Genomic DNA, 55345 nt, shown 5'->3' with positions numbered 1-55345 from the left:
GGCGTGATCTGCTCGGTGTACTTCTTCAAGGACCGCAGCTGCGACGAGATGACGTCGATCCGCCTCCAGGCGAAGCTGACGTACGACCTCCAGGCCTACATCGACAAGATGTACGGCGGCACCGGCAAGGGCTGGTTCCGGATCGTCACCGACAGCGCGCAGGCCCGCCAGGTGATCGCGCAGGGCAGACTCGCGGTGATCCTCGGCGTCGAGACCTCGGAGCCGTTCGGCTGCAAGCAGGTGCTCGACATCGCGCAGTGCAGCAAGGAGGACATCGACAAGGGCCTCGACGAGCTGTACTCGCTCGGCGTGCGCAGCATGTTCCTGTGCCACAAGTTCGACAACGCGCTGTGCGGCGTCCGCTTCGACGAGGGCGGCCTCGGAACGGCCATCAACGTCGGGCAGTTCCTGTCCACGGGCACCTTCTGGAAGACGGAGAAGTGCACCGGCCCGCAGCACGACAACCCCATCGGCACCGCGGCCTCCGCGGCGGAGAAGGACCTGCCGGCGGGCGTCGAGGTACCCGGCTACGACGAGGACGCCCAGTGCAACGTCCGCGGGCTCAGCGACCTCGGCGAGTACGCCGTGCGCGGCATGATGAAACGCAAGATGATGCTCGAGATCGACCACATGAGCGTCAAGGCCACCGGCCGCGTCCTCGACATCTTCGAGTCCGCGTCCTACCCCGGCGTGCTCTCCTCGCACAGCTGGATGGACCTCAACTGGACCGAGCGGGTCTACGGCCTCGGTGGCTTCGTCGCCCAGTACATGAACGGCTCCGAAGGATTCAGCGCGGAGGCGAAGCGCACGGACGCCCTGCGAGACAAGTACGACGTGGGCTACGGCTTCGGCACCGACATGAACGGCGTCGGCGGCTGGCCGGCCCCGCGCGGCACAGGCACCTCCAACCCGGTGACGTACCCCTTCCGCAGCGTCGACGGCGGGTCCCTCATCGACAGACAGACCACCGGCGACCGCACCTGGGACCTGAACACCGACGGAGCCGCCCACTACGGCCTCGTCCCGGACTGGATCGAGGACATCCGGCTCGTCGGCGGCCAGGACGTGGTCGACGACCTGTTCCGGGGCGCCGAGTCCTACCTCGACACCTGGGGCGGCACCGAGACGCACCAGGCGGGCGTCAACCTCGCCAAGGGCGCGGCGGCCACGGCCAGTTCGGAGGAGTGGAACCCCGTCACGAACTACGCCGCGGGCCGCGCCGTGGACGGCGACCCCGCCACCCGCTGGGCCGGCGACTGGAGCGACGACCAGTGGCTGCGGATCGACCTCGGCGCCACGAACCTGGTCGGACGCGTCACCCTCGACTGGGAACGCGCGTACGGGAAGTCGTACCGGATCCAGCTCTCCGCCGACGGGCAGAACTGGCAGACCGCCTGGTCCACGACGACCGGCGACGGCGGCCTGGACACGGCCCGCTTCACCGGCACCCCCGCCCGCTACGTCCGCGTCCAGGGCGTGGAGCGCGGCACGGAGTGGGGGTACTCGCTGCACGAGGTCGGCGTGCACAGCGGCTGACCCCGGCCCACCGGCCCGCCCGCCTCACCGCGGGCGGGCCGCCACGAGCACGAAGGACACGCACATGGCACGGATGCCGTCGGCCGCACGGCGCCGGCAGCTGACGGAGGCGGCGATCCGGGCGATGACCCGCGACGGCGTCGCCAGGACGACGACCCGGTCCATCGCCGCCGAGGCGGGCGTGTCCCTCAGCGTCTTCCACTACTGCTTCGACTCCAAGCAGGCCCTCGTCGAGTCCGTCATCACGACGATCACGGATCACTACGTCACGGTCGTCCGGGAGGCCCTGCGCCCGCGGGCGACGCTGGAGGACACCGTCCGGGCCGGCTTCCAGGCGTACTGGGACCACGTCCGAGCCCGGCCCGACGAGCACATGCTCACCTACGAACTGACCCAGTACGCCCTGCGCCAGCCCGGATTCGAGCACCTCGCGCGACGCCAGTACGAGCTGTACGCCGACACCTACGCCGAACTCATCGAGCAGCTGCGCACGGGCATGGACTTCCGGCTGAGCGTGCCCGTCCCCGTCCTGGCCCGCTATCTCGCCGCCATGACCGACGGCCTGACCCTCAACTATCTGGTGCTCGGTGACGAGACCGTCTGGACCGACATCCTCGACGCCGTCACCGCCCACATCGCGGGCCTCGTGCAGTCCCCGTGACAGGGCGTCACCCGGCTCAGGAGCGGGCGCTTCGGTGGAGATGGTCGAGGGCGTCGGCCACGACGCTGCGCCGGTACCACTCGTGCCAGGTCGCCACATCGCGGGCCAGCGCGTCCAGGGCCCGCTCCTGAGGGCCGGACAGCCACCGGCCCGCCGCCGGCCAGTGCGCGGAGACCACTCCGACACTGGTGCCCGCGCCGCCGACCAGCGGCGCGCAGTACAGGGAGCGGGTCCCCTCCGCCAGCAGGACCTCGCGCATCCGCGCACCGGCGAACACCGGGTCGGTGGCCACGCTCTCCACCACCACCCGGCTCAGCGTCGTGTGGGCGACGGTGCACGGTGCCCGGACGCGCGACACCTCGGCGAACTCGTCGGCGAAGGCCTCACCCAGGTTGCACCGCGCCTCCAGCACCAGGGTGTCCTGAGCCTCCTCCGCGCACAGCAGGTCCACGGAACGCGCCCCGGTCACCGCCAGCGCCTCGCGGGCCGCGGCGTCCAGCACCCGGCGCCGCTCCACGGGTGAGACGTCGGCGTGTCTGAGGAACGGCGCCGTGGGCACGGGCGGGTGGTCCGACCAGGCGGGCGCCCGGCCCGCCGGGGGAGTGGTCACCACCGCCGAGGCGAGCACCCGGACGGGCACGTTGCAGTGCTGGGAGGCACCGCTGAGGAGGTCGAAGGCGACGGCCGCCGTCGGCAGCCCGTACCGCTCCACGAGGACCCCCTGAGCCACGCCGATCAGCGCGGAACTGCGCAACTTGGCGCGCAGGCCGCGTACTTCGGCGTGCAGGTCCCCGACCGGCAGGGGCGGCGCAGGGTCGGCCGGGGCCGTCACCTGGCTCGGGTCGGGAGTGGCCCTGAGGCCCTCGAGGGCCGCCTCCACGGTGGCGTGCGGCCGGATGCCCGGCAGCCCCGCGAGCCGCAGCGCCTCCCGCACATGCGGTCGCGGCTGCACGATCGGCAGCGGCCGGCCCGCCGCGGCCAGCCCCCGGGTGACCTGGTCGAGGGCGCGCACGGCGGCCGCGCTCGACAGATGGACGTCCGTCATGTCGAGGACGGCGTGGGTCTCCGTGACCTCCGCGTGCGCCAGATGCGAGGCGAGCGCATGGGAGAAGTCGTCGGCGTTGGAGGCGTCCAGGGTGCCGCGCACCTGCAGGAACGTCACCTGCCCCAGGCTCTCGCCGTCCAGCGGCGAGGCCTTCATCATCAGCGGGGCGGGTGACTCGCCGGCCCGGCAGGGCTGATCGGACATCATGAGGAGAGGCGCCTCCCGTTACGGATGGATCATCAGCCGGCCGCGTCCTGACCGAAGACGTCCACCATGCCCAGCGGCGGCGACCGGATGCAACGACCCCCGGTCCCGTGTCCGCGCGGGCAGGCCCGCACGCTCATCCGACGTACTGGCGTGCGGGCGACGAGCGCCGGGCGCGTTCCAGCAGGGCGATCCGGTGTTCGATCTCCGGCGGTACGGGCGACCGCTGCCTCAGCACCCAGGGCAGTCCGGCAGCCGCGTGCGCGAACGCGCGGACCGATGCCGCGTCCCGGGGGACGGTGAGCGCCAGATGGGCCGTACGCCGCAGCGCCGACGGCAGCGGGCGGCGCAGCCAGGTGAACCACAGCGTGTTGCGCAGTCCCAGGACCCGGCGGGCCGTGCTGTCCCGCAGCAGCGAAGCCTGGTGATGGACGGTCAGCTCCTCGACGTAGCTCAGCCACCAGCCCCGCCGCAGCAGATCGGTGGCCAGGAGTTCCTCCTCGCCGCCGAGCCACAGGCCGGGATGGAAGCCGCCCGCGGCGCGGAATGCGTCGACGCGCAGGACGGTGGCCGCCGCGAGGAAGGAACCGAGGGCCGGTCCCGGCAGGTCGCCCGGACCCGACAGGGGGGATTCCCGGAGTTCCTTGACGACGGGGTCCTCGGTGCCGTCCGGCTCCACGACGATCCGGGCGGTGACGGCGGCCAGCCGCCGTCCCGCGTCGAGCAGGTCCGCCGCCCGCCGCAGGCTCCCCGGCTCCCACCAGGTGTCGTCGTCGCAGAACGCCACGTACGGCGTACGGACGTGACGCACCGCCAGGTTGCGGCCGACGGCGCCGAGATTCGTCCCCGGCTCCAGCAGGAGGACCTCGGGAAAACCCCGGCGCACGGCTTCGGCCGTACCGTCGCCCGAGGCGTTGTCGGTGACGATCACCGGCGGCCGTTCGGGCAGTTCGCGCAGGCGGGCGAGAGTGCGCAGCAGCTCGTCCCGGCGGTTGTGGGTGATGACCACGACCGTCGTGCGGCCGTCCTTCGTGCGTTCGCTCATACCGGCCTCCGTTCGGCCTCCACGGGATCGGTCCCGTCCAGCAGCCGGGCCGCCCTCTCCACGCGCGCGGGCAGCGGGCGGCGCCGGGCGAGCGCGGCGGGCAGCCGGACCGCGACCTCGCGCAGGGCACGGCGGGCACCGGGCTCCCCGCTCACCGCGGAGGCCGCGAGCCGGGCGCCCGCCCGCAGGACGACCGGGAGCGGGCGGCGCAGCACCAGCGTCAGCACCTCGTTGCGCCGGACCTGATGGCTGCGCCCGTCCCGGCCGCCGGGCTCGGGAGCGTGCCGGGCCGTCAGCGAGGGCTCGTACGTGACGCCCCAGCCGCCGGCCGCGAGGTCATAGGCGAGCAGAGTCTCCTCGCCGCCGAAGAAGAGCAGCGGGTGGTAGCCGCCCGCGTCGAGGAAGGCGTCGCGGCGCGCCACGCAGGCGCAGGCCAGGAAGCCCAGCACCGGACGCCCCGACAGGTCGGGTTCGAACGGCAGGGGCGAGGCCGCGAGCACGGCGTTGAGCGGGTCCTCGGCCCGGTCGGGGCCGACCAGGGTGCGCGCGGCCACCAGGCCCAGCCGGGGATACGCGTCCAGGAGATCCGCGGCGCGGCGCAGGCTGCCCGGCTCCCACCAGGAGTCGTCGTCGCTGAACGCCACGTACGGCGTGGCGGCCTCCCGGACCGCGAGATTGCGGCCCACGGCACCGGTGTTGGCCCCGGGCCTGATGAGGCGGACGGCCGCCGGGTGCGCGCGCACCACCTCGCGGGTCGCGTCGTCGGAGCCGTTGTCGACGACGACGACGGGCGGGCGTTCCGGCAGCGCGGCCAGCGCGTCGAGGGTGCGCAGCAGGCTGTCGGGCCGGTCGCGGGTGATCACCGCGACCGTGATCCGGCCGTCATGGGCGGGCTGAGGCGACACGCGTCTGTGCTCCCCTCTCCGAAGGTGTGCGGCCGTGCCGCAACAGCGATTGCGCCGCGGCGGCGGCCTCGTCGGTGTCGATGCCCAGCAGCCGGGGGTCGGGCACGTCGCCGTGCGGGTCGCCGGGCGGGCCCGGTTTCCACAGGGCGAGATGGCGCGGCGAACGCGGCGGGCCCCACAGCTGTGGCGCCACCGGCCCGAACAGCGTCACGGACGGCGTCGCGTGCGCCACGGCGAGATGCGCCAGCCCGGTGTCGCCACTGATGAGCAGCGCGGCTCCGGCGACGAGCGCCGACAGCTCGCCGAACGGCAGTCCGCCGCGCAGCACGTCCCGCTCGGGCAGGCCCGCGCGCTCGGCGACGTCCAGGACCAGCGCGTCCTCCCCGGGACCGCCGGTGACGACGACCCGGTGGCCGTCCCCGCGCAGCGCGCGCGCCACGGCCGCGTACCGCTCGGCGGGCCAGCGGCGGGCCGCCGACTCCGCTCCCGGATGTACGACGACGGCGCCCGGCGCGGGTGAGACGCCGGCCGGCGGCGGCAGCCGTACGTCGGAGGGGTCGGCCGGGATGCCGTGGTGGGCGAGGAACCGGCACCACCGGTCGCGTTCGTGCTCGTCCGGCCGCCACTTGGGCGGTGGCGGGTCGGGCTGGGCGAAGGCGAGCAGCCGGCCGGGGGAGAGGGCGGCGAGCGCGTCCCGGCTCTCCGGACCCTTGCCGTGCAGGTCGATCGCGACCTGCGGCGGCGGTCCCGTCCAGTGCGTCAGCGCGGGCACGCCCCGCCCCGGCGCCTGCGCCGGGAGGACCGTGTCCACCGCCCCGGTGGACAGCGCGGCCTCGCGCAGCGCCTGGGGGAGCGCCAGCACGACCTCGTGCCCGGGGAAGGCCCGGCGGACACCGCGCAGCGCGGGCACCCCGGCGAGCAGATCGCCCAGGCCCAGCGCGCGCAGCACCAGTACCCGAGGTGTCACCGGTGCCCCCGTCCGTGTGCCAGGCCCGCAGGCCGCGGGGACAGCGCCGCCTTCTCGGCGATGCCGGTCGTGGAGCGGCCGTCCAGATAGGGGAAGAGGACGACCTGCCCGCCCCAGCTCTCCACCAGCGGGGCCTCCGGCAGCCGCTCCAGGGCGTAGTCGCCGCCCTTGGCCCAGATGTGCGGGCGCAGTTCGGCGAGCAGCCGCTCCGGGGTGTCCTCGTCGAACACGGCGACCGCGTCCACGCACTCCAGCGCGCGCAGCACCCTGATCCGGTCCGCGACCGGCACCAGCGGCCGCCCGCCTCCCTTGCGGCGGCGCACGGAGGCGTCCGAGTTCACGCACACCACCAGGCAGTCCCCGGTACGGCGGGCCGCCTGGAGCAGGGCGACATGGCCGGCGTGCAGCAGGTCGAAGCAGCCGCCGGCGGCCACGACGGTCCCGCCCGCGGCCCGTACCCGGGCGGCCGTGCGCAGGGCGTCGTCCGTCGGCTCGGCGTCGACCGCCGGCGGCGCCGGCACCGGCGGCGCGGACACGGCACGGGCGCCGCCCTCGGCGACGTACCGGGTCGCGGCGTGCACGGCCCCGCGGACCGCGGACTCGGTGAGCTCGCCGTCCGCCAGCAGTCCGGCCGCGGTCGCCGCGAACCGGTCCCCGGCGCCGCAGGCGTCCCCGTCCGCCGTCACCGGCGACGGCACCAGCAGAGGCGTGTCGCCGTGCGACAGCAGTGCGCCCCGGCCGCCCAGCGTCACGGCCACCGAGGCCGCCCGCCAGGCCCGGACGAGCGTGTCCGCGTCACGGGCCGCCGTCTGGAGGGCGCCCGCGCCCTCGGGCCGCTCGTCGCCCGCGAAGCCACGCGCCTCGCTCGCCGACGGCGTGACCAGCCGCACCCCGGGCACCGGCCGCTCCCCGCGCGGATGCGGGTCCCAGACGACGGGCACCCGGGCCGCCGCTGCCGCCAGTTCCTCCCGCAGCACCTCGGCGGTGCCGCGGCCGTAGTCGGCGACGAGGACGGCACCGGCCTCGGCGACCGCCCGGCGCGCCTCGTCGGTCGCCTCGCGGGCCCGGCCGTCCCCGTCGTCCAGCCGCAGCAGCGGTGTGCCCTCGGCGAGGACCCGGGTCTTGCTGGACAGATCACCGGTCAGCGGCAGCCGCACCAGCCGCACCCGGCCGCCCAGCGCCCGCACCAGACAGGCACTGGACTCGTCGTCGCCGAGCGCGGTCACCAGGGTGACGGGCCTGCCGTCGGCCGCGGCGAGCCAGGCCGCGAGGGCCGCCCCGCCCGGCCGGGTGATGCGCCGGGCGGCGCTGACCACCGGCACGGGCGCGTCCGGCGCCAGCCGCTCGGCCCGTCCGCACAGGTCGTGGTCGAGCAGCGCGTCCCCGACGACGAGCAGCGGGGCGGGGGAACTCATACGCCGTCCCTCCCCGCCGGGTCCGCCCACCGGTCCACGCGCGGGCGCCGCCGCTCCATGGCCAGGCGCCGTTCCACGGTCCGGTCGAAGGACTCGCAGAGCATGTGTACGGCCACCAGGTGCAGCTCCTGCACCGTGGCGGACGTCGCCGCCTCCACGCACAGGGCCGCGTCGGCCGCGCCCTCCAGGGGGTTGGGCGACGGCCCGGTCAGCGCCCAGACGGTCATGCCGAGGCGGGCCGCCTCCTTCGCCGCGACGAGCAGGTTCTCGCTCGCGCCGCTGGTCGACAGCAGCATCAGCACGTCCGCGTCCCGGCCGTGGGCGGCGACCTGCCGGGCGAAGATCTCCTGCACGCCGTAGTCGTTGGCGATCGCCGTGGTGGAGGACGTGTCGGCGTGCAGGGCGAGCGCGGAGAACGGCGGGCGGTCGTCGCGGTAGCGGCCGACCAGTTCGGCGGTCAGGTGCTGGGCCTGGGCGGCGCTGCCGCCGTTGCCCGCGACCAGCAGCCGGGAACCCGAGCCGAGCCGGTCGGCGAGGGTGGCGCCCCACCGGTTGACCACGGGTACGGCGTACTCGCGGAAGCCTTCGAGGGCCTTCATCAGGTCGTCGCAGTGAGTGACGTCGGTGGCGAGTTTCATCGGACGACTCCCGACAGCGAGGGGACGGAGGAGACGGCGCTGTAGACCTGGGTCACCCCGTCGGCGACGCGGTCCCAGGTGTACCGGGCGAGGACGCGGCGCCGGCCCGCGGCGCCGTACCGGGCGAGCCGGGCCGGGTCGTCGAGGAGGCCGCGGATCGTCGCGCCGAGGTCGTGGTTCTCGTCGGGCGGCACGAGTACGCCGGTGACGTCGTCGACGACCGTGTCGAGCTGGCCGCCGACGGAGGTCGCGACGACGGGCGCGCAGCAGGCCATGGCCTCGACGGGGACGATGCCGAACGGCTCGTAGCGGGGCAGCGAGAGCACCAGATCGGCGCTGGACATGAGCTGGGGCATCCGGTCGGGGCTCACCCCGCCCAGGAGGGTCACCCGGTCGTCCACTCCGCAGTCCTCGGCGATCGCCCGCAGCCGTTCCGCCTCGGGTTCGGCGCCCAGCAGGGCGGGCTCGGGCCCGCCGGCGATGAGGAGTTCGGCGTCGGGGATGCCGGCCAGGGCGCGGATCGCCCGGTCGAACCCCTTGCGGGGGACGAGCCGGCCGACCGAGAGCAGCCGCCGGGGCGCCGTGGGGGACCGCCGGGCCCCGGTGACGGGCGCGAACCGCACCGGGTCGACCCCGCAGGGGACGACGGAGATGCGGTCGCGCGGCAGCCCCATGGCGATCAGTTCCGCCACCTCGTCCTCGCAGGTGGCGATGATGCCGCCGCACTCCCGCCCCACCGCCGACTCGATCGCGAGGCGCTGCGGCGGGCTGGTGTCGGCGGCGCCCTGGTGACGCTTCTTCACGGTGCCGAGCGCGTGGTACGTCTGCACCACGGGCACTCCCAGGGCGCGCGCCCCGGCCACCGCCGCCATCCCGGACATCCAGAAGTGCGCGTGCACCACGTCGGGCGGCTCGGTGGCCCACTCCTGCGCCAGCCACGCGCCGAACTCCGGCATGTACGGCAGGAGTTCGTCCTTGGGTATCGGGGCCGGAGGTCCGGCGGGCACATGAACCACCTTCACCCCGTCCGGTGTGGTGACCCGCTCCGGCAGTTCGGGGTCGTCGCGGCGCGTGTACACGACGACCTCGTGGCCCCGGCGGGCCAGCTGTCCGGCGAGCTGGGCCACGTAGACGTTCTGTCCGCCCGCGTCCGGTCCGCCGAGCTCGGCCAGGGGGCTGGCGTGCTCGGAGACCATGGCGACGCGGCCGGCGGTCGGGTGACTGGGGCTCATCGGGTGACCTCCTTGATCAGGCGTTCCCAGTCGTCGCGGAAACGCCGTTCTCCGTAGCGGGCCTGAACCGCGGCCCGGCCGGCCTCCCCTGTCGCGCGGGCGTACGCGGGATCCGCGGCGAGGCGGCGGACGGCGTCCTCCAGTACGTCGAACCGGTTGGAGACCACCCCCGCCTCCTCGGGCACGGCCTCGCGGATCTCGGTGGTGTCCAGTGCCACCACGGGCATCCCCAGGAACATGGCTTCCAGCAGGGACAGCCCGAGCGACGTCCAGCGGATCGGGTGCAGGTAGAGGCGGCAGCGGGCCATCGCCGCATGCAGTTCGCCCTGCGGCAGGTCGCGGCTGCGGCAGCGGTCGGGCGGCAGTCCGAGATGCTCGGCGAGTCCCTCGGTGCGCATGCCGAAGACCTCCAGCGGCGCCCAGCGGGCGAACCGGGGCAGCAGATCCGTTCCGGTGGTACGGCCGCGCCGCACGGGCTCGTTGACGACGACCGCGGCGCGGGCCTCCTCGCCGGTCCACAGCGGGCCCGGGTCGATGATGCCGTGCTCGATCACCGTCGTCGGTGCCCGGCCGTTGTCCCACATCAACCGGTTGAAGTGGGTGACGTGCACGACCGGTATGTCGGTCCGGCCGGCGAGCGGGTGGCGGGTGTCGACGGCCGTCCCGTGCGGGCTGTTGTGCTCGACGTACACCGCCGGGACGTCGTCACCGGGGCGGCGGCCGGTCCACGCGTGGGCCAGCTCCAGCTCGTGCGGGCGTTGCAGCACCATCAGGTCGATGTCCGCCTCGCGCAGCTCGTCGGGCCCCACCTCGCGGACCGTGGGCGGCCATTCCCAGGTTCTGGCCCGGCCGAGCCCGTCCGGCCCGCGGTCCGGGGTCACCGGGACGAGGAAGGTGTACGGGCCCTGGACGAACGACGTCAGCCACGAGCCGTGCACATGCCAGACAAGAATGTTCATGCGTGCTCCTTGAGCAGTTTCCGCACCGCCTGCACCACGTCCTGGCCGGTGACCTCGTCCAGACACGGATGGCCGGCCACCGGACAGTGCCGGGCCCGGCTGTCCGCGCACGGCGCCTTCTGGTCGCCGAGCAGCACACTCGGCACGCCGTACGGCCCCCAGCGCTCCGCCGGGACGACGGGCGCGAACAGGGACACCACCGGCGTGCCGACCGCCGCCGCCAGATGCGCCGGGCCGGTGTTGCCGCACACCACGACATCGGCGGTGCGCAGCACGCCCGCCAGGGTGCGCGGCTCGGTCCTGCCGCCGAGGTCCACCGCCGTCCCGCCGCTGACCCGCCGGGTCAGGTCCGTCTCGTCGGGCCCGCCGGTGACGATCACCCGGTGACCGGCGTCGGCGAGCAGCGCGACGGCCTCGGCGCAGCGGTCGGGACTCCAGGCGCGGGCGGGCGCGCTGGCACCGGGGTGGACGACGACGTACGGGCCGTTGCCGGTCAGGGCGACGGTGTCCGGCGACGGCAGGACGCGCAGCCGCCCGTCGTCGCCGGGCGGCAGGGGGAAGCCCAGCGCGGCGGCGGTGTCGAGTGCCGCCTCGGCCTCGTGCCGGCCGGGCAGCCGCCGGTGCCGCACGTCGAGGAGGCTGCCGGGAAAGTCGACGCTGTCGGCACCGATCCGGCCGATCCCGGCCAGCCGCAGCACCAGCGCGGTGGGCAGCGGGCTCTGGTGGAACGAGGTCAGGACGAGGGCGACGTCGAACGCCGCCTCGCGCAGCCGCCGCACCAGGCCGTCGACGTCCGCCTTCCGCACCGGGGGCGGGTCCACGCCCTCCCACGGCGCCGGCCAGACCAGGACCTCGTCGACGCCGGGCAGCAGCCGGGCGGCCGGTTCGCCGCGCGGGCCGCACAGCATCGTCAGGTGCGTGCTGTGGGCGGCGACCGCGCGGACGGCGGGCCCGGCGAGCAGGACGTCGCCGAAGCTGTCGAGCCGTACGACCAGTGCCTTCACAGCCGTCCTCCCCGGGTCTGCGCCAGCAGCCGGTTGACCGCCGTGAGCAGGTCGGGGGCGGTCGTGGGCGCCGACTCGACCTCGTCGGGCAGCGTCACCGCCGTCGGGATCAGTACGCCCCGGGCGCCCGCGGCACGGGCCGCCAGCACGTCGGCCCCGATGTCGCCGATCACCACGCAGTCCTCGGGAGCCACGCCCAGCCGGCGGGCCGCCTCGACGACCAGCCCGGGACGCGGCTTGCGGCAGCCGCAGCCGTCGTCGGGCGCGTGCGGGCAGTACACCCAGGTGCCGAGACCGCCGAGCAGGGCGTCCACCCGGTCGTTGACCCGGCGGACGTCGGCGTCCGTGAGCAGTCCGCGGCCGATGCCCGACTGGTTGCTGATCACGCCCGTCGGGATGCCCTCGGCCCGCAGCAGGTCCAGGGCCCGCTTCGCGCCGGGCAGCAGGCGCACCCGCTCGGGGTCGCCGTTGTAGGGCACGTCCTCGACGAGGGTGCCGTCGCGGTCGAAGAGGACGGCGGCGACCCGGACGCGGTCGGCGGTCCGGCGGCTCACGGCCGGCCTCCCATCGGCAGCGCCCGCCGATGGCGTACCAGGCCGTCCAGCCAGTGGCGCACCGCGAGCGGCGGAATGAGGACGCTGGTGGCCGCCATGGTGGCGACCTCGTCCCGGGTCCGCGGGCCGGGCGTGATCCGGGCCGCGGCGAACTCGGCCGTGCCCAGCAGCCACAGGGCCCCCGCCGCGGCGGCTGCCCGGCGCCGGCCGGCCAGCGCGCACAGGGACGCGGTGAGCGCGGCGGACGTCACCAGGACGTGCCGGGGGAGCCGTCCGCGGGGCGCCTCGGCGCGGGTCCACCAGTCGCGGCCGTGCAGCCGGGTCATCAGGACGTCGTCGGCGTTGCCCCGCTGGGCCCGGACCGACACCCAGCGGTCGGCCGGCCGCACCGGGTGCCGGGTCGTGCGCAGGCCGCGCCGCAGCGTCCAGCCGGCCCCCAGGACGCGCAGCGCCAGGTCGGCGTCCTCCCGGAACGCCCGGCGGAACCGCTCGTCGAAGCCGCCCACCCCGGCCAGCGCGGCCGTCCGGTAGGCCATGTCGGCGGTCGCCCAGGCGGCCTGCTCCAGCCCCGCCGTACCGCGCTCCCAGTCGGTGGGCCTGCGGTCCTCGGGGAGCGGGACGGTCAGTCGTCCCTGGATGCCGCCCGTGTCCGGGCCGGCCGCGTCGAGGTCGTCGGCGAGGAGCCGCGACCACTTCGGCAGCACCCGCACGTCGTCGTCGAGGAACACCGTCCAGGGCGTGCCGACCGTGCGCCAGCCGGCGTTGCGGGCGGCGGCGGGCCCCCGCCCGCCGCTGCGCAGGGTGCGCACCCGCCCGCGCAGCGCACCGGCCGCCTCCAACGGCAGCTCCCCGGCGGGCTCGGGACGGTCGTCGACCACGACGACCTCCTCGGGCGGATGGTCCGCGGCCGCGGCGAGGGCGCGCAGACAGTCCGCGAGGCAGGGCCGCCCGATCGTCGGGATCACCACCGAGTAGGCGGGCGCGCCCGTCATGCGAACACCTTCTTCCGCCGGACCGCGAACGGACCGAGGGCGAGCAGGTCCACGGGCGCGGACCCGAAGCACTCCAGGGCGTCCCGCGGGTCGTCGACCATCGGCCGGCCCGCCGTGTTGAGGCTGGTGTTGACCACCACCGGCAGCCCGGTCCGCCGTTCGAAGCCGTCGATCATCCGCGCCACCAGCGGTTCCGCCGTCCGGTCCACGGTCTGGATACGGGCCGTGCCGTCCACGTGGACCACGGCCGGGATCCGCTCCCGCCACTCGGCGGCGACCTCGTGCACGAACAGCATGTACGGGCTCGGCAGCGGCCCGTCGAACAGTTCCGGCGCCCGCTCCGCCAGCACCATCGGGGCCACCGGACGGAACTCCTCCCGCCCCTTCACCGCGTTGAGCCGCTCCAGGTTCTCCGCCCGCCCCGGATGCGCCAGCAGCGAACGATGGCCGAGCGCCCGCGGCCCGTACTCGCTGCGCCCCTGGAACCAGGCCACGACACCGTCCCGCGCCAGCTCCTCGGCGACGGCCTCCGCGATGTCGGCAGGCTCCTCGTACGGTACGGCCGCCCGCTCCAGCCAGTCGCGCAGCTCGTCGTCGCTCCAGCCGCGGCCCAGCGCGGCCGTCGGCATCGCCTCCACCGTCTCCTTCTGGTGGGCGATGTGCAGCGCGGCGCCCAGCGCCGTTCCGGCGTCACCGGCCGCGGGCTGCACCCAGACCCGCTCGAACGGTCCCTCCCGGTGCAGCCGGGTGTTGGCCACGCAGTTCAGCGCCACCCCGCCCGCGAGGGTCAGCACGTCCTCACCGGTGCGCGCGTGCAGCCACCGCACCAGGTCGAGCAGCACCTCCTCCAGACAGGCCTGCGCGCTGGCCGCGATGTCCGCGTGGTCCTGCGTCCAGGGAGCGCCCGCGGCACGCGGCGGGACCAGCGACGCCCATGGCACGGGACGGGCCAGGAAACCGCCCTCGCCGTCCGTGCGGACGTACTCGCGCAGCCGGTCGAGGAAGCGCGGAGTGCCGTACGAGGCGAGTGCCATGACCTTGAACTCGTCGCTGCTGCGCAGGAATCCGAGGTGCTGGGTGAGGTCCTCGTAGAACAGGCCCATCGAGTCGGGCAGGGACTGTGAGCCCAGGACGGTGAGTTCACGGTTCGCGTAGCGGCCCGCGAGGTGGGAACCGCACTCGCCGCGGCCGTCGAGCACGAGGACGGCGCAGTCGGGGTACGGGGACGCCTGCCCCGCCGAGGCGGCGTGGGCCACGTGGTGGGGGACGAAGCGGACCTTGGCCGGGTCGAGGCCGGGCAGCGCCTCGGCCAGGAACTCGGGGGCCCGGCGCGCGTACTCCTGCCGCAGGTGGTCCCAGGGGTCGTTCAGGCCGAGCCGGTCCGCCGGGCGCGCGAGGTCGGGGTCGTAGGAATAGGCGACCGCGTCCAGCTCGGACGGGTCGAGCCCGGCCTGCTCCAGGCACCAGCGGGCGGACAGTTCGGGCAGTTCCCAGGCGGAGAAGGGAACGGGGCGCTTGCCGTGCTTACGCCGGCTGAAACGCTCCTCCTCCGTGGCCGCCACGATCCTGCCGTCCATGACGAGCGCGGCGGCAGGATCGTGGAAGAGGGCGTTGATTCCCAGTACGCGCATGCGATGCCTCCGTGGCGGGGGTGGGGGACGAGTCTCAGAGCTGCGGCTCCCGCGTCGGCTGGGTCGCGGCGAAGTAGGCGATCGTGTGCTTGATGCCTTCCTCCCAGGGCACCCTCGGCGCCCAGCCCAGCAGCTCCCGGGCGAGCGTCGTGTCCGGGCGGCGCCGCTGCGGATCGTCCACGGGACGGTCGACGAACTCGATCCGCGAGCCGGACCCCGTCAGCTCCACCACCCGGCGCGCGATGTCCCGGACCGTGACCTCGTCGGTCCCGCCGATGTTCACCGGCCGCACCGAGTGGCTCGCGGCCACCAGCAGGACCCCGTCCACCGTGTCGTCGACGTAGCAGAGCGACCGCGTCTGACCGCCGTCGCCCGCCACCGTCAGCGGCTCACCGGCCAGCGCCTGACACACGAAGGTGGGCACCGCGCGCCCGTCGTGGGCCCGCATCCGCGGCCCGTACGTGTTGAACAGCCGGACGATGCCCGCGTCGGCGTCCCGGGCCCGCACATGGGCCGTGACCAGTGCCTCCGAGAACCGCTTGGCCTCGTCGTACACACTGCGCGGGCCGACCGGATTGACGTTGCCCCAGTAGTCCTCGCGCTGCGGGTGCACCAGCGGATCGCCGTACACCTCGGACGTCGAGGCCAGCAGGAACCTGGCCCCGTCACGCTCCGCGACGGCCAGCATGTTGCGGGTGCCCAGACTGCCGACGTCGAGCGTCTCCAGCGGCAGCCGCAGATAGTCGGCGGGCGAGGCCGGACACGCGAAATGCAGGACCAGGTCGTACGGCCCCTCCAGCCGCTCCGGGCAGTCCGCCGAGGACACGTCGCACTCGACGAACCGGAAGCCGGGGTGGCCTTCGAGGTGGGCGATGTTCGCCCGTGAACCGGACAGCAGGTTGTCCGCGCAGTCGACTTCGGCACCTGAAGCCAACAGGCGCTCGCACAGGTGGCTGCCGAGGAAGCCGGCTCCGCCGGTCACCACGGCACGACGCCAGGGCAGGCTGGGGGTCGCATCATTCATGGGACGTCCTTCGCTCGCGCCCGGGAACGCCTTCACGAGGTCGGCGCACTGCTCCGGTGCGGCACGGAAGTGTGTGGAGTGGTGAAGGAGCAGGACGCGCGGAGTGCTGCGCAGCAGTGCCGTCCTGGTCGGCCGCCGTTTTCCCGACGGCACTGGCTCGGAGTTCCCGTGCCAGTAGCTTTCACACGTTGATCCCTATTGTGCTCAGGCACCGACTGTCCCGCGACCGCGGCGCAGCGGCACCGGGCACCGGCGGCACCACCGGTCCCAGGGGCACCTCGGACACCACGGCGCCCCGAGTCACCCGGCGGATGCGGTGTCGGCCGGGCGGCGCGGGGCACCCGGGGCCGTGGCGGGTCCGTCCCGGGCCCGCCGTGCCGAGGCTGGAGGTGAAGGACATGGGTCATGGTGGGAACGTCATCGACGAACTGGTGACCGATCATCGTGAGGTCGAGGAGCTGTTCGGCAAGATCGAGGCGCTGCCGTCCGGCAACAAGGACCGCAAGATGTACGCCGACCAGGTCACGATGGAGCTGGTCAGGCACTCGGTGGCCGAGGAGGCCTACCTCTACCCGGCCGTCCGCGAGCACGTGGCGGGCGGGGACGCGCTGGCCGACAAGGAGCTCGAGGACCACGCCAAGGCCGAACAGATCATGAAGGACCTGGAGAGCTGCGAGGCGGACGACCCGCAGTTCGACCGGCTCGTCGGCATGCTGATGAGCGAGATCCGGGAGCACATCGCCGACGAGGAGGGCAACCTGTTCCCGCGGCTGCGCTCGGCCTGCCCCCCGGACGCCCTCGACGACCTGGGCGACAAGGTCCGCATGGCGAAGAAGACCGCACCGACGCGTCCCCACCCGTCCGCCCCGGACAAGCCGCCCGCCAACAAGATGCTGGCGCCGGGTGTGGGCATGGTCGACCGGATGCGCGACGCGCTGAGCGGACGCGGCACCCTGCCGTGAGGGCCCGTGCGCCCTGTGAGCAACCGCACTCGGCACAGCAAGTACCCGACAGCCATGCCCCTTTGGGCACGTGGAGGCAGCACGGCGGGGGCGGTCCGGCGACCAGTGGCCCGTCCCGTCTGCCACGATGGTCCGCGCCGTAACCGATCAGGTGGAGTGGCCGCGCAGCGCAGCCGGCGTTCCCCGGTTCCGCCGCCCCGTGACCTCCCCTCGCACCCTCGGGTACCGCACTGTGTCTTCACCTTCCGTCTCCGCGCCCACCCCTGCCCCGGGCAGCCCCTCCCGTGACGCCTCACGCTCGCCGTGGCGGTCCCTGAGGCACCGCAGCATGCGCTGGTGGTCCGTCGCGAACTTCGTGTCCAACGCCGGCACCTGGATGCAGCTCACCGTCCAGAACCTGCTCGTCCTCCAGATCACCGGGTCCGCCGCCGCCACCGGCCTGTCCATGTCGGTGCAGGCCGCCCCCGCGCTCTTCATGAGCGTGCTGGGCGGTGCCGCCGTCGACCGCTGGCCGCGCAAGGTGACGGCCGCCGTCAGCCAGGCCCTGCTGGGCCTGGTCGCCTTCACCACGGCCGTGCTCGTCGCGCTCGACATGCTCGACATGACCTCCCTGATGGTGCTGGCCGCCGTGACCGGCACCATCGCCACCGTCGACGGCCCGGCCTGCGCCCTGCTCGGCAACGATCTCGTACCGGTGGAGGACGTGCCCTCCGCGATCGGCGTGGGCGCGCTGGTCCACAACGCGGGCCGGCTCGTGGGCGCGGCGCTCGCCGGTGTCACGGTCGGCTTCCTCGGCACGGCCGCCGCCTACGCGGCAAACGGGCTGTCGTTCCTCTTCGTCACCGCGGTCATCCCGTTCCTGCGCCCGGCGGCCGGCGCGGCCGTACGCGCCGTCGCCCCCCGTGCCGGGAAACGCGACGACATGACCATCCGCGAGGGCCTGGCCTTCTTCGCCCGCCGGCCCCGCCTGGTCGCCCTCGCCGGAGTCACCGGCATCAGCGCCGTCTTCGGGCGGAACTACGGCCTCACCCTCGCGGTGCTCGTCACCGGCCCGCTGGCCGGTGGCCCGAGTGCCTTCGGCACCGTCTCCACCGTCCTCGCCGTCGGCGGCATCCTGGGGGCGGTCCTCGGTGCCCGCCTGCGTCGGCCCTCGGTGCGCATCGTGGGCACCCTGGCGGCGGCGGGCGGACTGCTCCAGGTGGTGGCCGGGCTGTCGCCCTCGCTGGCCGTCCTGCTGGTGCTCGTGCTGCCCATGGCCGTCGTCGAGTCCGTCTCCGACACGGCCGGAACGGCCGTCCTCCAGAACGACCCGCCCCCTCACCTGCGGGGACGCGTACTGGGCGTGTGGGGCAGCATCGGCACCGTATGGAGCCTCGGCGGCCCGCCCGCCCTGGGGCTCCTGATGGAACTCGCGGGCCCGCGCGGCGCCCTGGTGACCGGCGGACTCGTCGTCGCCACCACCATCGCCGCCGGTCACGTCCTGCGCACCCGCCGCATCCCACGACCCGTCCAGCTCCCGACGCGCCCGGGGGAGGAGATCCCGGGGCGGGAGGCGCTGGGAACGGCGGCCTGAGCCAGGACCTGTCCGTGCCCCTCGGCGACCGCCCCTCAGGCGATCAGTGCCTGACCGGGCCCCAGCAGGTCCATCAGCTGTGTGCTGTGCAGTTCGGTCACGGGGGCGAGGAGGTCGGGGTGGCGCAGGAGAGCCGCGGCTTCGCGGTCGCGTGCGTCGGGGGTGAGCAGGCGGCGGAACTCCATCGGCACGCCGGTCGTGTGATCGCCGCCGTTCAGCCCGGCCACGGCCAGCGCGGCCAGCTCGGGGTCGGTGAGCAGGCAGGCCGCCCAGCTCGCCACCACCTCGTCCACCCAGCTGCGCCAGGCATCCGTACCGTCCGTACCCGTACCCGTACCCGTACCGGTGGCGTCCGAGTCCGTGCCGCTGATCCAGTCCAGCCTGGCCGAGCCGCCCGGCCCCGCCATGCCGACCAGCGCGGCGTCCATCACGGTCGGATAGCGCAGCCAGGCCGCGACGGTCACCGCCTGGCGGGCCTGCACCTCGCACAGCGCGGACGCCAGCGCGCCGCCGCAGGCCGGGTAGGCCCGCGTCAGCCACTGGGCGGTCGCCGCTATGAGAGGGGAGAGATCTGCGCGCACTGATGGCCGTCCGAGCTGCGTACGGGGGAAGGGACCTCTGGCACCGTAGCCCGCGTCCCCCACGCGGGGACATGGCCGAGCCCCCGGGGAGGACGTGGCTTCGGCCACACCCGGGCGCCGGCCGTCGTGGTCAGTGGCGCAGAAGGTAGCGGGTGAGCAGGGAACGGGCCCGGTCCGGGCTGACGCCCAGCGCCGTGCCGACGGACTCCCAGGACAGTTCGTCGTCGCGCACCGCCTGGGCCGCCTCCTGACCGATGTCGGGCAGCAGCCGCTCCAGCATGGTCACGGCCTTGAGGGCGGCCACCGGTGCCCGGTCGGTCAGGGAGGTCAGCTGCTCCTCCAGCTGGTGCATGAGGTGGGTGAGCTGGTCGGGGAGCGGAACGGTCCGGCGCTCGACGGCACGGATGTGCACCCTCCAGTCGCTGCGCGCGGCGGAGACGTCCAGGTCGTACAAGCCGTCGTCCGACACCCGGCACGCGCCGTCGATCGGATGGGTCTCGCCCCGCCAGCCGCACGCGCAGGCCGCGCGGAAACCGGTCGCTCTGGGGCGGCGCAGCTTCCCGTCGTACGCCCACCACTCGCTGGTCTCCACCACGCTGTCGGCGCTGCTGCCGAGGTCCAGGTACACCGGCTTGGGTTCGCTGCCGTCGGCCAGGACCGCGCCCGCGATGCCCTCGTGGGACTCCCCGAACTCCTCAGTCGTCCAACCCACGCGTCTTCCCCCTTGTCCGTCGCCTGCCCCAGCGGGACGCCGGCGCACGGCACCGGCGTCCCGCAGACGAACATGCCCCGGGCCGGCCACCGGTGAACCGCCCGCCCCAGGCGTTCACCGGCCGTCCGCCGACCACGCGCCGCACGTCCCGCTCCGCCTGAACCCGCACTCGTCCTGTCCCGGTCGCCTCGGCCGCACGAGAGGCATTGCGTCAGCGCATGCCTGCCGCCTCGAGCAGGGTGGCCACCGTGGGCGCCATGAGTCCTGTCGACCTGTCGGCTCCGATTCCCGCACGGTCACTGGCCTCGGCCCGGTCGGCCGCGGCCAGCGCCGACTCCAGCTCCTTGAGGGCCAGCTCGGTGCAGTAGGCGGGCGTGCCCGGCTGCCGGCGCCACGAGTCGGCCAGTACGCCGGCGTCGAAGGGGTCGAAGGGGGCGAAACAGGTGTCGTCCACGAGGCGCATGGCCACACGCCGTGCCTCGTCGGAGTCGGCCGCGACCGGGATGGCGATACGGCCCGGCGTTCCCGCCGGAACGCCCTGGGTCTGCTGGGTGCCGGCCAGGGCGGCGTTCCACGCCGGCCTCGCCGCCGGGTCAGGGCGCGGTCGGGCCGGCCGGTGCGACACCGAGCGCTCGGGCCAGCAGGGCGCGGGAGTGCGCGCGGGCCTCCGGGGGAGAAGAGGGACCGCCCCGGCAGCCTTCGCCTGCTCGCCCAGGTCAACGTCGCCCTCGGTCCGGACGACACGGTGGACCGGGCGCGCTGCCGGATGCGCGACCACTACGCCTTCACCGGCCGCGCCGACCACATGGTCGACGGCATGCTCACCACCGCCCACGCAGTCCGGGACACGGCGGCCGCCTTCGCCGGCATCGGCACCGACGAGCTGACGTTCTCCTGCTGGACCTCGGACCCGGACCAGATCGACCGCATCGCCGACGCGATGAACCAGCGGCGCGCACGCGGCCCTCCCGGCCCCACTCCGGGAGGGCCGCCCATGATCTCCGGCTCCGCGACGTCCTCGACCCCGGTCTGCGGCCCCCGCCCCCGGCTCCCCGATTGTCGGCGTCGCGATCGAGACGATCCCGCCTCCCAGCCGTATGTGGGGGGAACGAGGGGCCGTGCGCCCCGGACGCGCCGTCGATCCAAGGGACTTGCCTCATGAACGCAACCGCTGCCATCGGTGTCACCGGTCTCGGTGTGATGGGCCGCAACCTCGCGCGGAACTTCGCCCGCAACGGCTACACCGTCGCCGTCCACAACCGCACCGCGGGCCGCACCCGTGCGCTCGTCGAGGAGTTCGGACACGAGGGCGCGTTCGTCCCGGCGGAGACGGCACGGGAGTTCGTCGCCGCGCTCGAACGCCCCCGCCGACTGATGATCATGGTGCAGGCGGGCGCGGTCACGGACGCCGTCATCGACGAGTTCGCCCCGCTCCTGGAGCCCGGCGACATGATCATCGACGGCGGCAACGCCCACTTCGCCGACACCCGCCGCCGCGAGGAGGCCCTGCGCGCGCGGGGCCTGCACTTCGTCGGCACCGGCGTGTCCGGCGGCGAGGAGGGCGCCCTCAACGGGCCGTCGATCATGGTCGGCGGCTCCACCGAGTCGTACGACGTGCTCGGGCCGATGTTCGAGGCGATCAGCGCGCGGGTCGGCGGCGAGCCCTGCGCCGCGCACGTCGGCACCGACGGCGCCGGACACTTCGTCAAGATGGTGCACAACGGCATCGAGTACGCCGACATGCAGCTCATCGCCGAGGCCTACGACCTGCTGCGCCAGGTCGCCGGATACTCCCCGGCCGAGATCGCGGACATCTTCCGCGCCTGGAACGAGGGGCGTCTCGGCTCCTACCTGATCGAGATCACCGCCGAGGTCCTCGCCCACGCCGACGAGGCCACCGGCCTGCCGTTCGTGGACATCGTGACCGACGCGGCCGGACAGAAGGGCACCGGCCGCTGGACGGTGCAGACCGCCCTCGACCTCGGCTCCCCGGTCACCGCCATCGCCCAGGCCACGTTCGCCCGCGCCGCCTCCGGCCAGACCGACCTGCGCGCCGCCTACTCCGGACTGCCCGGCGGCACCACCCCCGCCATCAGCCGCACGGAGGCCGCCCGCTTCACCTCGCAGGTGGAACACGCCCTGTACGCCTCGAAGGTCATCGCCTACGACCAGGGCTGGAAGATGATCCAGGACGCGGCGGGCGAGTTCGGCTGGAAGATCGACCTCGGCGCGGTCGCCGGGATCTGGCGCGGCGGCTGCATCATCCGCGCCACGTTCCTCGACCGCATCCGCACCGCGTACGCCGCCGACCCCGAACTGGTCAGCCTGCTCGGGGAGATGGAGTTCGCGATGGAGATCACCGACGCCCAGGTGCCCTGGCGGGAGACGGTGGCCTCCGCGGCCCGCCGGGGCATCCCCGTCCCCGCGTTCTCCGCGGCCCTCGCACACTACGACACCCTGCGCGCCGACCGGCTCCCCGCGGCCCTGCTCCAGGGCCAGCGAGACTACTTCGGCGCGCACACCTACGGCCGTACCGACCGCCCCGGCGCCTTCCACACCCAGTGGGCCGAGCCGGGCCGCCCGGAGACGGACTCGGCCTGAGCACACAGGGCACACCCGCTTGCCCGGCCCGGCGGAACCGGGCCGGGCGAGCCGGTGAGGCCGGTCAGGCGCGCGGCGCCGGGAACGTCGGGTACTCGACGCCCGACACGTGCTGGACGACGCGGACGACCTGGCAGGAGTAGCCGAACTCGTTGTCGTACCAGAGGTAGAGGATCGCGTTGTCGCCCTCCACCTTGAGGGCGCCGGCGTCGACGATCGAGGCGTGGCGCGAGCCGATGAAGTCGCTGGAGACCGCGTCGGGGGCGCTGATGAAGTCGATCTGGCGCTTCAGCGGCGAGGTCAGCGACACGTCCCGCAGGTAGTCGAGGACCTCGTCCCGGTCGGCCTCGCGGGCCAGCTGGAGATTGAGGATCGCGATCGACACGTCCGGCACCGGCACCCGGATCGAGCTGCCGGTGATCCGCGCCTTGAGGTCGGGGAGCGCCTTGGCGACGGCGGAGGCGGCGCCCGTCTCGGTGATGACCATGTTGAGCGGCGCGGAGCGGCCACGGCGGTCGGACTTGTGGTAATTGTCCAGCAGGTTCTGGTCGTTGGTGAACGAGTGGACGGTCTCCACGTGTCCGCGCAGCACGCCGTACTCGTCCGCCATCGCCTTCAGCGGCGGGACGATCGCGTTGGTGGTGCAGGACGCGCAGGAGAGGATCCGCTCGTCCGGCTTGACCGTGTCGTGGTTGACGCCGTGCACGATGTTGGGGACGTCGCCCTTGCCGGGCGCGGTCAGCACCACCTTGTCGATGCCGGGGCGCAGGTGCTTCGAAAGCCCCTCGCGGTCCCGCCACTTGCCGGTGTTGTCGATGAGGATCGCGTCGTTGATGCCGTACGCCGTGTAGTCGACCTGGCTCGGGTCGTCGGCGTAGATCACCTTGATCTCGTTGCCGTTGGCGAGGATGGTGCTGTTGTCCTCGTCGACGGTGATCGTGCCCTGGAACTGGCCGTGCACGGAGTCGCGGCGCAGCAGTGAGGCCCGCTTGACGAGGTCCTGCTCGCCGCCTCCGCGCACCACGACGGCGCGCAGCCGCAGCCCGTTGCCGGACCCGGACTTCTCGATGAGCAGGCGGGCTACGAGGCGGCCGATGCGGCCGAAGCCGTACAGCACGACGTCGCGCGGCTGCCGGCGCTCGATCTTGTCGGCGCCGGTGGCGCCGGCGACGGCGTCGGCGGTGAACTCGAGCACCGACAGACCGTGGTCGTCCGCCCGGTAGTGCTCGGCGAGGAGACCGATGTCGATCTGGGACGGGCCGAGGTCCAGCTCGGTGAGGGCCTGGAGGAACGGCAGGGTCTCGGTGACCGAGAGCTCCTCACCGGCGATCTGCCGGGCGAAGCGGTGGGTCTTGAGGATGCTCACCACCGACTTGTTCACCAGGGAGCGGCTGTGCAGCAGGACGGTGACGTCCCGCTCCCGGTGGAGCTTCCCGATCATCGGGATCATCGACTCCGCGATCTCCTCGCGGTTCTTCCAGTTGGTGAACGAGTCGTCGTTGACAGTCACAGAATTCTCTTTCGAGCTAGGTGGCGCTCATATGCTAACCGCCTCGTGTGCCGATCATTCAAGCGCCCCCTCGCTCAGGTGTGCGGAGCCCCGGAGGTGCCCGGAGCCCCGCCCTGCCGCCGTGCGACCGACGCGCCCTCACGCCTTCTGCGCCGGGGCCCCGGCGCCCGGCCGGCGCGGGATGCCCAGGGCGCACAGCGCGCCGAGCAGGACCACGGCGACACCGACCCACACCGCGGGGCGCAGCCCGTCGACGAACTCCTGCGGCCCCCGCATGCCGCCGTGCGCCACGAACACCGTGCTCAGTACGGCGATACCGAGCGCGCCGCCGATCTCGCGGACCGTGGTGTTGGCCCCGGAAGCCTTGCCCGCGTGCTCCTCGGCCACCGAGCCGAGGACGACCGCGGCCGTCGGCGCGAACACGAGGCCCATGCCGGTACCGGCCACGATCATCGGGATCACCATCGAGGAGTACGCCGTGTCGGTGCCGACGATGAGGTTGTTCCAGCCGAGGCCCACGCCCTGCAGAAACAGACCGAGCGCCATCAGCCGGCCGCCGCCGATCCGGTCGATGAGCAGTCCGGCCACCGGGGCGACGAACATCGGCATCAGCGTCCAGGGCAGGGTGCGCACACCCGCTTCCAGCGGAGTGCGGGGCGGTGCGATCTGGAGGTACTGGGCCAGCAGGAAAAGCGAGCCGAAGACACCGAAGTACATCGCCGCCGAGACGAGGTTGGTGAGGGTGAAGGCCCGCACCCGGTAGAAGGACAGCGGCAGCATCGGCTGCGGGACGCGCGCCTCCCAGGCCACGAAGGCGGCCAGCAGCACGAGGCCCGCCGCGAACGCGCCCAGCACCGTGGCCGAGGTCCAGCCGTCCGGCTCGCCGTGCACGATCGCCCACACCACGGCGCACAGTCCGGCCGCCGCGAGGACCATGCCGACCAGGTCGAGGCGGGCGCCGGGCAGTGCACTCTCGCGCAGCGCGAACAGCACCAGCGGGATCGCGATCAGGCACACCGGCACGTTGATCCAGAACATCCACCGCCAGTCCAGCCCTTCGACCACGGCACCGCCCACCACCGGACCCATCGCCACGGCGAGCCCGCTCACGCCGGACCACACCCCCAGCGCCATGCCGCGCAGCCGCTCCGGCACGGCCTGGGACAGCAGGGTCAGCGACAACGGCATCACGGCCGCCGCGCCGAGGCCCTGGACCGCGCGGAAGGCGATCAACTCTCCGCTGGAGTCGGCCAGACCGCAGCCGGCGGAGGCCATGGTGAACAGGACGACGCCCGCGACGAACACCCGTCGCCGTCCGAACCGGTCACCGAGCGCGGCCCCCGTCATGAGCAGGCAGGCGAAGCTGAGGACGTAGGCGTTGACGAACCACTGGAGTTCCTGTGTGTTCGCCCGGAGGTCGACGGCCAGGGTGTGCAGGGCCGTGGACACGACGAGGTTGTCGAGCGCGACCATGAACATGGGCACGCTGCAGGCGACCACGGCGAGCCACAGCGGCACGCGCCGCCGCTCTCCGGCGGGGGTGGCGACGGCGGGCCCGTCGAGCGTGGGGGACACGGTCATGACGGGCTCTCTCCTCGGGGAAGGGTGGGGCGGAGTCTCAGGCACCGGTGCGTTCCTGCTCGGCGAGCCGGCGGCGGGCGTCCGCCCAGTCGACGGGCAGCCCGTCGGCCGGGACCTGCCAGAACGTGAACGCCGAGCCCTTCGTCGTGGAGCGCAGCCCGGTCATGATCGACCGGTGCGGTTCGGTCCTCGCGTACCGGTACAGCGCCTCCTTGTCCTCCCAGGCCGACAGGGTCCAGAAGGTGCGCCGGAGAGGCTGGGCGATGAGCGAGGCGCCGTACGCGCCCGGAGCGCGGGTGACCTGTCGCCACGCGCTGAGGGACTTCAGGAAGAAGCGCGGTACGTCCTTGAGGGAGCGGACCTCGAAGCGGGAGGCCATGACGTAGGCCTCGGCGCCCGGGGCGGGCTCGCCGAGCGTGGTCCAGGGCAGGGTGGGCATGGCTGCGGCCTTCCGGGAGGGGGCAGGACTGAGGAGAGGCATCCGTTGCGCACGATTGGATACCTTCACTATCCATGTTAGACAGTGGAGGTATCCAATTTCTAGAGCGGAGTCGTCCCGATGCGCATTTCCGAGCTGAGCCGCCGCAGCGGTGTCTCCGTGACGACGATCAAGTACTACCTCCGCGAGGGCCTCCTCGCTCCCGGCCGGCAGACCTCGGCGACCCAGGCCGAGTACGACGACCAGCACCTGCGCCGACTGCGCCTGATCCGTGCGCTGACCGGCGTACGGGGGCTGTCCGTCACCACCACCCGTGCGGTGCTGGACGCGCTGGCGGCGCACACCGGCGACACCCACCTCCTGCTGGGCCTCACCCTGGGCTCCGTGTCCCTGTCCGGAGAGTCCGCCGAACAGGACCCTGCGGCCGGCGAAGTGGAGGCGCTTCTCCAGGAGTTGGGCTGGCGCGTGCACGAGTCGGCGCCCGCGCGCGCCACCCTCGCCGAGGCCCTGACCTCCCTGCACTCGCTCGGCGTCCCCATGGACCGGCACACCCTGCTGCCCTACGCCCGCCTCGCCGAACGGATCGCCGTCCTGGACCTCGACCAACTCGACGGCCTCACCGACCCGTTGGAGGCGGCCGAACGCGCTCTGCTGCTGACCGTCCTCCTGGAGCCCGCCCTGATGGCCCTGCGCCGCATGGCCCAGGAGAACGAGTCGGCCCGGCGGCACGCCCCGTAGGCGCGTCGACCCCCGGCGTCCTGCGGCCGTCGAAAGATGAAAAGCGGGTCGAGGGCGGTGGCCGAAAACCCGATTGCCCGTCGTGGGAGCGGGTACGCGAGGCCGGACGCGCCAACCACCGCTACCTGGGGAGAACTGCCATGGAGACACCCGACCGCGACGCCACCGCCGCCGCAAGGGCGCTGGACGCCCTGGCCAGGGACACCGGGGACACGGCCGCCCTGGACACCCTCGCCCACTGCGAGGTCCTGGTGCCCGTGCCCGAGGACGCCACCGACGAGGACGTGACCAACCCCAGCATGCTGGCCCTGCCCGTCCTGGAGCAGCCGGGCACGGCACCCGTCGTCCCCGTGTTCACCTCCGAGCCCGAGATGGTCGACCTGCTCCCGGGGGTCGCCCGCTACCGCGTGGTGCCCCTCGGCGCGCTCGCCCACCAGTGGCCGGAGGGCGAGCTGTCGCTCTCCATCGACGCCGCGGGCGACCACCCGCTGACGCTCACCTCGGAGGGGGTCCGGACCCTGCTGGCCCGGTAGTCACCAGGCGCCCTCGCTTCCGGCTCGCGGCAGCGAACAGGCCGTGACCATTGCCGGTGAAGGGGCTGTGCCCGCACTCGCGGCCCCTGCGACGATCTCCCGACCGCTTGACGAGCAAGCGGTTTCGTCAACCCTGGGGGATCCATGAGACCGACCCGTGCGGCACTCGTCGTGGCCGTGGGCGCACTGACCCCGGCCCTCCTGCTGGCCGGCCCCGCCGTGGCAGCCGGCCCGGCCTCCATGCCCGTCACCGTATCGGCCGAGGTGACCGTGGGCACGGACACCGAGTCACCGTACGACTCGATGTCGGAGGACGACCTCCGCATCGAGATCCTGCGCGTGCTTGCCGACGAGAGCACCGGCATCGGGGTGCGCAGGGAAGCGCAGGAGGCACTCGACGGCTCCGTCGAGGACCTGCGCCACTTCCTGAAGACCGGACGCTGGATCGCCCAGGACGAGGACAACAGCGTCGCCATCTTCCGGATTCTGGCCGACCCCGACAGCGGAAGAGCCGTGGTACGGGAGGCCGAGGAAGCCCTTGAGGGCACCGCCGAGGACAGGAGCCGCTTCCTCGAGACGGGTTACCGGCTGGCCCGTGCCGAGGACGACCGGGTGGCCATCTTCAGAATCCTTGCCAGGCCGGACATCAGCGCCGCCCTGCGCGCCGCGGCGGAGCAGGCGGTGCAGGGCACCCCGGAGGAGATGCGTCACTTCCTGGAGGTCGGCCAGTACGAAGTGGGCTAGCGCGTCGCGTCGGTCAGCATCCGGGCCAGTACCTCGCGCTGGATCGGCAGCACCTCGTCGTGGAGGTCGCGCCCCTTCGGGGTGAGGGCGACCCACACCCCACGCCGGTCCTCCATGCAGACGGAACGCTCCACCAGGCCGTCCTTCTCCAGCCGCCCTATGAGGCGGGAGAGCGCGCTCTGGCTGAGGTGGACGCGTCCGGCGAGGTTCTGCACCCGGCACTGGTCACCCGGCCGGGGTGCCTCGGTGGCGAGGATGTCGAGTACCTCGAAGTCGCTCGCCCCGAGACCATGCGGATGCAGCACGCGGTCGATCTCGCACGTCGTGCGCGCGTGCACCGACAGAATGTCCCGCCACCGGTCCTCGAGGTCGATTCCGGCCGTCTTCGCTGCCATACCTGCACGGTAACACCGATTTCACAGTTTGTTTACCGTGCAACTAGTGCCGACGCAAGGGAATTCTGGGCCGGAGTGGCTCAGGAGGCCTCCGGGTCCTGGGTCAGCCCGACGAGGTTTCCGTCGGCGTCCTTCACGAAGGCGATCAGCTTGCCGCCGCCGACGTCCTGCACGTCCTGGAGCACGTCGGCCCCCGCCTCCACCAGGGCCGCGAGCCGGGCCCGGATGTCACTGACGTGCCAGTACGGCACCGGACCGGTCATGCCCCTGGAGTGCCCGTTCGGGTCCAGCCCGACGTCCTGCCCGGCGGCCTTGAAACCGACGTAGTAGCTCTCGTCGGCGTACGGCTCGACCTCGAGCAACGCCCGGAACAGGGCCTTCGCCCGGTCGAGGTCCTTGACGGGATAGATGATGGTCTGCAGGCCGGCGGTCATGGCGTACTCCTCGCTGACGTGGGGACCGACGGATCCCGTCGGTGGTTCCACGCTAGGCCGAGGCCCTGCCGACCGCTTCTCCGATCCTGACCGTTCGGCGAACGCACGCCGGAAGCGAGCCCCCCGCGCCGCGGCGGTCCGGTTTCTCGGGGCGTCGACCTCGGGGTGGGGGGCGTCTGCTTGCCGGGGTTTGACGAGCTGCCGGTTCGGGGCCGGCGAGGGCCGGTGGGCTCAGGGCAGGGCGCGCACGCAGGGAGCGTGGCGCCGCCGACCTGGTTTCTCACGCTCGTATCCGGTGGGCGTGCCCGACCGGGGGTCCAGCGAGCGGCGGTCCGGTTTCATGGGGCGTCGACCTCGGGGTGGGGGGCGTCTGCTTGCCGGGGTTTGACGAGCTGCCGGGTCGGGGCCGGCGACGGCGGGCGAGGGCCGGGTTGCGGCTCTCGCCCGCCGTCGGTCCTCGCCCCCGGCCGGCCGTCACGTCGACTCTCGTTTGACCAGTTCCGTCGGCAGGATCACCGCGGCCGGGTCCTCGCCGCCGATCTGGGCGAGGAGGACGCGGACCATCTCGCTGCTGATCCGGTCCCAGGGCTGGCGGATCGTGGTGAGCGCCGGAGTGGACGCGGTGGCCGCGGGGGAGTCGTCGAAGCCGCCGACCGCGACGTCCTCCGGCACCCGGCGGCCGGCCTGCCGCAGCGCGGCGAGCACCCCCTGTGCCATCAGGTCGGACGCGACGAACACCGCGTCCAGCTCGGGCGCCTGCGCCAGCAGCCGCTCGGCGCCCGCCTCACCGCTGGCCCGGCTGTAGTCCCCGGAGACGATCAGCCGTTCGTCGATCCCGATGCCCGCCTCGGCGAGCACCTCCTTGTAGCCGGCGAGCCGCTCCACACCGCCGGGGGTGTCCAGCGGGCCCGTGACCACGCCGATCCGCCGGCGGCCCTGCGCGAGCAGATGGCGGACCATGTCCCGCGCGCCGTCCCGGTCGTCGGCGGCCACGTAACTCACCTTCGACCCGATCCCGATCGGCTTGCCGCAGGCGACGAGCGGCACGCCCGCCTCCCGCAGCTCGGTGGCGATCGGGTCCCCCGAGTGGCTGGACACCAGCAGCACCCCGTCGACGTGTCCGGCGGTGATGTACCGCGTTATGCGCCGCCGCTCGTCCTCGGTCCCGGCCAGCATCAGCAGCAGCGGGACGTCGTGCCCGGCCAGCGCCTGGGTGCAACCCCGAAGCAGGACGTTGAAGTTGGGGTCCTCGAAGAACCGCTCCTGAGGCTCCGTCAGCAGGAAGCCGACGGAATCGGAGCGGCCGGTGATCAGGGAGCGGGCGTGCCGGTTCACGACGTAACCCGTCCTGCGGATGGCGGCGTTGACCGCCTCCTGGGCGGAAGGGCTGACGTAGTGGCCGCCGTTGAGCACGCGCGAGACGGTCCCTCGTGAGACTCCCGCCTCGCGCGCCACGTCGTGGATCGTCGGCGGCTTGCGCCTGCCCCCCGTGTTGCTCATGGTCATGACTTTACGGCCCCGGACAGCAGGTCAAGGCTCCAGAACCGCTGAATGACGAGGAACAGCGCCACCAGTGGGATCACCGCGAGGAACGCGCCGGTGATCACCAGCGTGTACAGGGCCGGGGTGTTGGCACCCTGCTCCAGCAGCGTGAAGAGACCGAGCGTGATCGGGAACCTCTCGTCGTCGCTGAGCATGATGTACGGCAGCAGGAAGTTGTTCCACACGGCGACGAACTGGAACAGGAACACCGTCACCATGCCGGGGATCATCATCGGCAGCGCGATCCGGGTGAAGATCCGCCACTCGCCGGCCCCGTCCATCCGGCCGGCCTCCACCACGTCGCTCGGCACGGCCGCGGCCGCGTAGATGCGCGCGAGGTAGACGCCGTAGGGGGAGAGGATCTGCGGCAGCAGCACGGACCAGTAGGAGTCCGTGAGATCGGCCTGGGCCATCAGCAGGTACTGCGGGATGGCCAGGATGATCGGAGGCATCAGCACGCCCGCCAGCAGGACGTTGAACATCGTCTCGCGACCGCGGAAGCGGTACGTCGCCAGCGCGTAGCCGCTGAACGCGGACACGCACGTCGACAGCAGGGCGCCGAGACCGGCGTAGAGGGCGGAGTTGGCCATCCACTGCCAGTAGATGCCGTCGCGGTAGGCGTTGAGGTCGCTCAGGTTCTGGGTGAAGCCGGTGCCGGGCAGGAACGTGAACGTGGAGAACAGCTCGCTGCCCGACTTGGTGGACGCGATCACCACCCACGCCACCGGCAGCAGGCAGTACAGCGCGCCCAGCAGCAGCGTGATCGTGGGGACGAGGGCGATCCGGCGGCGCAGCGGCGGACGGTTGTTCCGCTCGGCGTCCGTGGCGCCGGCCGCCGACGGGACCTTCTGGACGGCAAGAGAACTCACTGGGCTGCCCCCTGCTTGTTACGACGGTTCGCGGCCCGCAGGAAGCCGAAGGACAGCAGCAGCGTGGCGATGGCGATGATCACGGCCTGGGCGGCCGCCGAGTAGATGTCACCGGTGCCGAACGCGTCCCGGTACACCTTCATCAGCGGACTCCACGTCGTGGACACGGAGTTGGTGAGCGGCTTGAGGGTGGTCGGCTCGTTGAACACCTGGAGCGTCGCGATGATCGAGAAGAAGAAGGTGAGCACCAGCGAGGGCGCCACCATCGGGATCTTGATCCTGAGCGCGATCTGCAGCGGGGTGGCGCCGTCCAGCTTGGCCGCCTCGTACACCTCGACCGGGATGGCCTGGAGCGAGGTGTAGATGACGATCATGTTGAAGCCGGTGCCGCCCCAGACAGCGATGTTCGACAGGGCGAGGTACAGCGGGCCGCCGTCCAGCAGGTCCGGCTGCGGCAGGCCCAGCCTCTCGAGCACGAAGTAGAACGGACTGACGTCCGGCAGGTACAGGAACCCCCACAGCAGCGCCGCCACGACACCGGGGATGGCGTAGGGCAGGAAGATCGCGAGGCGGGTGAACGGGGCCAGCCGCACCTTGTCGGAGTCGAGCATCAGCGCGAACACCAGGGCGAGGCCCAGCATCACCGGGACGACGATGCAGCCGTAGCCGAGGACGCGCAGGGCGCCGTCCAGCAGCTCGCTGTCGGTGAAGGCGGCGGTGTAGTTCTCCAGGCCGGCCCAGACCTCCGTGCGGGCGCCGGCGCCCAGGCCGAGGCCGGACACCTTCACCTTGTGGAAGCTGAGCCACAGCGCGTAGCCGATGGGCAACGCGAAGAACAGGGCGAAGAGGATGGTGGCGGGGAGGAGGAAAGCGTACGGGGCCCCCTTGACCCCGTACGCCTTCCGGCGTGCGGTTGTCACTCGGAGACCTCGAAGCCCTGCTTCTTCATGTCGGCCACGGTGTCCGCCTGCATCTTGTCCAGGGCGGCGGAGAAGTCCGACTTGTCCTTCGCGGCGGCACCGAAGGCGTCCTTGAAGGTCGTGTAGGCGACGTTCACGTTCGGGCCCCAGGCCGACGGCGCCGTGGTCTTCGCGATCTTGGCGGCGGTGGTGTAGAAGTCCGCCTGGTTCGAGAAGTACTCCGGCGGGCTGATGAAGGCGCCGCTGAGCTGGGCGGAGCTGGAGGCCGGGTAGATACCGCTCTCCTTGGCCAGCGCGTTGAGCGCGTCACCGTCGGTGTTCAGCCAGGCGGCGAACTTGGCGGCGGCGTCCTTGTTCTTGGAGTCCGTCGTGACGGCGGTGGAGGAACCGCCCCAGCTGCCGGTGACGTTGTCGGTCTGCGACCACTGGGGGAGCGGGGCCATGGCCCACTTGCCCTTGGTGTCCGGGGCGGCGGTGGTCAGGGTGCCCGGCGCCCACACGGCGCTGACCCAGGCGATCTGCTTGCCGGTGTTGAGCGCCTTGTTCCAGGCCGGGGTGTACATCGGCTGGTTGTCCACGGCGCCTTCCTCGACGAGGCCGCCCCAGAAGTCGGCGACCTTCTTGGTCGCCGCGTCGTTGATGCCGACCTGCCACTTGTCGCCGGAGGTGGTCCACCACCTGGCGCCGGCCTGCTGGGCGAGGCCCGCGAAGAGGCCGGAGTCGTTGGCCGAGAAGGTGGTGAGGTCCGTCTCCGGGGACTTCTTCTTCAGCGCGCGTGCGGTCTCCGCGAACTGCTCCCAGGTGGTCGGGACGGTCAGGCCGTACTTCTTGAACAGGTCCTCGCGGTAGTAGAACATCATCGGGCCGATGTCCTGCGGCACCGCGTAGACCGCGTCCGTGCCCAGCGTCGTCTGCTGCCAGACGCCGTCGGCGAACTTGCCCTTCACGTCGCCGACGTTCTTCGATATGTCCGCCAGCGCGTCATTGCTGACGAGCGTGGGCAGCGCCTGGTACTCGGCCTGGACCAGGTCGGGGGCCTTGCCCGCCTTGTGCGCGGTGAGGATCTTGGTGACCAGCGTGTCGCCGGACGCCTGCTTCTTCACCGTGACCGTGATCTGGTCCTTCTTGCCCGGCCCCTTGTTCCACAGGTCCACGACCTTGTCCATGCCGGGCGTCCACGTCCAGTACGTGAGCGAGACCGGCCCCGACTGGGCGTCGCTGTCGTCGTCGGACGAGCCGCATGCGGCGAGTGCGGTGGCGCCGAGCGTGACGGCGACGGCGGAGGCTGCGACCTTGAACAGCCGCCGGCGCTGGGTGTTGGGCATGGGTTTCTCCCCTGACCTGGGTTCCCGCCTGCTGCGGGAACCTGCCATGCGTCACATGAACCGAGGTCCTCGCCCGTCGCGAGGCCCTGTCATGCTTCTGTGAGCGTTCACAGTAGAGAAACATCCCGGACACTTGTCAATGGTTGTTGCTGTGCGGTTATGTTGGGCTCGCACCGCCGAGAACGTGTGTGCACGTTCCCAAATGATCGATTAAACGGGAGAGATCCATGCCGGAGACCACCCCCAAGGGCCTCACCAGGCTCGCCTTCGGTGGGGACTACAACCCCGAACAATGGCCGGAAAACGTCTGGCGGGACGACGTGCGGCTGATGCGCGAGGCCGGCGTCACCATGGTGAGTGTCGGGATCTTCTCCTGGGCCCTCCTGGAGCCCACGCCCGGGGTCCACGACTTCGGCTGGCTGGACCGGATCATCGACCTGCTGCACGAGAACGGCATCCGCGTCGACCTGGCCACCCCCACCGCGGCCCCGCCCGTCTGGTTCTACCGCGAGCACCCCGAGGCGCTGCCCGTCACCGCCGACGGCGTCCGCTACGAGTTCGGCTCCCGCGCGGCGATCTGCCACAGCAACGCCGACTACCGCGCGGCCGCGGCGAACATCGCCACCCGGCTCGCCGAGCGCTACGGCGACCACCCGGCGCTCGCGATGTGGCACGTCCACAACGAGTACGGCGTGCCGGTCTCGGCCTGTTACTGCGAGTCCTGCGCCGCCCACTTCCGCCGCTGGCTGGAGACGACGTACGGCACGGTCGACGCGGTGAACGAGGCCTGGGGCACCGCCTTCTGGGGCCAGCGTTACGCGGCCTTCGGCGACATCAACCCGCCGCGCACCACCCCGACCGTCGGCAACCCCGGTCAGGCCCTCGACTACCGGCGCTTCGCCGACGCCACCATGCGCGAGAACTTCGTCATGGAGCGCGACATCCTGCACTGCCTCGCGCCCGGCGTCCCGGTCACCACGAACTTCATGACCGCGCTCAGCCAGTGCGACTCGGTCGACTACTGGGCCTGGGGCCGCGAGGTCGATCTCGTGACCAACGACCACTACCTGATCACCGACGGCCGCCGCACCCACGTCAACCTGGCGATGGCCGCCGACCTCACCCGCTCCGTCGCCGGCGGCGCCCCCTGGATCCTCCTGGAGCACTCCACCTCGGGCGTCAACTGGCAGCCCCGCAACCCGGCCAAGGCCCCCGGCCAGATGGCCCGCAACTCCCTCGGGCACGTGGCCCGCGGCTCCGAGGGCGCCATGTTCTTCCAGTGGCGGCAGTCCCGGCGCGGGGCCGAGAAGTTCCACTCCTCGATGGTCCCGCACGGCGGCACCGACACACGCGTGTGGCGCGAGGTCGTCGAACTCGGCGCCTCCCTCGACTCCCTGAACGCGATCCGTGGCACCCGCACCGAGGCCGACGTCGCCGTCCTGTGGGACTGGCACTCCTGGTGGGCACAGAACCTCGCCTGGCGCCCCAGCGAGGACCACGACCCGCGCGAGCGCGCCGACGCCTTCTACGAGGCCCTCTACGACCGTCACCTCACCGTCGACTTCGCCCACCCCGAGGCCGACCTCTCGCAGTACCCGCTGGTCGTGGTGCCCGCCCTGTACCTGATGACGGAGGCGGCCGGGAACAACCTCAAGGCGTACGTCGAGAACGGTGGCACGCTCGTCGTGTCGTACTTCTCCGGCATCGTCGACGCGTCCGACGCCGTCCACGAGGGCGCCTACCCGGGCGCGCTGCGGGACGTCCTCGGCCTCACCGTCGAGGAGTTCTCCCCGCTGCTCCAGGGCGAGCACGTCCGGATCACGGGGCCCGACGGCTCCGAGCTGAGCGGCGACGTGTGGACCGAGTTCGTCGAGCCGCGCGGCGCCGAGACCGTCTGGACGTACGCCGACGGCCTCACCGCCGGCCGCCCGGCCGTCACCCGGCACCGCCTCGGCGAGGGCACCGCCTGGTACGTCTCGACCCGGCTCGGTGCCGAGGGCCTGGACGCCCTGCTGGGCTGGGCCGCCGAGGACGCCCGCGTCGCCCCGGTCGCCGACCTGCCCCGGGACGTCGAGGTCGTGCGCCGCTCCGGCGAGACCGGCAGCTACCTCTTCGCCATCAATCACACCGCCACCGACGCCAAGGTGCCGCTGGACACGTCCGGCACCGAACTGCTGACGGGCGAACGAGCCGCCGGCCGCCTGGTGGTCCCGGCGGGAGCCGTGCGGGTCGTACGACTCGACGGCTGAGCCAGACTCCCCCTCCGCCCGTGGAGCCGCGAGCCGCGGGCGGAGGGGGTCCCTCACCCCGAGGGAGACCCACCCCCATCACGTCGAAGGGACGACGGACGAAGATGTTCCATCCCAGACGCACTCTCAGAGCCCTGCTGCTCCCGCTCACCGCGGGGCTCGCGCTCACCGCCCTGCCCGCGCAGACCGCCCAGGCGGCTTCCACGCTCACCAACGCCGGCTTCGAGGCCGACGGCGCCGGGGCGGCCGCCCCCAGCGGCTGGTCCGAGTACGGCGACACCGGCGCCTCGTTCGCCGAGTCCGGCGGGCACGGCGGCAGCTACCGCCTCTCCCACTGGGCGTCCGCCGCCTACAAGGTGGAGACGTACCAGTACCTGTCGGGACTGACCAACGGCAACTACAAGCTCACCGCCTGGGTCCGCTCCGGCGGCGGCCAGAAGTCGGCCTACATAGCCCTGAAGAACTGCGGCGGCGCCGAACAGCGCACCGACCTGCCGGTCTCGGCGAGCGGATGGCTCCGTATCGTCGTCCCGGTCAATGTGACGAACAACCAGTGCACGGTCAGCGTCAACAGTGACGCGAACGCGGGCAACTGGATCAATGTTGACGACCTGACCTTCACGTCCGGCACGACCGGACTGTCGATCAAGGGTGCCGACATCTCGTCCATCCCCAAGAGCGAGGCCAAGGGCGGCGTCTACAAGACCGCTTCGGGCACCACCGGCGACCCGGTCACCATCCTGAAGAACGCCGGCATGAACTACGCGCGCCTGAAGGTGTGGGTCAACCCCGCCGACGGCTACAACAACAAGGCGCGCGTGCTGGCCACGGCCAAGCGGGTCAAGGCCGCCGGCCAGAAGCTCCTGGTCGACTTCCACTACTCGGACATCTGGGCCGACCCGGGCGCCCAGAGCAAGCCGAGCGCCTGGGCGGGACACTCGTACAGCCAGCTCAAGACGGACGTGTACAACCACACGTACGACGTGCTGAACGCGCTCAAGGCCCAGGGCACCACGGCCGACATGGTCCAGGTGGGCAACGAGATCAACGGCGGCATGCTGTGGAACGAGGGCTCCACAGCCAACTGGAGCCAGCTCGCCGGCCTGCTCAACTCCGGCTACGACGCCGTCAAGGCGGTCAACTCGTCCACCCCGGTCGCCCTGCACCTCGCCAAGGGCGGTGACCTGACCGGCACCCGCTGGTGGTTCGACAGCGCGGTCTCCAACGGCGTGAAGTTCGACACGATCGGCCTGTCGTTCTACGGCTACTGGCACGGCACGCTCGCCGAGTTCCAGACCACGCTGGACGACGCGGCCTCCCGCTACGGCAAGCCGGTCTTCGTCGCCGAGACGGCCTACCCGTTCCGCCTCGACAGCGAGGACTCGCACGAGAACATCATCGACCTGTCGAGCGAACTGGTCTCCGGCTACCCGGCCACCCCGGCCGGACAGCTCGCCTGGATGAACTCCGTGGCCAGCATCGTGGAGGCCGTCCCGAACGGCCGCGGTCTCGGCGTCTTCTACTGGGAGGCCACCTGGACCGCAGTGAACGGCAACGGCTGGGACCCGACCGACGCCACCTCCGGCAACGGCTGGGAGAACCAGGCCCTGTTCGGCTACGACGACCGGGCGCTGTCCTCGATGGCGTGGTTCAGCCACCGCTGACCGTCATCACGTGACCTCGTGACAGCGGGCCCGGCCGCCACTCGGCGGCCGGGCCCCTGCGCGTTCCCCGCCCCCCCCACGCGAACTGCCGTACAGGGGATGGGTGTTCGATCCCGGCCAAGGGTCGCGGAGTGCGGGACACGGTGGCCTCAACTGCGGAACAGTGGGCAGACGCGGTACGAGGGGCCCCGATCCAGGGACGGAGGGGACGACCATGCTGAGGACTCCCGTGAACGAGCGGCGACTGCACATCCTGGAGTGGCTGAAGGAACCGGCGCGGCACTTCCCGCCGCAGCGGCGCGCGGACCTCGTCGAGGACGGCGTCACCGCGGACATCGTCGCGGCGAAACTGGGCGTGCACCGCAGGGTGGCCGACACCCACCTCGCGCTGCTCACCGACCTGGGTCTGCTGCGCGCCAAGCGGATCCGGCTGCGCACCTACTACCGGCGCGACGAGATGCGCATCGCCGAAGTGGCCCGCATGTTCGAGAAGGGCTGGTAGGGGGCTGGTGGGGGCCGCGCGGACGGCCTACCGTCGGGGACCCGCACCAGTGGAAGGCACCCCGCGTGGACCGACCCACCGCTCTCGTCCCCGTACGCCACCTCTCCCTCGGCGGCCACGGCCCCGAGGACGTCGTGCCCGATCCGTACGGGCGCGTCCTGACCGGAGTCGCGGACGGCCGGATCCTGCGCGTCGACGGCCTCCACGATCCCTCCGCCGCCCGCGTCGAGGAGGTCGCCCGCATCGACGGCCGCCCCCTCGGTCTCGAACTCCTCCCCGACGGCGACCTGTTGGTGTGCGACGCCGAGGGGGCGCTGCTGCGCGTCGGCATCGAGGGCGGCGCCCGGGTCGACGTACTGGCCGACTCGGCGGCGGGGGAGCGGCTGCGGTTCTGCAGCAACGTCGTGGCGCTGCCCGACGGCACCGTGTACTTCACGGTGTCGAGCCGGGCCCACCCCCTGCACGACTGGATGGGCGACCTCGTCGAACACACCGGCACCGGACGCCTGCTGCGGCTGGCCCCCGGTGACGACGAACCCGAAGTCCTGCTGGACGGGCTCCAGTTCGCCAACGGCCTCGCGGTGAGCGCCGACGGCAGCTTCCTGATCGTCGCCGAGACCGGCGCCCGCCGCCTCACCCGCTACCACCTCGCCGGCTCCGCCGCCGGAGGAGCCGAACCCCTCGTCGAGAACCTGCCCGGATTCCCGGACAACCTGTGGCGCGGCGCCCCCGACGGCCCGGTCTGGGTCGCGCTGGCCGGCCCCCGCGTCCCTCCGCTCGATCTCCTCCACCGGGCCGGCCCCACGATCCGCCACCGCGCCGCTCGCCTGGCCCTGCGCGCCCCCTACCGCCCCTCGGGCACCATCGGCGTCCTCGCGGTCGACGACACGGGCCGGACCGTCCACCACCTCACCCGTCGCCGTTCCGGCTTCCGCATGGTCACCAGCGTCTGCGCGGTCCGCGGCCGGCTCGTCCTGGGCAGCCTCTGGGAGCCCGGCATCGCGGTCTGTGCGGCACCCGGGGCTGAGTGATCCGGCGTTACCCTGTTGACCAGCCGTGATCACCCCGCGAGCCGGGGCGACCGGGGGCCGAGGCAGGAGACGTACGACATGACAGCCCCGGAGACCGACAGCCGCCGCGGCGGCGCCCCGCGCCGGTCCGCCGCGCCGGGACAGCTCCCGGTGGTCGCCGTGGTCGCCGTCGGCGGCGGACTGGGCGCCGCGGCCCGCTACGCGGCCTCCCTGTGGTGGCCCTCGGTGAGCAGCGGGTTCCCGTGGACGACCTTCTGGGTCAACGTCGTCGGCTGCGCCGTGATCGGCGTCCTCCTGGTGCTGATCACCGAGGCGCTGACCGTCCACCGGCTCGTCCGCCCCTTCTTCGGCACCGGCGTGCTCGGCGGCTTCACCACCTTCTCGACGTACGCCGTCGACCTCCAGCGACTGTTCGACACGGGGCATCTCCGTACGGCGCTGGCCTACCTGGCCGCGACCCCGCTCGCGGCGCTCACGGCGGTGTGGCTCGCGGCGACCGCGACCCGCCGCGTCCTGACCCGGAGGAAGCCATGACGAGGCTCACCGGCAGTGCCCTGCGCGTGACCGTCTTCGTCGGCGAGAACGACACCTGGCACCGCAAGCCCCTGTACACCGAGATCGTGCACCGGGCCCATGGGGCAGGACTGGCGGGTGCCAGCGTCTTCCGCGGCATCGAGGGCTTCGGCGCCTCCTCGCTGATCCACACCGCCCGTCTGCTCTCCCTCAGCGAGGACCTCCCGGTCGCCGTCGTCATCGTCGACACGGAGGAACGGGTGCGGGCCTTCCTGCCCCAGCTCGACGAACTGGTCACCGAGGGCCTCGTCATCCTCGACCCCTGTGAGGTCATCCTCCCCCAGTCTCAACGGCGTTCGACCGGGGGGACCCCCATCGTCGACCGCGACCGGAACCAGGGCGAAACGGACACGCAGGGTAAGAGGCCGTTGTGAACTGGCTGCTGGTCGTCGCCGGAGCAATGGTCGGCGCACCCCTGCGCTACCTGACCGACCGCGCGGTGCAGGCCCGGCACGACTCGGTCTTCCCCTGGGGCACCTTCGTCGTCAACGTCGTCGGCTGCGCGGTCCTCGGCCTGGTGACCGGCGCGGCCGTCGCCGGAGCCGCCGACCCCGACCTGCGGCTGCTCCTCGGCACCGGTTTCTGCGGGGCCCTGACCACCTACTCCACCTTCTCCTACGAGACGCTGCGGCTGACCGAGACCGGAGCGGCGCTGCACGCCGCCGCCAACGTCGTCGCCAGTGTGGCGGTGGGCGTCGGGGCCGCCTTCGCGGGGGTGTGGCTCGCGCAGACGGTGTGGTCATGACCGGGGAACACACCCGCGGCTGGTAGGACTGTGCAGCGCACCGCCGTGCACCGCACCGCCGTGCACCGCACCGTCGACCACCCGCAGAACGGGATCCCATGAGCGCCATCTCCGTCGGTCAGGCCGTCGTCCTCGGAGCCATCGAGGGAGTGACCGAGTTCCTCCCCGTCTCCTCCACCGGGCATCTGAAGATCACCGAGGGTCTGATGGGCATCCCGGTCGACGACGACGCGGTCGTCGGCTTCTCCGCGGTCATCCAGGTCGGCGCGATCGCGGCGGTGCTGGTGTACTTCCGCAAGGACATCACGCGGATCGTCTCCGCCTGGCTCCGCGGCCTCACCGACAAGGGCGAGCGCCACCACCACGACTACAAGTTCGCCTGGTGGGTGATCTACGCGACGATCCCGATCGTCGTCGTGGGCCTGGCCGCCAAACCGCTGATCCAAGGCCCCCTGGCCTCGCTCTGGGTGGTCGCGGGCTCGCTCATCGCCGGCAGCGGCGTGATGTGGGTGGCCGACCGGACGGGCCGCCACAAGCGGGGCGAGGACGACACCTCGTTCAAGGACGCCATGCTGGTCGGCAGCTCCCAGATCCTCGCGCTGCTCTTCCCCGGCTTCTCCCGCTCCGGCGCGACCATGTCGACCGCGCTCATGCTCGACCTGGACCGGGTCGCGGCCACCCGGCTCTCCTTCTTCCTCGGCATCCCGGCCCTCACCGGCGCCGGCCTCTACGAGCTGAAGGACGCCCTGGGCACCGGGGCCGGGGCCGCACCGCTGGTCGTCGGCACGGCGGTGTCCTTCGTGGTCGCCTACGCCTCCATCGCCTGGCTGCTGAGGTTCGTCGCCAAGCACTCCTTCAACGCGTTCGTGATCTACCGGATCGTCGTGGGCCTGCTGCTGTTCGGGCTGCTGGCCACGGGAGTCCTCGGCAGCTGAGCGGGGCGGAGATGGCTGAGCACGGGGGAGATGGTTGAGCGCGGGGGAGGCGGCTGGGTCTGGTGGGGGTGGTCGGCTGGGGTGCAGGCGGCTGGGTCTGGTGGGGGTGGTCGGCTGGGGTGCAGGCGGCTGGGTCTGGTGGGGGTGGTCGGCTCGGGTGTAGTCGGCTGGCCTGGCGCAGACAGTCCGCCCCCGGCGGAGACAGCCCGCCCCGGTGCAGGCGGCCGACCTGGGGCGTAGGCGGGCGTCGGCCCCGGGCCGAGGACAGCTCATCCGGGGCGGAGGCGAGAATCCCGCTTTCACCCGTCCGCTCACTGAATCTTTCCTTTCACTCGCCTTGACAGCGACCTCCGGCCACCCGGAGTATCACTCCCGTGAACCTGTCAGACAGCCAGACAGGTGGCCCGGCACCCCGTCGCATCAGCGCGATGGAAGCGGTGCTCGCCCACCTTCGCGGCGCCATCGAGCGCGGCCACTACGCCATCGGGGACAAGCTTCCCTCCGAGGCGGAACTGTGCCGCACCCTCGAGGTGTCCCGGCCCGTCCTGCGAGAAGCCCTGCGCGCCCTCCAGACCATGGGCCTGACGGTCTCCCGGACCGGCAAGGGCACGTTCGTCGTCGCCAACACCGTCGAGGACCCCACCTTCGGCGACTACGCCGCCAGCGACCTGCTCGAAGTGCGCCGCCACATCGAGATCCCGGTCGCCGGGTACGCCGCCGCGCGCCGCACCCCGGAGAACCTGGACCACCTGGCCCACCTCCTGGACCGGATGGAACGCGAGACCGACACCACCGCCTGGGTCGCGATGGACACCCTCTTCCACCTCGCCGTCGCCGAGGCCGCCCAGAACCCGGTCTTCCGCCGGGTCATCGAGGAGATCCGCGACGCACTGGCGCGTCAGTCGGCCTTCCTGAACGAACTGGGCGGACGGCGCGAGCAGTCCAACCGCGAACACCGGGCCATCGTCGAGGCGCTGATCGACGGTTCCGAGTCCGACGCCGTGGAGGCCATGAGCCACCACCTCGACCGCGTCGAGACGACCCTCACCGACATCGTGCGCCCTCCGCGCACCGACTCCCCCCTGGAAGGCGGACCCGAGGCGTGAGCGAACAGCACCTCAAGGACGAGACCCGCCCCTCGACCCGTCACGTCGACGCCGGAGACGAGGGGTACAGCAAGTCCCTCAAACACCGGCACGTCAACATGATCGCCATCGGCGGCGCCATCGGCACAGGTCTCTTCCTCGGCGCAGGCGGCCGCCTCGCCGACGCCGGCCCCTCCCTCTTCATCGCCTACGCGGTCTGCGGCATCTTCGCCTTCCTCGTGGTGCGCGCCCTCGGCGAACTCGTCCTGTACCGCCCGTCCTCCGGCGCCTTCGTGTCGTACGCCCGGGAGTTCATGGGAGAGAAGGGCGCCTACACCGCGGGCTGGATGTACTTCCTGAACTGGGCCACCACCGGCATCGCCGACATCACCGCGGTGGCCACCTACACCCACTACTGGGGCATGTTCTCCGACGTACCCCAGTGGGTGATCGCGCTGATCGCCCTGGCCGTGGTCCTCACGGTGAACCTGATCTCCGTGAAGATCTTCGGCGAACTGGAGTTCTGGTTCGCGATCGTCAAGGTCAGCGCGCTCGTGATCTTCATGTGCATCGGAATCTTCCTGCTGGTCACCCAGCACCAGGTCGACGGCACCACCCCCGGCCCGTCCCTGATCAGCGACCACGGCGGCATCTTCCCCAACGGCCTGCTGCCCATGCTGCTGATCGTCCAGGGCGTCGTCTTCGCCTACGCCTCCGTCGAACTGGTCGGCGTCGCCGCCGGTGAGACCGAGAACCCCGAGAAGATCATGCCGAAGGCGATCAACTCGATCATGTGGCGCGTGGGCCTGTTCTACGTCGGCTCGGTCCTCCTGCTGTCGATGCTGCTCCCGTGGAACAAGTACACCTCCGGCGAGAGCCCCTTCGTCACGGTGCTGTCCAACATCGGCGTCCCGGCCGCGGGCGGCGTGATGAACCTCGTCGTGCTCACGGCGGCGATGTCCTCCCTCAACTCGGGCCTCTACTCCACCGGCCGCATCCTGCGCTCCATGGCCGTGAGCGGCTCGGCGCCCCGGTTCACCGCGAAGATGAGCCGCACCCAGGTCCCCTACGGCGGCATCCTGCTCACCAGCGGCGTCTGCGTCCTCGGCGTCGGCCTCAACTTCGTGGTCCCCGCCGACGCGTTCGAGATCGTCCTGAACTTCGCGGCACTCGGCATCCTCGCCACCTGGGGCATGATCATGATCTGCCACCTGCTGTTCTGGCAGAAGACCCAGAACGGCGACCTGACCCGCCCCAGCTACCGACTGCCGGGCTCCCCCTGGACCGAACTCGTGACGCTGGCCTTCCTCGCCTCCGTCCTGGTCCTCATGTACGCCGACGGCGGCGCCGGACGCACCACCGTGCTGTGCCTGCCGCTGATCGCCGCCGCGCTCGTCGCGGGCTGGTACGCCATCCGCGTCCGCCGCACCCGCACGTCATCCAAGGCCGACGCGTGAACCCGCCGCCGGCCCCCACCCACTCACCAGTGACCAGGCAATGATGTACAGCAGTTCGCTCGCCGACGCCCCCGCGATCCGCGAACCCCTCCACGCCCCCGTCGCCCACCTCGTCCGCGGTGGGGTCACGGAGGGCATCCACTACGGCTCCGTCGTCGTCCTCGGCACGGACGGCGAGGTCGACTTCCAGCTCGGTGACATCGAGGTCGCCTTCTACCCACGCTCCGCGCTCAAGCCCGTCCAGGCCGTCGCCATGGTGCGCGCCGGCCTCCCGCTCGACGGCGAGCTGCTCTCACTCGCCGCCGCCAGCCACTCCGGCGAGGAGCGCCACCTCGCAGGGACCCGGCGGATCCTCGAGCTGGCCGGCGTCACCGAGGACGACCTGCGCAACGTCACGGACCTGCCGTACGACCCGGTCGTCCGCGACATCTGGATACGGGAGGGCCGCCGGCCCTCCCGCCTCGCCCAGAACTGCTCGGGCAAGCACGCGGCGATGCTGTACACCTGCAAGCTCAACGGCTGGTCCCTCGACGGCTACCTCGACCCCGGGCACCCGCTCCAGCAGGCGATCGCCGAGATCGTCGAGGACCTCACCGGGCAGCGGATCGCCCGGGTCACCGTCGACGGGTGCGGAGCGCCGCTGTTCTCCGTCTCCCTCAACGGTCTGGCGCGTGCCGCCGCCCGCATCACCACCGCCGTGCCCGGCACCCCCGAGGCGCGGGTGGCGGGCGCGATGCGCGAGCACGCCGAGATGGCCTCCGGCTCCGGCCGGGACGTCGCCGCCCTCATGCGAGCCGTCCCCGGACTGCTCGCGAAGGACGGTTTCGAGGGCGTCGAGGTCGCCGCGCTCCCCGACGGCCGTGCCGTCGCCGTCAAGATCTCCGACGGAGCGAACCGCGCCCGAGTCCCGGTCACCGCGGCTGCCCTCGTCCGCGCCGGCGTGGACCCCGCCCTCCTTACACCCTTCGCGGGCGAACCCCTCCTCGGCGGCGGTGAACCCGTCGGCAGCATCCGCACGGTACGCGCCCTGGACCCGGTCACCGAGCCGGCCTGCGCCTGACATGTGGTGGGGGGACACGGGGTGCAGGGGAGGCGGGGCGCGGCCCGGCCATACGCCGGTCTCGGTGCCCGCCAGTCCGCGAGCGGTCCCCCGCCCGGGACCGGGGCCCGACCGGCCGCCCGGCCCTCGGGCCCGGCGCGGCCGCACGACGGTCATCCCCGCACGGACCGGCTCGGACGGCCGCGGCTGGTCAGCCGCGGCCAGGGCGGTGCCCCTGTCGAGCGGGTCGGCGACCGTCGGCCCGCGCTGCTCGCGCGGTCGTCTGTCAGGTGTCGTCGTCGGTCATGGCCGGACTCCGTGTGCGGGAGTCTGCGGGTGGTGCTCCGTCCGGGGCCGGGCAGGCGGTCCGGCTCGGACGGCCGCGGCGGATGTCGCGGGCCCCGGCCCAGTCGCGGCCGCCCACCGCTTCCGTCCGCCGGGGGCTCAGCCCGGCCGCGACCGCCCGACGTCCGTCCACCACAGTCCTCTGTCCGGGCGCCCGCCCGGTGAGCCCTCCCGGAGACCGCCGGCCCGTTCACCCCAACGGTCGGCACCCGACCGGCTCGGGCGGTCGGCATCCCGTGCCGGCCGAGCCGGTCATCCTTCGCCCGCCACCACGCCCTCACCCTCGGCCCTCAGAAAGAGGCAACACCCTCATGACTGTCGTCGTCAGCCGCAGCGAACACGATCTGCTCGGGGACCGGGACGTCCCCGTCGACGCGTACTGGGGCATCCACACCCTGCGCGCCACCGAGAACTTCCCGATCACCGGGACCACGATCTCCGCCTACCCGCATCTCATCGACGCCCTCGCCGCAGTCAAGGAGGCCGCCGCCCTGGCCAACGAGGAGCTGGGGCTGCTGTCGTCCGAGAAGGCCGCCGCGATCGTCGCCGCCTGCCGTGAGATCCGGGCGGGCAAGCTCCACGACCAGTTCGTGGTGGACGTGGTGCAGGGCGGCGCGGGCACCTCGACCAACATGAACGCCAACGAGGTCGTCGCCAACCGCGCCCTGGAGTTGCTGGGCCACGCGAAGGGCGAGTACCGGTACCTGCACCCCAACGAGGACGTCAATCTCGGTCAGTCGACCAACGACGTCTACCCGACCGCCGTCAAGGTCGCGACCGTCTTCGCGGTGCACGGGCTGCTCAAGGCCATGGCCGTCCTTCAGGACGCCTTCGCCCGCAAGGCCGTCGAGTTCCGCGACGTGCTGAAGATGGGCCGCACCCAGCTCCAGGACGCCGTCCCGATGACCCTCGGGCAGGAGTTCTCCACGTTCGCCGTCATGATTGACGAGGACCGCTGCCGTCTTGCCGAGGCCGTCGAGTTGATCCATGAGATCAACCTGGGCGCCACGGCGATCGGCACGGGCCTCAACGCGCCCGTCGGCTACGCCGAGTCGGCCCGACGCCACCTCGCCGCGATCACCGGCCTGCCGCTCGTCACCGCCGCGAACCTCGTCGAGGCGACCCAGGACTGCGGTGCGTTCGTCCAGATGTCCGGCGTGCTCAAGCGGATCGCGGTGAAGCTCTCCAAGAGCTGCAACGACCTGCGCCTGCTGTCCTCCGGGCCGCGCGCGGGTCTCGGCGAGATCAACCTGCCGCCCGTTCAGGCCGGTTCGTCCATCATGCCGGGCAAGGTCAACCCGGTGATCCCGGAGGTCGTCAACCAGGTCGCCTTCGAAGTGATCGGCAACGACGTCACCATCACCATGGCCGCCGAGGCCGGACAGCTCCAGCTCAACGCCTTCGAGCCGATCATCCTGCACTCCCTGTCGGAGTCGATCACCCACCTGCGCGCCGCCTGCCTCACCCTCGCCGAACGCTGCGTGATCGGCATCACCGCCAACACCGAGCTGCTGCGCGCCGGCGTGGAGAACTCCATCGGCCTGGTCACCGCCCTCAACCCGCACATCGGCTACACGGCGGCCACCGACATCGCCAAGGAGGCGCTCGTCACCGGCCGCGGCGTCGCCGAACTGGTCCTGGAGAAGGGCCTGTTGCCTGCCGAGCGACTCGCCGCCCTGCTGCGCCCCGAGGTCGTCGCGGGCAACGGCTCGCCCCTCGCCTGACCAGTCCCCGACCTGCGACGACGCGCCACGACCGGCCCGGAGGCACAATGGTGATCATGACAACGACGTCGTCCCTCACCTTCCAGCCGGTCCTGGAGCGCATCGCCGAGGAGATGGCCCGCACCCCCGGCCGCGGCCGGCCCGCCGACTACATCCCGGCGCTCGCCGCCCGCGACGCCCGCAGCTTCGGCATGGCCGTGGCCGAGCTGGACGGCACGGTGTACGGGGTGGGGGACTGGCACGAACCGTTCTCGACGCAGTCCATCACCAAGGTCTTCACCCTCGCCCTGGACCTGGCCCGCGAGGGCGACGAACTCTGGGAGCACGTCGGCCGCGAACCCTCCGGCAACCCCTTCAACTCGCTGATCCAGCTGGAGTACGAGAACGGCATCCCCCGCAACCCCTTCATCAACGCGGGCGCCCTCGTCGTCACCGACCGCCTCCAGACCCGTAGCGGAGACGCGGCGGGCGAACTGCGGGACTTCCTGCGGGCCGAGAGCGGCAACGCGGCGCTCGACTACGACCTGGCCGTGGCCGCCTCCGAGTCCGCGCACGGCGACCGCAACGCCGCCCTCGCCCATTTCATGGCGTCCTACGGCAACATCGACAACCCGGTGCCGGCCCTCCTCGACCAGTACTTCCGCCAGTGCTCGATCACCGCCTCCTGCGCCGACCTCGCCCTGGCCACCGGCTTCCTCGCCCGGCACGGCGTCCGCGCCGACGGCAGCCGCCTGCTCAGCCGCAGCCAGGCCAAGCAGGTGAACGCCGTCATGCTGACCTGCGGCACCTACGACGCGGCCGGTGAGTTCGCCTATCGCGTGGGCCTGCCCGGCAAGAGCGGCGTGGGCGGCGGCATCATCGCGGTCGTACCGGGCCGCTGCACGCTGTGCGTGTGGAGTCCGGGCCTGGACGAACGCGGGAACTCGGTGACGGGCGTGGCGGCCCTGGAGCGGTTCACGACACTGACCGGACTGTCGGTGTTCTGAGCGGTTTTCCGGGCGGCCGTGCTCACGACCCGTGGCACTCGCTGTTGTCGCCGCCCGACCGGCACTGCGACTGAGGGCCGCTGTAGCCCGGCGAAGGAGCGGGCGGGTGGTTCTCGGAGTGCTGCCGGAGCAGCCCGTAGGCCGCGCCGAGCACCAGCAGGATCCCGGCGACGCCCTGGAGGAAGGCGGTGATGTACGCCTGCCCCCGGCTCGCGAGGAACGCCGTGCCCAGCACGAGCAGGCCCAGGACGAGGAGGCACACGCCGGCGGGCGTGAAGCTGACGGACGAGTTGTCGTCGGGGCCGAACACGTCGAACCCGGCCTCGCTCAGACCCCAGAGGACGCCGACCAGCGCGGCCGCGGCGTCCAGCGCGAGCAGGACGAGCGCCACGAGGATGTCCGCCACAGGGTGCAGGGGGCGGGAGCGAGGTGCCGGTGCCGTCGTCATGACCCCAGCCTGACCACCGCCAGGCGCCGCGTCCTGAGCACGCGTACTCAACACCGCTTCCCGCGACCGCGACCGCGACCGACCACGACCGCGCACACGCCTTCACGCCCAGGCCGCCGCCCGGAGAGAGGCACGTCGCCTTCCGGCCACCCGGCGTCGACACCCTGACGGAGTGTTGGCCATGGCTGTTTCCGTCGATCTCCGCCGCTGTCAGGTCCTGGGCCTGGCCGGCACGGCCTGTCTCGCGCTGGGCGGTGAGACGGCTGGTGCGCTGCCCGTCCGGCAGCTCCTCGCCCCGTCCTCCCCTCACGCCGGCGCTGGTTCTGCTGGTGCTGTGCTGCTGGGCATGGCGGTCCCGGCGGGCGGTGGCCGCGGGGAACCGGCCCGCGGCCTTCGCCCTCACGGGCCTGACGGCCTGCCTGGTCAGCCCCATCACCTGGGTGCATCGTCTGGTCTGGCTGCTGCCGTCCTTCGCCGTGCTGGTCCGTGCCGGGCACCCGCGCGTCGCGGGCGCCCTGTACGCGGTGCTGTGCACCAGCGTGGTGTGGCTGTGGTTCGACGACGCCTCCGGCATCGACGGCTTCCTCGGCGGCAGCCTCTACACCTGGATCACCCTCGGCCTGCTGCTGTGGCTGCCGGTCGGTCAACGTGCCGAGCGGCGGCGGTCCAGGAGTCGCAGCACCAGGGCGACGGAGACACCGCCGAGCACGGCGGCGCCCGCGACGACGACCGCCTCCGACCAGCCGGGCCCGTCGTCGTCCGCGGCGACCGCGCCGGATGCGGTGACCGCGGCGGCGGCCACGGGCGTCGCCTCCGGACCCGGCCTCGGCCGCGCCCGCAGCGCGTCCAGCGAGCCCACCGGGTCGACCCGCCCGGCGGCCCCGAACCCCCAGTCGAGCAGTTCGCGCGCCTCCTCGTAGACGGCGAGGCCGCCGCCGGCCTGGGGATTGAGCACCGTCACGAGGAGGGTGCGGTCGCCCCGCCGGGCGGCGGCCACGAGGGTGTTGCCGGCGTTGCTGGTGTAGCCGTTCTTGATGCCGATCAGCCCCGGGTACCGCGCGACCCCGTTGGTCCCGCTGAGCAGACGGTTGGTGTTGACGATGCCGTACGTCCCCCCGTCGCGCCCTGGGAAGCGGGCCTCGGCGGTGGCGCAGTACCGGGCGAAGTCCGGGTTGCGCAGCCCGGCCCGCCCGAACACCGCGAGGTCGTACGCGGAGGACACCTGGCCGGGGGCGTCGTACCCGTCCGGGGACACCACGCGGGTGTCCAGGGCGCCGAGCGAGCGGGCCTTGGCCTGCATGCGGGCGGCCGTGGCGCGCCATCCGCCGTTGAGCGCGGCCAGTACGTGCACGGCGTCGTTGCCGGAGCTGAGGAACACCCCGTGCCACAGGTCGGAGACCCGGTACGACCGTCCCTCGGCGACTCCCACGAGGCTGCTGCCGGCTCCGATCCCGGTCAGCTCCGTCTCGGAGACCCGGTGCCGGATGCCTCCGGGCAGGACCGGCAGCACCGTGAGGGCGAACAGGGTCTTGAGGGTGCTGGCGGGAGGCAGTGTGCGGTGCGCGTTCGACGCGGCGAGCACCTCGCCGGTGCCGGCGTCGGCCACCAGCCACGACAGCGCGGAGACGGCCGGAACGCCGGGTGCTCCGGGGCGTGGCCGGACCTGCGTACCGGAGCGGTACAGCAGGGCGGGCCGCGGTGCCGTCGCGTGCGGCCCGCCGGCCGGACCGGGGTCCGCCCCGGCGGGAGCGGCGGACGCCGCGGGCCCGAGGACCAGGACGCCTGCCGCACAGAGCACGCAGGCCGACGCAGCGGCCCGAGAAGAGAATCCGATCGTCATATGATCAACGTAGGAATGCGGCGGGCCTTCCCCGCGCTGCCCGTGCCGCACAGGGGGGTGCGTGCACCCGGATGCCGCAGCGGTCCGGTGACACCCCGGAGGCGAGGGGATCAGGCGGCCGGGAGGGTCGGCTGGATGCGGCGGATGAACGTCGCGTTGTCCGGCGTCGCGCGCATCCGCTCCAGCAGGGTTTCCAGGTTGGCCTGGCCGTCCCGGGTCTGGAGGGCCCGGCGCAGACCGCGGGCGGCGGTCAACTCGAGGGGGGAGAGGAGGAGTTCCTCGCGGCGGGTGCCGGAGGTGTTGATGTCGACGGCCGGGAAGACGCGGCGCGAGGCCGGTTCGCGGTCGAGGCGCAGCTCCATGTTGCCGGTTCCCTTGAGCTCCTCGAAGTAGAAGTCGTCGGCGCGGGAGCCGGTCTCCACCAGCGCGCTGGCGAGGATGGTGAGCGAACCGCCCTCCTCGGCGGTCCGCGCGGCGCCGAAGAACCGCTTGGGGCCGATGAGCGCGCCGGCGTCGACGCCGCCGCTGAGGGTGCGGCCACCGGCGGCGGCCGCGTTGTTGTGGGCCCGGCACAGCCGGGTCAGGGAGTCCAGCAGGATCACGACGTCCTCGCCCGCCTCGACGAGCCGCTTGGCCCGTTCGATCACCAGGTCGGCGAGTGCGATGTGCTGCTTGGGGGCCTGGTCGAACGTGGAGGCGTAGACCTCGCCGCGCACCGAGCGCCGCATGTCGGTGACCTCCTCGGGGCGCTCGTCGAGCAGCAGCACCATCAGCCGGGCCTCGGGGTGGTTCCCGGCGACGGCGGCGGCGAGCTGCTGGATGAGGACGGTCTTGCCGGTCTTGGGCGGTGCCACGATCAGCCCGCGCTGGCCCTTGCCTACGGGCGCGAGCAGGTCGACGACCCGTCCGGCGAGCCCGGCCGCCGGGTGTTCGAGGCGGAGCCGCTCGTGCGGGTGGAGGGGCGTCAGGTCCCGGAAGTGACGGCGTCCGCGCAGCGCGTCCGGCGTACGTCCGTTGACGCGCGCCACGTCGGTCAGGGCGCGTCGGCCGTCGCGCAGCCCTTCGACCAAGTCGCCCTTGCGCAGGCCGAGCCGGCGGATCAGCGCGGGCGCGACCTGGACGTCGTCGGGGGCGGGCAGGCAGTCGGCGGCGCGCAGGTGCCCCTTCCCGTTGCCGTCGATGTCGAGGACACCGGTGACGAGCTGGGCCTGGGGCTGCTGCTGCCGGACAGGGGGGTGTTCGAGTGTGGTGGTCATGGTGGTCGGTCCTTTCGGGACACAAGGCATGAGGCGTGTGAAGGAAGGGGGTGAATCCGCGAGGGGGAGGGGCGGTGTACACGCGCCTCCGGCGGTGGGGAAGCAGGACCTCGGACACGGGGAACCGCTGCTCACGAGGTTTCTGCGGAAGAGCCGGCGCACCGACCGGGATCGGCGGGCGCAACAGCGAACTGGGAGAAGAACCGCACCGGCGCCCCGAAACGGGGGCGTACACGGGTGCTGTGGGGGAGCCTAACACTCACCTCGCCGTGATGGCCAGGGATGCTGGGCTTCCACCCCCCTCAACACGGGACCGGGTCCAGCTATTCCGGGGTTGTTCCTTCCCTGGTCCGGACCGGAGTGTCGTGGGTCGGTGCCAGATGTCCCCAGACCATAACGATCCGGGACGACAAGGGACTTGACCTCCTAGGCTGCACTATCTTCACGTCATGTCCACGCCGCCCAAGCCTCCGCAGGAACCCGAGCAGCCGTCCGGGGCGCCGGCTCCGCCGAGTGCGTATCCGTATCCGAATCCGCAGTCGCCGGGCCCAGGGTCGGCGGCGAGTCACCCGCCTCCCGCCGCGCCCGTGCCGGGCCAGCAGAACTTCTACGCCACTCCCACCCTGGTCGGCCAGCCGGGCCAGCCCGCGGTTGGTCATCCGTACGGCCGGCAGGGCCCGTATCCGTCGGTTCCCCCGCCGCCGTCCGGCGGCGGAGGCGGGGCCGGACGGGCGGTGCTGTGGGTGGTCGTGGGCGCGGTCGTCGCCTCCGCGGCCTGGGCGGCGGGCGTCTTCCTGATCGGAGGGAAGGGTGCCGACGCGGACCTGCGCGGCTACACGGCGCCGGCGAACCTCTGCTCCAGCACGGACTACTCCTCCTTCGAGACGGAGTACCCGGACAACGACGGCTCGCCGACGCACAACGCCCTCAAGGACCCGGCGCTCGACGAGAGTTACTGCAGCATCAACCTGAAGAAGACCGGGTCGAGCTACGCCGACGCCTACCTCTCCACGCAGATCGACCTGCACAGGAAGTCCGACCCCGGGCCGGAGTTCACGGCCATGTGGAAGAACTACGAGGAGCGGTACCCCGGTTACGACGTGGAGACCGTCGAGGACATCGGCGACGAGGCCTACCTGGTCAGCGAGGACACCACCAGCGGCTCCAGCAGTGGTTCCCTCTACGCCACGCTCGCCGTGCGGGACGGCTGGACGACGTACACGATGAGCTACAGCGCGTACCTGTCCTCCTACGATGACGACGACAAGGACCCGCCGTCTCTCGACGACGTCAAGGACTGGATGAAGACGGATTCGAAGAGCACGCTGGACCAGCTCAAGGACTGACGCCCGCGCACGCACGGTGGCCGGCTCACGGGGGTTTCCGCCCCGCGTGCCGGCCGCCGTTGTGTTCAGCGGGCGCGCGCCTCGGCCTCCTTCGCGATCCGCTCGAACCGCGCCCCCATCGCCTCGGCCAGCGCGTGTGCCCCGGACAGGGGCCGCACCATCACCGTCAGCCGGTCGATGAGCCCGTCCTCGCCGACATGGATGAAGTCGCAGCCGCTCAGCTCCCGCTCGCCGACCCGCGCGGTGAACACCAGCGCGTGGTCACGGCCGTCCGCACCGGCGAGTTCCTGCTCGTACCGGAAGTCCTCGAAGACCTCCGCCACCGCGCGCAGGATCGCCGCGGTGATCGCCTTGCCGGGGTAGGGCTTGAACACGACCGGGCTCGTGAACACCACGTCCTCGGCGAGCAGGGCCTCCACCGCGTCGAGATCGCCGGCCTCGACCGCCTCTCGGAACGCGCGCATCCGATCACCTCATACTCAATTAGTTGACTAAGTGCGGATGACAATAATCACTTGCTGTTACCGTGTCCACATGTCGCTCAAGTACGCCGTCCTGGCCGCCCTCCTGGAAGGCGAGGCCTCGGGCTACGAACTGTCCAAGGTCTTCGACGTCTCCCTCGCGAACTTCTGGCCCGCGACCCCGCAGCAGCTCTACCGCGAACTGGAGCGCCTCGCGCAGGACGGCCTGATCGAGGCACGGGTCGTGCGGCAGGAACGCCGGCCCGACAAGCGGATGTTCACGCTCACCGAGGCCGGCCGCGAGGATCTGGGCGCCTTCGCCGCCGCACCGCCGCGCCGGCCCACCGCCATCCGGGACGAACTCCTCATCAAGATCCAGGCGATGGACGGCGTCGGTGTCGACCCCGCGACGACCCGCGCGCAGATCGAGGAGCGGATGAGCTGGGCGCGCGGCAAGCTCGACCGGTACCTGAGGGTGCGCGAACGCCTCCTCGCCGGGCGCACCGAGGACGAGTTCCTGCGGGAGGCCGACCGGATCGGCCCCTACCTGACGCTGATGGCCGGCATCGCCTTCGAAGAGGAGAACCTGCGCTGGTGCGAGCGGGTTCTGGTGCACCTCCGGCGGCGTACCGCCGTAGGCTGACGCCGATGTTCAGCCCCGAAGGACCCACGCTGCGCGAACTCGCCGTCCAGGCCCTGTCGTCCGTCGAGCGCGGCTACGACCTGCTCGCGCCGAAGTTCGACCACACGCCCTTCCGCACCCCCGACCCCGTCCTCGACGCGGTCATGTCGGCCCTGCGCCGGACGGGCCCCTACGACGACGGCCTCGACCTGTGCTGCGGCACGGGCGCCGGCGTCGACGCGTTGGCCACGCTCTGCCGGAACAGCGTCACCGGGGTCGACTTCAGCGAGGGAATGCTCGACATCGCGCGCGGGCGGGCCCGTCCGCCGGAGCCGCGGGTGTCCTGGGTGCGGGCGGACGCGCGCGCCCTGCCGTTCACGGACGCCTTCGACCTCGTCGTCAGCTTCGGCGCGTTCGGGCACTTCCTGCCGAAGGAACTCCCCGGTCTCTTCGCCCAGGTTCACGGGGCGCTGCGGCCCGGCGGCCGGTTCGCGTTCCCGGTGCTCGCGCCGCCCCGGCCGTCGTCCCCCGCGTTCTGGATGCTCCTCGGCTTCGACGCGGTCATGCGGGTCCGCAACGCCGTGTGGCGTCCCCCCTTCGTCATGTACTACCGGGCCTTCCGGCTGGGCGAGGTCCGCCGGGAGCTGGAGCGCGCCGGGTTCCGGGTGGACCTGCACGCCCTGCCCGAGTTCGGGACGCGGGGCGACGGAAGTCCACGGGTCCGGATGGTCGAGGCGCGCCGGACGGACTGAGGCGGTCGGACGCGGTCGGGGTCAGTCGGCCGCCGGCAGGGTGAACGTGTAGACCAGCGCCTCCTGACGGGTCTCCACCACCAGATCGGTGATCTCCAGAGGCCGCGCGTACTGGTCGTGCACGTGCCGGGTCACCCGCATCGACGGGGCGTCGTCCGGGCGGGTGATGGAGTCCCGGTGGTGCAGGGTGAGCCCGGCCCGGCGCATCCAGTCGTAGACGCGCCGGAGCTGCGGGGAGCCGGCGGTGTCGGCGCGGTCGCGGTAGCGGGCGAGTTCGTCGACCTCGGCCAGCGCCACCGCGGAGAAGGACGTCACGGCCGTGCGCAGAGGGCGTCCGTCCGCGCCCGTCGACTCGTAGCGGTGGACCAGCGTCGGCCGGTGCGGGGCGAGGTCCAGGGCGGTGGCGTGCTCGGGCGGAGGCGGCTCCCAGCTCAGCGCGGTGCGGTCCACCGCGCAGGCGTCGTCCCCGGTCCGCGAGCCTACGGGAAAGGCGAGCCAGGCCGGATCGGCGACCGGTGATCCCGGCAGGACGGCGTGGCTGCCGCGCCGGTCGGTGGCGACCACTCCGTCACGGCGCAGCACCTCCAGCGCCTGCCGGACGGTCACCCGGCTGACCCCGAAGTGCTGGGCCAACTGTCGTTCGGCGGGCAGTCGTTCACCGGGCGGGATGGTGCCGTCGCGCAACTCGCCGAGCAACTCCTTCGCTATCCGCCAGTAGAGGGGTTGATCAAGGGGGATGGTGCGGGCCATGCCGCGCGCCTCCTGGGGTGACGTGCCGTGCGGGCTTGTGCACCACCAGATCTAGCATTGGTCTAAACCACTAGGGAAGGGTGGGCGGGCCGAACGGCTGAAACCGGACCGCCCACCACCCCGTCACAGAGCGCTGTACACGGCCTTCACCAGCGCCATCTTCCGCGGATCGTCCGCGATATGAGGCCCCATGCGGTTCATCACGTACCCCAGCGACAGCCCGGCCTCCGGGTCGGCGAGACCGCACGAGCCGCCGAAACCGTC

General features: G+C 72.5%; 56 protein-coding genes (2 of these 56 running past the window's edge). 25 read left to right on the top strand and 31 right to left on the bottom strand.

Going from position 1 to position 55345, the window contains the following annotated elements:
- Together ACFWJX_RS18315 and ACFWJX_RS18310 are read left to right on the top strand one after the other, a co-directional pair.
- Window positions 1-1536: the 3' portion of a discoidin domain-containing protein gene (locus tag ACFWJX_RS18315; RefSeq protein ID WP_383243775.1), read on the top strand. It extends 525 nt beyond the left edge of the window; 1536 of the gene's 2061 nt are visible here — the last part of the coding sequence; its start codon lies off the left edge, out of view; the stop codon is at window positions 1534-1536.
- Window positions 1537-1600: 64 nt separating this feature from the next.
- Window positions 1601-2197 carry a TetR/AcrR family transcriptional regulator gene (locus ACFWJX_RS18310; RefSeq protein ID WP_383243772.1) on the top strand — a complete coding sequence of 199 codons (597 nt, stop codon included), beginning with the start codon at window positions 1601-1603 and terminating at the stop codon, window positions 2195-2197.
- 16 nt (window positions 2198-2213) lie between these two features.
- Here ACFWJX_RS18310 and ACFWJX_RS18305 read toward each other — a convergent pair whose 3' ends face one another.
- From ACFWJX_RS18305 to ACFWJX_RS18245, 13 genes are all read right to left on the bottom strand, one after another.
- Entirely contained in the window at window positions 2214-3449 is a 1236-nt protein-coding gene (locus tag ACFWJX_RS18305; protein WP_383243769.1) for an ANTAR domain-containing protein, read from the bottom strand.
- A gap of 133 nt (window positions 3450-3582) precedes the next feature.
- A complete protein-coding gene (locus tag ACFWJX_RS18300; protein WP_383243766.1) occupies window positions 3583-4491 on the bottom strand; it encodes a glycosyltransferase family 2 protein in 909 nt (302 codons plus the stop codon).
- The gene (locus tag ACFWJX_RS18295) at window positions 4488-5396 is read right to left on the bottom strand and encodes a glycosyltransferase family 2 protein (RefSeq protein WP_383243763.1); all 909 of its coding nucleotides are present in this window, start codon (window positions 5394-5396) and stop codon (window positions 4488-4490) included. The genes ACFWJX_RS18300 and ACFWJX_RS18295 overlap by 4 nt, the downstream gene beginning before the upstream one ends.
- Window positions 5374-6363 (bottom strand): glycosyltransferase family 9 protein, encoded by a 990-nt coding sequence (locus tag ACFWJX_RS18290; RefSeq protein WP_383243760.1) that lies wholly within the window; start codon window positions 6361-6363, stop codon window positions 5374-5376. Before ACFWJX_RS18290 ends, ACFWJX_RS18295 begins: the two co-directional genes overlap by 23 nt.
- Window positions 6360-7778 (bottom strand): D-glycero-beta-D-manno-heptose 1-phosphate adenylyltransferase, encoded by a 1419-nt coding sequence (gene rfaE2, locus ACFWJX_RS18285; protein ID WP_383243757.1) that lies wholly within the window; start codon window positions 7776-7778, stop codon window positions 6360-6362. The genes ACFWJX_RS18290 and rfaE2 overlap by 4 nt, the downstream gene beginning before the upstream one ends.
- Window positions 7775-8416, bottom strand: coding sequence for an SIS domain-containing protein (locus ACFWJX_RS18280; RefSeq protein ID WP_383243755.1), 642 nt, complete (start codon window positions 8414-8416; stop codon window positions 7775-7777). The genes rfaE2 and ACFWJX_RS18280 overlap by 4 nt, the downstream gene beginning before the upstream one ends.
- Window positions 8413-9648 carry a glycosyltransferase gene (locus ACFWJX_RS18275; protein ID WP_383243753.1) on the bottom strand — a complete coding sequence of 412 codons (1236 nt, stop codon included), beginning with the start codon at window positions 9646-9648 and terminating at the stop codon, window positions 8413-8415. Before ACFWJX_RS18275 ends, ACFWJX_RS18280 begins: the two co-directional genes overlap by 4 nt.
- Window positions 9645-10607 (bottom strand): glycosyltransferase, encoded by a 963-nt coding sequence (locus ACFWJX_RS18270; RefSeq protein ID WP_383243750.1) that lies wholly within the window; start codon window positions 10605-10607, stop codon window positions 9645-9647. Before ACFWJX_RS18270 ends, ACFWJX_RS18275 begins: the two co-directional genes overlap by 4 nt.
- Window positions 10604-11611: a glycosyltransferase family 9 protein gene (locus tag ACFWJX_RS18265; protein ID WP_383243747.1), complete on the bottom strand. Its 1008-nt coding sequence runs from the start codon at window positions 11609-11611 to the stop codon at window positions 10604-10606. The genes ACFWJX_RS18270 and ACFWJX_RS18265 overlap by 4 nt, the downstream gene beginning before the upstream one ends.
- A complete protein-coding gene (locus tag ACFWJX_RS18260; protein ID WP_383243744.1) occupies window positions 11608-12165 on the bottom strand; it encodes a D-glycero-alpha-D-manno-heptose-1,7-bisphosphate 7-phosphatase in 558 nt (185 codons plus the stop codon). Before ACFWJX_RS18260 ends, ACFWJX_RS18265 begins: the two co-directional genes overlap by 4 nt.
- The gene (locus ACFWJX_RS18255) at window positions 12162-13157 is read right to left on the bottom strand and encodes a glycosyltransferase family 2 protein (protein WP_383243741.1); all 996 of its coding nucleotides are present in this window, start codon (window positions 13155-13157) and stop codon (window positions 12162-12164) included. Before ACFWJX_RS18255 ends, ACFWJX_RS18260 begins: the two co-directional genes overlap by 4 nt.
- Window positions 13154-14788, bottom strand: a complete 1635-nt coding sequence (locus tag ACFWJX_RS18250; RefSeq protein ID WP_383243738.1) for a carbamoyltransferase — start codon at window positions 14786-14788, stop codon at window positions 13154-13156. The genes ACFWJX_RS18255 and ACFWJX_RS18250 overlap by 4 nt, the downstream gene beginning before the upstream one ends.
- A gap of 34 nt (window positions 14789-14822) precedes the next feature.
- Complete coding sequence (locus ACFWJX_RS18245) at window positions 14823-15812, bottom strand: NAD-dependent epimerase/dehydratase family protein (RefSeq protein WP_383243735.1); 990 nt, start codon at window positions 15810-15812, stop codon at window positions 14823-14825.
- A gap of 398 nt (window positions 15813-16210) precedes the next feature.
- Here ACFWJX_RS18245 and ACFWJX_RS18240 point away from each other — a divergent pair, with 398 nt between their 5' ends.
- Both ACFWJX_RS18240 and ACFWJX_RS18235 read left to right on the top strand, forming a co-directional pair.
- Window positions 16211-16774 carry a hemerythrin domain-containing protein gene (locus ACFWJX_RS18240; protein ID WP_383243732.1) on the top strand — a complete coding sequence of 188 codons (564 nt, stop codon included), beginning with the start codon at window positions 16211-16213 and terminating at the stop codon, window positions 16772-16774.
- Between the two features lie 328 nt (window positions 16775-17102).
- Window positions 17103-18347 (top strand): MFS transporter, encoded by a 1245-nt coding sequence (locus ACFWJX_RS18235; RefSeq protein ID WP_383243729.1) that lies wholly within the window; start codon window positions 17103-17105, stop codon window positions 18345-18347.
- 35 nt (window positions 18348-18382) lie between these two features.
- Here ACFWJX_RS18235 and ACFWJX_RS18230 read toward each other — a convergent pair whose 3' ends face one another.
- From ACFWJX_RS18230 to ACFWJX_RS18220, 3 genes are all read right to left on the bottom strand, one after another.
- Entirely contained in the window at window positions 18383-18928 is a 546-nt protein-coding gene (locus tag ACFWJX_RS18230; RefSeq protein WP_383243726.1) for a hypothetical protein, read from the bottom strand.
- Window positions 18929-19058: 130 nt separating this feature from the next.
- Window positions 19059-19640 (bottom strand): hypothetical protein, encoded by a 582-nt coding sequence (locus ACFWJX_RS18225; RefSeq protein WP_383243723.1) that lies wholly within the window; start codon window positions 19638-19640, stop codon window positions 19059-19061.
- A gap of 211 nt (window positions 19641-19851) precedes the next feature.
- On the bottom strand, window positions 19852-20265 hold the full coding sequence (locus ACFWJX_RS18220) for a hypothetical protein (RefSeq protein WP_383243720.1): 414 nt from the start codon (window positions 20263-20265) through the stop codon (window positions 19852-19854).
- A gap of 120 nt (window positions 20266-20385) precedes the next feature.
- Here ACFWJX_RS18220 and ACFWJX_RS18215 point away from each other — a divergent pair, with 120 nt between their 5' ends.
- Both ACFWJX_RS18215 and gndA read left to right on the top strand, forming a co-directional pair.
- A complete protein-coding gene (locus ACFWJX_RS18215; RefSeq protein ID WP_383243717.1) occupies window positions 20386-20802 on the top strand; it encodes a hypothetical protein in 417 nt (138 codons plus the stop codon).
- Complete coding sequence (gene gndA / locus ACFWJX_RS18210) at window positions 20799-22241, top strand: NADP-dependent phosphogluconate dehydrogenase (protein ID WP_383243714.1); 1443 nt, start codon at window positions 20799-20801, stop codon at window positions 22239-22241. Before ACFWJX_RS18215 ends, gndA begins: the two co-directional genes overlap by 4 nt.
- A gap of 64 nt (window positions 22242-22305) precedes the next feature.
- Here gndA and ACFWJX_RS18205 read toward each other — a convergent pair whose 3' ends face one another.
- From ACFWJX_RS18205 to ACFWJX_RS18195, 3 genes are all read right to left on the bottom strand, one after another.
- Complete coding sequence (locus tag ACFWJX_RS18205) at window positions 22306-23751, bottom strand: glyceraldehyde-3-phosphate dehydrogenase (protein ID WP_383243711.1); 1446 nt, start codon at window positions 23749-23751, stop codon at window positions 22306-22308.
- Between the two features lie 138 nt (window positions 23752-23889).
- Window positions 23890-25332 (bottom strand): MFS transporter, encoded by a 1443-nt coding sequence (locus ACFWJX_RS18200; protein WP_383243708.1) that lies wholly within the window; start codon window positions 25330-25332, stop codon window positions 23890-23892.
- A gap of 37 nt (window positions 25333-25369) precedes the next feature.
- The gene (locus ACFWJX_RS18195; RefSeq protein ID WP_383243705.1) at window positions 25370-25771 is read right to left on the bottom strand and encodes a DUF3291 domain-containing protein; all 402 of its coding nucleotides are present in this window, start codon (window positions 25769-25771) and stop codon (window positions 25370-25372) included.
- A 120-nt stretch (window positions 25772-25891) separates the two neighbouring features.
- Between ACFWJX_RS18195 and ACFWJX_RS18190 the strand changes: the two genes are divergently transcribed.
- From ACFWJX_RS18190 to ACFWJX_RS18180, 3 genes are all read left to right on the top strand, one after another.
- Window positions 25892-26509 (top strand): MerR family transcriptional regulator, encoded by a 618-nt coding sequence (locus ACFWJX_RS18190; protein ID WP_383243703.1) that lies wholly within the window; start codon window positions 25892-25894, stop codon window positions 26507-26509.
- A gap of 140 nt (window positions 26510-26649) precedes the next feature.
- Window positions 26650-27042, top strand: a complete 393-nt coding sequence (locus ACFWJX_RS18185; protein WP_383243700.1) for an SseB family protein — start codon at window positions 26650-26652, stop codon at window positions 27040-27042.
- Window positions 27043-27186: 144 nt separating this feature from the next.
- Window positions 27187-27786 carry an ALF repeat-containing protein gene (locus ACFWJX_RS18180; protein ID WP_383243697.1) on the top strand — a complete coding sequence of 200 codons (600 nt, stop codon included), beginning with the start codon at window positions 27187-27189 and terminating at the stop codon, window positions 27784-27786.
- On the opposite strand, the gene ACFWJX_RS18175 is transcribed toward ACFWJX_RS18180, so the two are convergent.
- The 6 genes from ACFWJX_RS18175 to ACFWJX_RS18150 form a co-directional block, all read right to left on the bottom strand.
- Complete coding sequence (locus ACFWJX_RS18175; RefSeq protein ID WP_383243694.1) at window positions 27783-28181, bottom strand: MarR family winged helix-turn-helix transcriptional regulator; 399 nt, start codon at window positions 28179-28181, stop codon at window positions 27783-27785. The genes ACFWJX_RS18180 and ACFWJX_RS18175 overlap by 4 nt on opposite strands.
- Window positions 28182-28261: 80 nt before the next feature.
- A complete protein-coding gene (locus ACFWJX_RS18170; RefSeq protein WP_383243691.1) occupies window positions 28262-28615 on the bottom strand; it encodes a VOC family protein in 354 nt (117 codons plus the stop codon).
- Window positions 28616-29089: 474 nt separating this feature from the next.
- A complete protein-coding gene (locus ACFWJX_RS18165; RefSeq protein ID WP_383243688.1) occupies window positions 29090-30121 on the bottom strand; it encodes a LacI family DNA-binding transcriptional regulator in 1032 nt (343 codons plus the stop codon).
- Window positions 30118-31026, bottom strand: coding sequence for a carbohydrate ABC transporter permease (locus ACFWJX_RS18160; RefSeq protein WP_383243685.1), 909 nt, complete (start codon window positions 31024-31026; stop codon window positions 30118-30120). The genes ACFWJX_RS18165 and ACFWJX_RS18160 overlap by 4 nt, the downstream gene beginning before the upstream one ends.
- A complete protein-coding gene (locus tag ACFWJX_RS18155; RefSeq protein WP_383243682.1) occupies window positions 31023-31946 on the bottom strand; it encodes a carbohydrate ABC transporter permease in 924 nt (307 codons plus the stop codon). The genes ACFWJX_RS18160 and ACFWJX_RS18155 overlap by 4 nt, the downstream gene beginning before the upstream one ends.
- Window positions 31943-33271, bottom strand: a complete 1329-nt coding sequence (locus ACFWJX_RS18150; RefSeq protein WP_383243680.1) for an ABC transporter substrate-binding protein — start codon at window positions 33269-33271, stop codon at window positions 31943-31945. Before ACFWJX_RS18150 ends, ACFWJX_RS18155 begins: the two co-directional genes overlap by 4 nt.
- 227 nt (window positions 33272-33498) lie before the next feature.
- Here ACFWJX_RS18150 and ACFWJX_RS18145 point away from each other — a divergent pair, with 227 nt between their 5' ends.
- The 13 genes from ACFWJX_RS18145 (at window position 33499) to ACFWJX_RS18085 (ending at window position 47606) form a co-directional block, all read left to right on the top strand.
- Entirely contained in the window at window positions 33499-35520 is a 2022-nt protein-coding gene (locus tag ACFWJX_RS18145) for a beta-galactosidase (RefSeq protein WP_383243677.1), read from the top strand.
- 104 nt (window positions 35521-35624) lie between these two features.
- Complete coding sequence (locus ACFWJX_RS18140; protein WP_383243674.1) at window positions 35625-37184, top strand: arabinogalactan endo-beta-1,4-galactanase; 1560 nt, start codon at window positions 35625-35627, stop codon at window positions 37182-37184.
- Between the two features lie 214 nt (window positions 37185-37398).
- Window positions 37399-37686, top strand: coding sequence for an ArsR family transcriptional regulator (locus tag ACFWJX_RS18135; RefSeq protein ID WP_383243672.1), 288 nt, complete (start codon window positions 37399-37401; stop codon window positions 37684-37686).
- A gap of 65 nt (window positions 37687-37751) precedes the next feature.
- Window positions 37752-38717: an SMP-30/gluconolactonase/LRE family protein gene (locus tag ACFWJX_RS18130; protein ID WP_383243669.1), complete on the top strand. Its 966-nt coding sequence runs from the start codon at window positions 37752-37754 to the stop codon at window positions 38715-38717.
- 78 nt (window positions 38718-38795) lie between these two features.
- Window positions 38796-39251 carry a fluoride efflux transporter CrcB gene (gene crcB / locus ACFWJX_RS18125; RefSeq protein WP_383243666.1) on the top strand — a complete coding sequence of 152 codons (456 nt, stop codon included), beginning with the start codon at window positions 38796-38798 and terminating at the stop codon, window positions 39249-39251.
- Window positions 39248-39664 (top strand): DUF190 domain-containing protein, encoded by a 417-nt coding sequence (locus ACFWJX_RS18120; RefSeq protein ID WP_383243663.1) that lies wholly within the window; start codon window positions 39248-39250, stop codon window positions 39662-39664. Before crcB (ACFWJX_RS18125) ends, ACFWJX_RS18120 begins: the two co-directional genes overlap by 4 nt.
- Window positions 39661-40035, top strand: coding sequence for a fluoride efflux transporter CrcB (gene crcB / locus ACFWJX_RS18115; RefSeq protein WP_383243660.1), 375 nt, complete (start codon window positions 39661-39663; stop codon window positions 40033-40035). Before ACFWJX_RS18120 ends, crcB (ACFWJX_RS18115) begins: the two co-directional genes overlap by 4 nt.
- A 98-nt stretch (window positions 40036-40133) precedes the next feature.
- Window positions 40134-40970, top strand: a complete 837-nt coding sequence (locus ACFWJX_RS18110) for an undecaprenyl-diphosphate phosphatase (RefSeq protein WP_383243657.1) — start codon at window positions 40134-40136, stop codon at window positions 40968-40970.
- A 428-nt stretch (window positions 40971-41398) separates the two neighbouring features.
- Window positions 41399-42076 carry a FadR/GntR family transcriptional regulator gene (locus ACFWJX_RS18105; RefSeq protein WP_383244030.1) on the top strand — a complete coding sequence of 226 codons (678 nt, stop codon included), beginning with the start codon at window positions 41399-41401 and terminating at the stop codon, window positions 42074-42076.
- Window positions 42073-43512, top strand: coding sequence for an amino acid permease (locus ACFWJX_RS18100; protein WP_383243654.1), 1440 nt, complete (start codon window positions 42073-42075; stop codon window positions 43510-43512). Before ACFWJX_RS18105 ends, ACFWJX_RS18100 begins: the two co-directional genes overlap by 4 nt.
- Before the next feature lie 43 nt (window positions 43513-43555).
- Complete coding sequence (locus ACFWJX_RS18095) at window positions 43556-44572, top strand: asparaginase (RefSeq protein WP_383244028.1); 1017 nt, start codon at window positions 43556-43558, stop codon at window positions 44570-44572.
- Window positions 44573-45207: 635 nt separating this feature from the next.
- Window positions 45208-46620 (top strand): aspartate ammonia-lyase, encoded by a 1413-nt coding sequence (gene aspA, locus ACFWJX_RS18090; RefSeq protein WP_383243651.1) that lies wholly within the window; start codon window positions 45208-45210, stop codon window positions 46618-46620.
- A 47-nt stretch (window positions 46621-46667) separates the two neighbouring features.
- Window positions 46668-47606 carry a glutaminase gene (locus ACFWJX_RS18085; RefSeq protein ID WP_383243648.1) on the top strand — a complete coding sequence of 313 codons (939 nt, stop codon included), beginning with the start codon at window positions 46668-46670 and terminating at the stop codon, window positions 47604-47606.
- Window positions 47607-47628: 22 nt separating this feature from the next.
- Here the strand turns inward: ACFWJX_RS18085 and ACFWJX_RS18080 are convergent, their stop codons facing one another.
- The 3 genes from ACFWJX_RS18080 to rho all read right to left on the bottom strand — a co-directional run bounded on the left by ACFWJX_RS18080 (window position 47629) and on the right by rho (window position 51150).
- Window positions 47629-48054, bottom strand: coding sequence for a DUF6234 family protein (locus ACFWJX_RS18080; RefSeq protein WP_383243645.1), 426 nt, complete (start codon window positions 48052-48054; stop codon window positions 47629-47631).
- 643 nt (window positions 48055-48697) lie between these two features.
- A complete protein-coding gene (locus ACFWJX_RS18075) occupies window positions 48698-49894 on the bottom strand; it encodes a D-alanyl-D-alanine carboxypeptidase family protein (protein ID WP_383243642.1) in 1197 nt (398 codons plus the stop codon).
- Window positions 49895-50004: 110 nt separating this feature from the next.
- On the bottom strand, window positions 50005-51150 hold the full coding sequence (gene rho / locus ACFWJX_RS18070; protein WP_383243640.1) for a transcription termination factor Rho: 1146 nt from the start codon (window positions 51148-51150) through the stop codon (window positions 50005-50007).
- Between the two features lie 449 nt (window positions 51151-51599).
- Here rho and ACFWJX_RS18065 point away from each other — a divergent pair, with 449 nt between their 5' ends.
- Window positions 51600-52496: a hypothetical protein gene (locus tag ACFWJX_RS18065; protein WP_383243637.1), complete on the top strand. Its 897-nt coding sequence runs from the start codon at window positions 51600-51602 to the stop codon at window positions 52494-52496.
- A gap of 65 nt (window positions 52497-52561) precedes the next feature.
- On the opposite strand, the gene ACFWJX_RS18060 is transcribed toward ACFWJX_RS18065, so the two are convergent.
- Window positions 52562-52960 (bottom strand): nuclear transport factor 2 family protein, encoded by a 399-nt coding sequence (locus tag ACFWJX_RS18060; protein ID WP_383243634.1) that lies wholly within the window; start codon window positions 52958-52960, stop codon window positions 52562-52564.
- Window positions 52961-53030: 70 nt separating this feature from the next.
- On the opposite strand from ACFWJX_RS18060, the gene ACFWJX_RS18055 reads away from it, so the two are divergent.
- Window positions 53031-53600: a PadR family transcriptional regulator gene (locus tag ACFWJX_RS18055; protein ID WP_383243632.1), complete on the top strand. Its 570-nt coding sequence runs from the start codon at window positions 53031-53033 to the stop codon at window positions 53598-53600.
- A gap of 5 nt (window positions 53601-53605) precedes the next feature.
- Complete coding sequence (locus ACFWJX_RS18050) at window positions 53606-54331, top strand: class I SAM-dependent methyltransferase (RefSeq protein ID WP_383243629.1); 726 nt, start codon at window positions 53606-53608, stop codon at window positions 54329-54331.
- 21 nt (window positions 54332-54352) lie between these two features.
- Here ACFWJX_RS18050 and ACFWJX_RS18045 read toward each other — a convergent pair whose 3' ends face one another.
- Entirely contained in the window at window positions 54353-55081 is a 729-nt protein-coding gene (locus tag ACFWJX_RS18045) for a GntR family transcriptional regulator (RefSeq protein WP_383243626.1), read from the bottom strand.
- 123 nt (window positions 55082-55204) lie between these two features.
- Window positions 55205-55345, bottom strand: the final stretch of a protein-coding gene (locus ACFWJX_RS18040) for a serine hydrolase domain-containing protein (protein ID WP_383243623.1). It continues 1026 nt past the right edge of the window; only the last 141 of its 1167 coding nucleotides appear in the window; its start codon lies beyond the right edge, outside the window; the stop codon is at window positions 55205-55207.

The organism is Streptomyces sp. NPDC058335 (genome assembly GCF_042723915.1).
Taxonomy (GTDB): domain Bacteria; phylum Actinomycetota; class Actinomycetes; order Streptomycetales; family Streptomycetaceae; genus Streptomyces.
This window is presented reverse-complemented; position numbering and strand designations above follow the sequence as displayed.

Excerpts from the sequence above, each read along its gene's own strand:
- ACFWJX_RS18310 (WP_383243772.1), top strand. The coding sequence starts at position 1,601 with ATGGCACGGATGCCGTCGGCCGCACGGCGCCGGCAGCTGACGGAGGCG.
- ACFWJX_RS18305 (WP_383243769.1), bottom strand. The coding sequence starts at position 3,449 with ATGATGTCCGATCAGCCCTGCCGGGCCGGCGAGTCACCCGCCCCGCTG.
- ACFWJX_RS18300 (WP_383243766.1), bottom strand. The coding sequence starts at position 4,491 with ATGAGCGAACGCACGAAGGACGGCCGCACGACGGTCGTGGTCATCACC.
- rfaE2 (WP_383243757.1), bottom strand. The coding sequence starts at position 7,778 with ATGAGTTCCCCCGCCCCGCTGCTCGTCGTCGGGGACGCGCTGCTCGAC.
- ACFWJX_RS18280 (WP_383243755.1), bottom strand. The coding sequence starts at position 8,416 with ATGAAACTCGCCACCGACGTCACTCACTGCGACGACCTGATGAAGGCC.
- ACFWJX_RS18275 (WP_383243753.1), bottom strand. The coding sequence starts at position 9,648 with ATGAGCCCCAGTCACCCGACCGCCGGCCGCGTCGCCATGGTCTCCGAG.
- ACFWJX_RS18270 (WP_383243750.1), bottom strand. The coding sequence starts at position 10,607 with ATGAACATTCTTGTCTGGCATGTGCACGGCTCGTGGCTGACGTCGTTC.
- ACFWJX_RS18255 (WP_383243741.1), bottom strand. The coding sequence starts at position 13,157 with ATGACGGGCGCGCCCGCCTACTCGGTGGTGATCCCGACGATCGGGCGG.
- ACFWJX_RS18250 (WP_383243738.1), bottom strand. The coding sequence starts at position 14,788 with ATGCGCGTACTGGGAATCAACGCCCTCTTCCACGATCCTGCCGCCGCG.
- ACFWJX_RS18245 (WP_383243735.1), bottom strand. The coding sequence starts at position 15,812 with ATGAATGATGCGACCCCCAGCCTGCCCTGGCGTCGTGCCGTGGTGACC.
- ACFWJX_RS18240 (WP_383243732.1), top strand. The coding sequence starts at position 16,211 with ATGGGTCATGGTGGGAACGTCATCGACGAACTGGTGACCGATCATCGT.
- ACFWJX_RS18235 (WP_383243729.1), top strand. The coding sequence starts at position 17,103 with ATGCGCTGGTGGTCCGTCGCGAACTTCGTGTCCAACGCCGGCACCTGG.
- gndA (WP_383243714.1), top strand. The coding sequence starts at position 20,799 with ATGAACGCAACCGCTGCCATCGGTGTCACCGGTCTCGGTGTGATGGGC.
- ACFWJX_RS18200 (WP_383243708.1), bottom strand. The coding sequence starts at position 25,332 with ATGACCGTGTCCCCCACGCTCGACGGGCCCGCCGTCGCCACCCCCGCC.
- ACFWJX_RS18195 (WP_383243705.1), bottom strand. The coding sequence starts at position 25,771 with ATGCCCACCCTGCCCTGGACCACGCTCGGCGAGCCCGCCCCGGGCGCC.
- ACFWJX_RS18190 (WP_383243703.1), top strand. The coding sequence starts at position 25,892 with ATGCGCATTTCCGAGCTGAGCCGCCGCAGCGGTGTCTCCGTGACGACG.
- ACFWJX_RS18185 (WP_383243700.1), top strand. The coding sequence starts at position 26,650 with ATGGAGACACCCGACCGCGACGCCACCGCCGCCGCAAGGGCGCTGGAC.
- ACFWJX_RS18180 (WP_383243697.1), top strand. The coding sequence starts at position 27,187 with ATGAGACCGACCCGTGCGGCACTCGTCGTGGCCGTGGGCGCACTGACC.
- ACFWJX_RS18175 (WP_383243694.1), bottom strand. The coding sequence starts at position 28,181 with ATGGCAGCGAAGACGGCCGGAATCGACCTCGAGGACCGGTGGCGGGAC.
- ACFWJX_RS18170 (WP_383243691.1), bottom strand. The coding sequence starts at position 28,615 with ATGACCGCCGGCCTGCAGACCATCATCTATCCCGTCAAGGACCTCGAC.
- ACFWJX_RS18165 (WP_383243688.1), bottom strand. The coding sequence starts at position 30,121 with ATGACCATGAGCAACACGGGGGGCAGGCGCAAGCCGCCGACGATCCAC.
- ACFWJX_RS18150 (WP_383243680.1), bottom strand. The coding sequence starts at position 33,271 with ATGCCCAACACCCAGCGCCGGCGGCTGTTCAAGGTCGCAGCCTCCGCC.
- ACFWJX_RS18145 (WP_383243677.1), top strand. The coding sequence starts at position 33,499 with ATGCCGGAGACCACCCCCAAGGGCCTCACCAGGCTCGCCTTCGGTGGG.
- ACFWJX_RS18140 (WP_383243674.1), top strand. The coding sequence starts at position 35,625 with ATGTTCCATCCCAGACGCACTCTCAGAGCCCTGCTGCTCCCGCTCACC.
- ACFWJX_RS18135 (WP_383243672.1), top strand. The coding sequence starts at position 37,399 with ATGCTGAGGACTCCCGTGAACGAGCGGCGACTGCACATCCTGGAGTGG.
- crcB (WP_383243666.1), top strand. The coding sequence starts at position 38,796 with ATGACAGCCCCGGAGACCGACAGCCGCCGCGGCGGCGCCCCGCGCCGG.
- ACFWJX_RS18120 (WP_383243663.1), top strand. The coding sequence starts at position 39,248 with ATGACGAGGCTCACCGGCAGTGCCCTGCGCGTGACCGTCTTCGTCGGC.
- ACFWJX_RS18110 (WP_383243657.1), top strand. The coding sequence starts at position 40,134 with ATGAGCGCCATCTCCGTCGGTCAGGCCGTCGTCCTCGGAGCCATCGAG.
- ACFWJX_RS18105 (WP_383244030.1), top strand. The coding sequence starts at position 41,399 with ATGGAAGCGGTGCTCGCCCACCTTCGCGGCGCCATCGAGCGCGGCCAC.
- ACFWJX_RS18095 (WP_383244028.1), top strand. The coding sequence starts at position 43,556 with ATGTACAGCAGTTCGCTCGCCGACGCCCCCGCGATCCGCGAACCCCTC.
- aspA (WP_383243651.1), top strand. The coding sequence starts at position 45,208 with ATGACTGTCGTCGTCAGCCGCAGCGAACACGATCTGCTCGGGGACCGG.
- ACFWJX_RS18085 (WP_383243648.1), top strand. The coding sequence starts at position 46,668 with ATGGTGATCATGACAACGACGTCGTCCCTCACCTTCCAGCCGGTCCTG.
- ACFWJX_RS18080 (WP_383243645.1), bottom strand. The coding sequence starts at position 48,054 with ATGACGACGGCACCGGCACCTCGCTCCCGCCCCCTGCACCCTGTGGCG.
- ACFWJX_RS18075 (WP_383243642.1), bottom strand. The coding sequence starts at position 49,894 with ATGACGATCGGATTCTCTTCTCGGGCCGCTGCGTCGGCCTGCGTGCTC.
- rho (WP_383243640.1), bottom strand. The coding sequence starts at position 51,150 with ATGACCACCACACTCGAACACCCCCCTGTCCGGCAGCAGCAGCCCCAG.
- ACFWJX_RS18065 (WP_383243637.1), top strand. The coding sequence starts at position 51,600 with ATGTCCACGCCGCCCAAGCCTCCGCAGGAACCCGAGCAGCCGTCCGGG.
- ACFWJX_RS18060 (WP_383243634.1), bottom strand. The coding sequence starts at position 52,960 with ATGCGCGCGTTCCGAGAGGCGGTCGAGGCCGGCGATCTCGACGCGGTG.
- ACFWJX_RS18055 (WP_383243632.1), top strand. The coding sequence starts at position 53,031 with ATGTCGCTCAAGTACGCCGTCCTGGCCGCCCTCCTGGAAGGCGAGGCC.
- ACFWJX_RS18050 (WP_383243629.1), top strand. The coding sequence starts at position 53,606 with ATGTTCAGCCCCGAAGGACCCACGCTGCGCGAACTCGCCGTCCAGGCC.
- ACFWJX_RS18045 (WP_383243626.1), bottom strand. The coding sequence starts at position 55,081 with ATGGCCCGCACCATCCCCCTTGATCAACCCCTCTACTGGCGGATAGCG.